The sequence below is a fragment of the Rhodoblastus sphagnicola genome (assembly GCF_002937075.1).
GTDB classification, from domain to species: domain Bacteria; phylum Pseudomonadota; class Alphaproteobacteria; order Rhizobiales; family Beijerinckiaceae; genus Rhodoblastus; species Rhodoblastus sphagnicola.
Window position 1 is genome coordinate 1 of sequence record NZ_NHSJ01000118.1, and the last position, 52,182, is coordinate 52,182.

The window sequence follows — 52,182 nt, forward strand, 5'->3', positions numbered from 1 at the left end:
CCGCGAACGCACCGCCGCCGTCGCCGTCGCCGAGGAGGCGCGCGAAACCCGTCCGGCGCGCGAACCTCGTCCGCCGCGTGAAGCCCGCCCGCCGCGCGAGGTCCGCCCCGCCCGGGAAACACCGGGTCCAGGTCGCGAAACCCCTCCGGTGCGCGAACCGCGCGAAGCCCGCGCGCCCCGCCGCCGCGACCGCGACGACGACGGGCCGGCCGTCGTGGGTTTTGGCGATCATCTGCCCGGCTTTTTGATGCGCCCGGTGCGCGTCAAGGCCAAGGTGGACTGAGCTTTCGCACATTCGACCAGCCGCTCGGCCAGTCTCCTTCTCCTCATGGCCCGTCCAAGATGTTCGCGGTTTCGGGGCGGGAGAAGGCGGCAGACGAGACGGGCGAGCGAGTGTGCTTCATATTCAACGATGACGCGGCGGTGGACGCCCTCTCATCCGGCCCCTTCGGGGCCTCCTTCACCCGCAAGGCGCCAAGGACGTGGCGGCGCTTCGGCTCGACTTAGGCCTGAACTGGACAGCGGCGCTTGCGCGCTCGCCCCCGGAAAACGCCCCCTACCGCATATTCCCCAGGGGTATGCGCGGTTTTCGGAAAAGAATATGCGCAATACCAAAGATCTAGAACAAGTTCGGTGAACGGGAGTTCACCGAACTTGGGCTAATGCGTCTGGAACCGCCGCACCTCGCGAAGCAGATCCTCGTCCTTGAACGGCTTGTCCACCACCCCCGCCTCGCGATGCGCCGGCGGCAGGTTGTCCCGGCCATAGGCGGTCACGAACACGAAGGGCACGCACTTGCGCGCCAGAATTTCAGCGACATCGTCGATGCGGCCGCCGTCGATGTTCACGTCGAGCAGGGCGCCGTCCACGGTCACATTGCGCGCCAGTTGCATCGCCTCCTGTAGCGATCCGACCGGCCCGATCACCTCCACCCCTTCGCCTTCGAGCACGTGCTCGATATGGGCCGCGACGAAGAATTCGTCTTCAATCACCAAAATTCGCTGCATGTGGCTTGATTCCTCGCGCCTTTCGCTGGCGCACAGGGCGGTCGTGCGCGACAACTTGTCACGAGTGTAGCCGTTTTTCCGGCGATTTGAAATGGTTGAGGCGCATGATTTTCGCTCGCCCCCACCCGCCGGCGCATCCAGATCGCCCCTTGGCGCGCCAAGGCAAAACGTCGTTCCCGTCGCGCCGGCCGACCGGATGGGCTAGAGCGCGATGCGTTTCCACGGAAACGCATCGCGCTCTAGCCTCTTTGTTTTCGCATGATCTTTTCCAAAAACCGGCATCCACTTTTTGGGATCATGCTCTAAGCCAGCAACCGCGCCACGGCGTCGCGCAAAGCCTCCGGATGGTAAGGCTTGTTGAGCGCCGGACGGTCCTTGAAACCCTGTGGGAGGGCGGAGGCGTTGACGTAGCCCGTGGTGAAGACGAAGGGGATGTTGGCCGCCGCCAGCGCGCGGGCGACGGGGTCGATGGTCTCCCCGCCGAGATTGACGTCGAGAATGGCCGCGTCGATCCTGTCGCTCGCGATGAGCTTCATCGCCGCCCGCACGCTGGGCGCGGGTCCGACCACGTCATAGCCGAAGTCCGCCAGCGTCTCCTCCAGCGCGAAGGCGACCAGCGCTTCGTCTTCCACGATCAGAACTCGGGCTCGCGCGCTCAATGGCCATCCTTCGGTGTGGGCCGTTCAATCCCGGTCCAGAATAGACCTTCGCCCCTGTTTGTGAAGCGCCCGCGTTTTTTTGGCTTCGAGCCGCCGCTCCACTGATCCCTTGGTCGGACGCGTCGGCCGACGCACGGGCGGCGGCGGCTTGGCCGCCTCGCGCACCAGCTCCACCAGCCGTTCAAGCGCATCGGCGCGATTGAGCTCCTGGGTGCGGAACCTTTGCGCCGTGAGGACGAGCACGCCGTCCTTGGTCAGCCGCCGCCCCGCCAAAACCTTGATGTTGGTTCGCACCCGCTCTGTCAGCGCGGGCGACGCGGCCACGTTCCAGCGCAATTGCACGGCGGTCTCGACCTTGTTGACATTCTGGCCGCCAGCGCCCGACGACCGCATGAACGACAGCGCGATCTCGCTGACGTCGATCCAGAGTCGGCCGCCGATGTGCAGCATCATTCCACCTTCAACAGCACGTGCTTCTTCTTGCCGGCCGACAGTTTCGCCACACCGTCGACGAAATCGGTCTCGCCCAGCCTATAACGCTCGTCTGTCAGCGCCGTGTCATTGAGGCGCAATCCGCCGCCCTTGATCTGGCGCCGCGCCTCTCCGGTCGAGGGCGTCAGCCCGGCCTTCACGAACGCATGAAGCGCGCCCAGCCCCGCCGCGATCTCGGCGCGCGCCACGGTCACGGTGGGCAGGTTGTCGGCCAGCACGCCCTCCACAAAGGTTTTTTGCGCCGTCTCGGCCGCCAGTTCGGCCGCCGCGCGCCCATGCAGCAGCGCCGTCGCCTCGTTGGCCAGCACCTTTTTCGCCTCGTTGATCTCCGAACCTTCCAGCGCCGCGAGCCGCGCGATCTCGTCCATCGGCAGCGTGGTGAACAGTTTCAAAAACCTTGCGACATCGGCGTCCTCGGCGTTGCGCCAGTACTGCCAGTAGTCATAGACCGGCAGCATGTCGGCGTTGAGCCAGACCGCGCCCGCCGCCGTCTTGCCCATTTTGGCGCCCGAGGCGGTGGTCAGCAACGGCGATGTCAGGGCGTAAAGCTGCGGCGTCCCCATCCGGCGCCCGAGATCGAGTCCGGTGACGATATTGCCCCACTGGTCCGAGCCGCCCATCTGCAACAGGCAGCCATGACGGCGGTTCAATTCGACGAAATCATAGGCCTGGAGGCACATGTAGTTGAATTCGATGAAGGACAGCTCATGTTCGCGCTCCAGCCGCAGCTTCACGCTGTCCATGGCCAGCATGCGATTGACGGAGAAGTGTTTCCCCACGTCGCGTAAAAAATCGATGTAGTTGAGCGCGGTCAGCCATTCGGCGTTGTCGGTCATCACCGCGTCGGTTTTTGCCGCGCCGAAAACCAGGAATTTCTCGAACACCTTTTTGATCGAGTCCTTGTTGGCGTCGATCTGTTCGAGGGTGAGCATTTTCCGGCCTTCGTCCTTGCCGGAGGGGTCGCCGACCCGGGTGGTGCCGCCGCCCATCAGCGAGATCGGCTTGCCGCCGGTCTTTTGCAGCCAGTGCAGCATCATGATCGGCAAGAGCGAACCGACATGCAGCGAGGGCGCGGTGCAATCGAAGCCGATATAGGCGATCAGTTCGCCGGCAGCCGCCTTCTGGTCCAACCCGGCAAGGTCGGAACATTGATGGATGAAGCCGCGCTCCGTCAGGACGCGCAGAAATTCGGATTTCGGCTGAAAGTCGGTCATTTGCTCCTCGCTTGGCGCGAAGTCTTAGGGATTCGGCGTGGGAGGCGCAAGCGTCCGAGTCGATCTGTTCGAGGAAAGAGCCTGCGCCGCAATTGACTCGGTCAAGCCTGCCCTCTACCAACGATAGGCATTGCGGTGCGTGACCCCGCGCGCCGAACGGTGGAGCCACGGAGCGTTCGATGGAGCACCAGACTTTCGATATTGCCGGTCCCGTCCTGCTGACCCCGAAAAAATTCGGCGACGAACGCGGTTTTTTCTCGGAAACATATAATGAGCGCGTTGTCTCGCCCCTGATCGGCGACGCCCGTTTCGTCCAGGACAACCATTCGCTGTCGGCGCCGGCGGGCACGTTGCGCGGACTGCATTTCCAGATCGACCCGATGGGGCAAGGCAAGCTGGTGCGCGTGGTGCGCGGCGCCATTTTCGACGTCGCGGTCGATATTCGCCTGAAATCTCCGACCTTCGGCAAGCATGTCGCGGTGACGCTGAGCGCGGAAAACTGGAGCCAGTTCTGGATTCCCGTGGGCTTCGCGCACGGTTTTTGCACGCTCGAACCCAACACCGAGGTGATCTACAAGGTCACGCAATATTATTCGCCCGAATGCGACCGGGGCCTGGCCTTCGACGATCCGGAGTTGGGCATCGCCTGGCCCAAGGTCGCCGGGGCGCCGACTGGCGGCTATCTGCTGTCGGCCAAGGACAAGACCCATCCCACCTTGCGCGACCTGCCGGCCGCTTTCGCCTGACCTGACTTTTTTGGAGTGATCGATGAAGGGCATTGTCCTCGCGGGCGGTTCTGGCACGCGCCTGCATCCGGCGACATTGGCGATCAACAAGCAATTGTTGCCGATCTACGACAAGCCGATGATCTATTATCCGATCTCCGTGCTGATGCTCGCCGGCATACGCGAAATCCTGATCATTTCCTCGCCGGACTATATCGAGAATTACCAGCGCCTGTTCGGCGGGGGCGAGCAGTTCGGCCTGACGATTTCCTACAAGGTGCAACCCAAGCCGGAAGGACTGGCGCAGGCCTTCATCCTCGGCGCCGAATTCATCGGGACGGATCCCGTCTGCCTGGTGCTCGGCGACAACATCTTCTTCGGCGCCGGCCTGCGCGCCTCGCTGGGACGCGCGCGCGACCGGCGCGCCGGCGCCACCGTGTTCGGCTACCACGTCGAGGATCCCGAGCGTTACGGCGTGGTCACGCTCAACGCCGAGGGCCGTCCCGTCTCCATCGTGGAAAAGCCGCAAGAGCCGAAATCGCCCTATGCGGTGACCGGCCTGTATTTCTACGACAATTCCGTGGTGGAGATCGCGGCGAACCTGAAACCGTCGCCGCGCGGCGAGCTTGAAATCACCGACGTCAACCGCATCTATCTGGAGAAGGACGACCTGCACGTCGAAGTGCTGTCGCGCGGCTTCGCCTGGTTCGACACCGGAACCCATGACAGCCTGCTCGAAGCCTCCAACTTCGTCCAGGTCATCCAGAAGCGCCAGGGCATTCAGGTGGCCTGTCTTGAGGAAATCGCCTATATCAACGGTTTTATCGACCGTGAGCAGTTGATCGCGCGCGGCCAGTTGTTCGCCAAGAACGCCTATGGCCGCTTTTTGCTGCGCATCGCCGAAGGCAAGATTTGAGGAGGGGGCGATGCGGATTCTGGTGACGGGCGGCGCGGGTTTCATCGGTTCGGCGCTCTGCCGTTATCTGGTGGGCGAGGCCGGCGCAACGGTGCTCAACGTCGACAAGCTGACCTATGCGGGCAATCTGGCCTCATTGCGCGAGATCGCGCAAAATCCCAATTATCACTTCCTGCAAGCCGACATTTGCGATCGCGCCGCGCTGGATGCCGCCTTCGCGCAATTCCAGCCCGATGGCGTGATGCATCTGGCCGCCGAAAGCCATGTCGATCGCTCGATCACCGCCGCCGGCGACTTTGTCACCACCAATGTGGTCGGCAGCTTCACTTTGCTCGAAGCGGCGCGCGCCTATTGGAGCGCGCTCGCCCCGGAAAAACGCGACGCCTTCCGCTATCTCCACGTCTCGACCGACGAGGTCTACGGCTCGCTCGGGGCTGACGGCCTGTTCGAGGAGACCACGCCCTACGACCCCTCCTCGCCCTATTCGGCCTCCAAGGCGGCCTCGGACCACCTCGCCACCGCCTGGGGCCGCACCTATGGCCTGCCGGTGGTGATCTCGAACTGCTCGAACAATTACGGGCCGTATCATTTCCCCGAAAAGCTGATTCCGCTGATCATCCTCAATGCGTTGCACGGCAAGCCGTTGCCGGTCTATGGCGACGGCTCCAACATCCGCGACTGGCTCTATGTCGAGGACCACGCCCGCGCCCTGCTCACCATTTTGACGCGCGGGCGGCTTGGGGAAAAGTACAATGTCGGCGGCCGCAACGAGCGCCGCAACATTGATATCGTCCGGCGCGTCTGCGAAATCCTCGACCGCGAGCGCCCCATAGCGGAAAAGCGCGAAAAGCTGATCACCTACGTGACCGACCGCCCCGGCCACGACCATCGCTACGCCATCAACGCCGACAAGCTCGAAACCGAACTCGGCTGGCGCGCCCGCGAGAACTTCGACAGCGGCATCGAGAAGACGGTGGCCTGGTACCTTGACAATGAATGGTGGTGGCGGCCGTTGCGCGACAAGGTTTATGCAGGCGAAAGGCTGGGCCTGGTCGCGGAGACCGCGCCATGACCAAACTCAGGCTTGTCGTCACCGGCCGGGAAGGTCAGGTCACCCGCGCCTTGCAGGCGCTCGCCGGCCGGGAGCTTGAAGTCGTCGCGCTCGGACGGGACTCTTTCGACCTCGCCGCCGAGGGCGACGCGACGGCGGTGTTCGCAACGGCGCGGCCCGACGTGATCGTCAACGCCGGCGCCTATACCGCCGTGGACAAGGCCGAGAGCGAGCGGGATCTGGCCTTCGCCGTCAACGGACGCGGCGCGGGCCGGGTGGCGCAAGCCGCCGCCGCTCTGAACGTGCCGGTGATCCAGATCTCCACCGATTACGTGTTCGACGGCTCGGGCGAAAACTTTTGGCGCGAGGACGATTCCACCGGGCCGATCGGCGCCTATGGCGCGTCGAAACTGGCCGGCGAGGAGGCGGTGCGCGCGGCGACGCCGAACCACGCCATTTTGCGCACCTGCTGGGTCTATGCGCCCTGGGGCGCGAATTTCGTGAAAACCATGCTGCGCCTCGCGCAAACCCGTCCCGAACTGCGCGTGGTCGCCGACCAGACGGGCGCGCCGACCTCCGCGCTCGACATAGCCGAGGCGGTTGTAACAGTCGCGCGCAATCTCGCAACGCGGTCGGACGAAAACCTGCGCGGCACATTCCATCTGGCCTCGCAAGGCGTCACCAACTGGGCGGATTTCGCCCGCGAAATCTTCGCCCAATCCGCCGCGCGCGGCGGCCCGAGCGCGAACGTGGTTTCCATCCCCAGCAGCGATTATCCGACCCCGGCGGCGCGGCCCCCGAACTCGCGGCTCTCGACGGAAAAGCTCGCGGTGGCGCATGGCGTGCGCCTGCCGGACTGGCGGCAAAGCCTCGCGCGGGTGATGGAGCGCCTGGTTGACGCGAAAGCCACACCAACAGCCTGATGCGCGCCGCGCCCCGATTTTGCGCTCGCCTCGAATCTCGTTTTGGTTAAGATCGCGCCAAGAGTCTCCCCCCTTTTTCAGCGCGCACGAGGATCATTATGAAAGTTTCGCAATTGGTTATCGGTCTTGCCGCCGTTCTGGCGCTCGGCCAGACCGCGCAGGCGGCGCAATGCGGCAATTCCGGCGGCGGGTTCGATGCCTGGAAGGCGAGCTACGCGCAGGAAGTGAGCGGCAAGTTCACCCCGCGCGCCATCAACGCGCTGATGTCCACCTCCTACGCCCAGGCCACCATCAACGCCGATCGCGGCCAGCACAGCTTTCATCTTTCACTGCCGGCCTTCTGCCAGAAGCGCGGCTGCGCCACCATCGCGGCGCGCGGCAAGAAGCTGAAGCACCAATACGCCAACCTGTTCGCCCAGATCGAGAGCACCTATGGCGTGCCCGCCGGCCCGCTGCTGGCGATCTGGGGTATGGAGACGGGTTTCGGCGCGGTGTCCGGCCACCAGAACGTGCTCTCCGCCGTGGCGACGCTGGCCTATGACTGCCGCCGCACCGAATATTTCACCGACCAGCTCAATGCGGCGCTGACGCTGGTCGATCGCGGCGTGTTCGCGGCCGGCACCACCGGGTCCATGCATGGCGAGGTCGGCATGACCCAGTTCATGCCCAAGACCGTGCTGCAATATGGCGCGGGCGGCAGCCTGGAGACGGCGGCGGGCGCCTTGTCCTCCACGGCCAATTACCTCAAGGGCCACGGCTGGACGCGCGGCGCCGGCTATGGTCCCGGCGAGCCCAATTTCGCGGCCATCGCGGAATGGAACGCCGCGAGCGTGTACCAGGAGGCCATCGCCAAGGTCGGCGCCGAGATCGACGCCGCGCCCTGAGCTGAGCGTGAACCTGCGCATAGACCGGAGCCGATCGCCCTGCGGTCGGCTCTTTTTGTTCAAGCAAAGCCCTGCGCGGTCGCGAAATTGGCCCCGTTCTTGCTTAGATTTTGAGCATAACACCGAGGACCGACATGCCGCTTTATTCCTTCCATTGCTCCGCCTGCGCCGCCGATTCGGAATTGCTGATACGCTCCGACGAACCCGCGATTTGCCCGGCCTGCGGCAGCGAGAAAATGGAGCGCCTGCCCTCCTGGCTGGCGCCGGACCCGAAATTCGACAAGATGCGCAAGGCGGGCCGCGCCAGGGCCGCGCGCGAGGGCGACCTGTCGAATTTCAGCAAGAAGGAAATATCCACCTTCAAGAAGTGATGTGAGGCTGTCCGCCCTTCACCGCCGCCGAACCCGACGCGCTCGGCCATGTCACGGAAGCGCGCTTCCAGCCGGCGGCGGGGACGCTTTATTGCGACTTCGCGGGCTATCCCGGTGGCGCCCTGTGCCTGCCGGCGCGTCAGAAAGATAGGGTGGCGGCTCGGCCCAGCCGTCGCCCTGCCCCAGCCGCGCTTTTTCACGCGCCAGTATCATCGGCGCGTCGAGTCCGGCGATCGGCTGCGTCGGATCGGCGGGAATGTCGCCGGCCAATTGCAACATGAGATAGCGGGCGCAGCAGACCCTCAGGAATGAGGCGAAATTGTCGACCTCGCCCTGCGTTTCCAGCAGTTCCTCATAGAGTCGGGCGAGGATCGCGTTGACGCTCATTTTTTCGCGCGCGGCAATGTCCTGGAGGAGCCGCCAATAGATGTTTTCCAACCGCACGCTGGTGGAAAAACCGCTCAGCCGCACCGAGCGCAGTTTTTGGCGCCAGAGGTCCGGATCGGCCTTGATGAACAATTGGCACATGAACGAGACTCCGCGCCGCGTCATCGAACAATGGCGAGGCGCGTCGGTTTTGGCAAACGGCTTTGGACTCACTTCGCCGTGAAAGCCCTCATGCCGCCTTCGACAGCCCGCCCTCGCTCAAACCATGGCCGATCACCGCCAAAAACTGGTTGAGCCAAGCGGGATGCGCCGGCCAAGCCGGCGCGGTGACCAGATGGCCGTCGGTGACGGCGGCGTCGATGGCGATGTCGGCATAGGTTCCGCCCGCCAACTCCACGTCCGGCCGGCACGCGGGATAGGCGGAGACGCGGCGGCCCTTGATCACGCCGGCCGCCGCCAGCAGTTGCGCGCCGTGGCAGATGGCCGCGACCGGCTTGTTGGCGGCAAAGAAATGCTGGACCAGCGCGATCACCTTCGGATCGAGGCGGAGATATTCCGGCGCGCGTCCGCCCGGAATCACCAGCGCGTCGTAGCTTTCCGGATGGATGTCGGCGAAACTGGCGTTGAGCGTGAAATTATGGCCGCGCTTTTCGCTGTAGGTCTGCTGGCCCTCGAAATCGTGGATCGACGTGGCGACGCTGTCGCCGGCCGCCTTGCCCGGACAGACCGCGTCAACCTTGTGGCCGACCGCCAGAAGGGTCTGGAACGGAACCATCACCTCGTAATCCTCGACGAAATCGCCGGCGATCAGCAGAATTTTCCTGGCGCTCATGGCGTCCTCCCGTGTTTTATCAGGAGGACAGGATGGCGCCGAATTTTGCCTGTGGGTGTTACCCCGCTATCGCGCGCGCCGGACGGCCCGGCGCGCGACATGAAAGGGCGCCGGTCGCGGCGCCCTTTCGTTTTACCTGCAAACCTTGCGCGGCCCCCACGGGGTTTCCTTCCACCAGCAGCGGCGACGCCACGGCGGTGGGCCGTAGCCGGGCGGCGGCGGCGGCGGGCGGCGCGGACGGCCCCAGTCATCCCGAGGCGGCGGTGGGCGCAGCGGCCGGTCATAGGGGTCGTAGGGCTGCGCCTCGGCCTCGCCGCTGTTCGCGACGACGCCAGCGAGCAGGGCGGCGCCGAACAGGCGAAACGCATTCCTGCGGGTGGTGTTTTCCATTTTCGCTCCTTCCATTTTGCGGATCGGGCGCCGTTTGCGAATCAGTTGAACGCCGATTGCGCTCAAGCCCGAAGCGTTACAGAGGCTTGAGTGGCCCCCGCGCCAGACCGCCTTGAGAGCGGGAAAAGTTTAGCGACAGTTCAGGCCAAAACAAGGGCGGCCGCGCTCAAACCCGAGCGTACAGCCCCTTCGATGGTCGAAGGCAGCCCGGTTTGGGTAAAATCGCCGGCGAGAAAAAGATTTTTCCAGTCCGTCGCCGGGCCGGGCCGCAGCGCGTCCTGCGCCGGCGTCGCGGCGAAGGTGGCGCGCTTTTCCTTGATGATTTGCCAGACCGGCAGCGGCGCCGAAACGCCCGCGACCCGCTGAACCTCGTCCCAAATGCGCGAGGCGAGCTCCTCGCGCGGCGTGGCCAAAAACCGCTCGGCGGCGCTGATGGTCACCGAGAGCCGGTCGGGGAAAGCGAACACCCATTCGCTCCAGCCGCCGATCACGCCGGTGAGCAGCGGCATGTCCTTCGGCGCCGGGAAAGCGAAATGAGCGTTGACGATGGAGCGGAATTCATTTGGCGCGGACAGGCCCGGCAGCAGTTCCGCCGCAACCGGCGCCGTCACCGCCAGCACGACGCGATCTTCCGCATCCAGCGCGACGGTCTCCTCGCCAAAGTCCAGCGCCGCCACGCGCCCGCCCTCAAAGGCGAGACCGCGCAATTTGGCGCCGAATTTTACCCGCGCACCCTTCCCGCGCAAAAAATCCAGCGCCGGATCGACGAAGGCGGCGGACAGGCCGTCCGCCACCACCGGACGGCAGGCGTCGCCGCCCCGTGCAAAAGTTTCGCGCACGATGGTCGCGGCCAACGTCGCCGACGCCTCCTCCGGCGCCGTGTTCAGCGCCGAGACGAAAATCGGGTCCCACAGCCGCCGCGCCATGTCGCCGGAGCCGAGGAACGGCCGCAGCGTCTGGCCGGGCTTGGCGAACAGCAGTTTTGCGAGCGCCATGTAATCCAGCCCCGCCGTGCCCGGCAGCCGGCGGTCGGGCATCAGAATCCACCAGGGCAGTTTTCCGGCGTTGGGGCGCAGCCGCCACCGCGTTTTCTGCTCCAGATCGCAAAAATCGAACCCGGCTTCCTCGGCGATGGACAGTTTGTCGGAACCGCCGGTTTTTCGCGCGTAATCGAGCGATGCGGAATTGCCCGACAGCAGCAGATGATTGCCATTGTCGATGGTCATGCCGAGCGTCGCGTCGAAATAGGAGCGGCAGCGCCCGCCCGCCTGCGGCGCGGCCTCGTAAAGCGCGACCTCGAAGCGATCCGCCAGCTCCACCGCCGCCGACAGGCCGGCGAGGCCGGCGCCGATCACATGAACCCGCGCCATCAGAACAGCCCGTAGCGCAGGAAGGCGCCGAGCACGGCCAGTTTCGGCGTCGCGATCTTTTCACGCGGCGCCTTGAAGCCCCTGTGGTCCAGCCGCCGCCAGATCGCGCGATAGGCCAGATACATGATTTTCGGCGCGCGGATTTCCGCGCGGGGACGCTCCACCATAATGGCGTTCGCCTGATCGAAATGGACCTTGGCCTGCGCCAGCAGCGGGCGACACACGGGGTCGAGATCGGGCCGCGCCACGACTTGTTCCGGCGTCGGGTCGGACACGCCCGCGCCCGAAAGAAGCTCGCGCGGCAGATAGAGCCGGCCGATGGCCGCGTCCTCGTCCACGTCGCGCAGGATGTTGGTGAGTTGCAGCGCGCGCCCGAGATGATGGGCGAGTTCGATCCCCTGTTGCTCCGGCAGGCCGAACACCCGCACCGACAACCGCCCCACCGCGCTGGCGACGCGGTCGCAATAGAGATCGAGTGTTTCCGCGTCCGGCGCGACGATGTTCGCGTCGACATCCATCTGCATGCCGTCGATGACGGCGAGAAAATCCTCTTGCCTGAAACTGAAGTCGCGCAGCGGCGTGATCAGCCCCTCGGCCCGACCGGAATGGCCCCCCTCATAGAGCGCGGCGATGTCGCGGCGCCATAGGTCGAGCGCTTCGGTCTTTTCCTCGCGGGTTCCGCCGCCGTCGGCGATGTCGTCCACGGCGCGGCAGAACGAATAGATTTCGAACATGGCGTCGCGCTGCCCTTGCGGCAGGATCGCCATGGCCCGATAAAACGAGCTGTTGCGCGCGGTTTCCCGCGCGGCCTCATGTGTCGCGAGGCTCATGCGGCCCTCCGGAACAAGCGTGAAACCGCCTCGACGCCGACGGCGGCCGCGGCGCCGATAACCATCTCGCCCTTGTTGAGCTTCACCTTTTCGCACAAGGGATCGCGCGCCGTCAGCAGGTCCACGATGCTGAAGGCGTGGCGGACGATCACCGCGATTTCCAGGCCAAGCCTGAAATCCTTGATCGCGGCGGTGAGATCCGCGCCGCGTTCGAGCAGCCCGCGGTTCTTCCACGCCAGGTTCTGAAGGCAGGACAGCAAGGCCGGCGAACTTTTGGCTTCCCCCAGATCCTCGATCCGCGCGCCCGCCGCATCAAGCGCGTCCCGGGGGATGTAAACGCGGTCGAGGGCTTTGAAATCCTTGGCGCAATCCTGCAAATGGTTGTTGATCTGCAAACCCGCGCAAATGTCGTCGGAGGCCGCCCACAGGCTCTGGCTCTCGCCGTGGACGTCGAGCAGGAAGCGCCCGACAGGCATGGCCGACAGGCGACAATAAGCGATCAGATCATCCCAGTCGGCGTAACGATTCTTGTCCACGTCGAGGCGGAACGCATCGAGCAGGTCGCGCGCGTGCTGGTCGGTGAGGTCGTGTTCGGCGAGTTTTACGCGCAACTTTACGCCAAGCGGCTCGGCCTCGCTCTTGCCGATCAGCGAATCCTCCATCTGGTCCAGCAAAGCGTGTTTTTGCGCCGGCGCCAGATCGGGATTGTCGGCGACATCGTCGCCGGAGCGCACGAAATCGTAAAAGGCGAGAATCACCGGGCGCAGACGTTCCGCGATCAGCCCCGAGGCGACCGGAAAATTCTCGTCCGCGCCGGTCTTGCCGGAACGCAGGCTTTCCGCCGTGACCGTGTCTTCGCTCATGCTTCTCCCGCCTCTTGAGCGCCCCGCTGGGCTTGCGCCCGGCCCTTCCACATGCCGCCGCGCCCGCGATAAAAGTCGAGCGCCGAACGCAACGTGTAGACCATATAAATCGCGGCGATGCCCGGCAAGAGCGCGGCGCGGGCGCGGCTCAGCCCGTAGAATCGGTTGATCGGCATGAAGCTGGCGATCATCAGGCCGAAGGCCAACGCGCCCAACAGGCCGGCGACGCCCGGCGCGCGCAGGGCGAGGATGACCGGAAGCACAAAGGTCGCCACCAGCCCGGCCATCGCGCCCGCAAGTCGCCAGGGCGAAAACCCCAGTTGCGCATAAGCCGAGCGCGAAATCATGCGGCCGATGTCGCCAATGCGCGGGTAAGGCCGCAGGCTCTTGACGCGACGCGTCAGGCCGAGCCAGACCGGCCCGACCGTCTTCATCCGCGCCGCCAGCGCGCAATCGTCGATCAGCGCGCCCCTCAAACTCTCGATTCCGCCGGCCGTCGCCAGCAGGTCCGGGCGAACCAGCATGCAGCCGCCCGCCGCGGCGCCCGTGCGCCGCCGCGAATCGCGCGCCCAGCGGAACGGATAGAGCATCTGGAAGAAATAGACGAAGGCGGGAACCAGCAGCTTTTCCGCGAAGGATTGGCAGCGCAGCAGCGCCATCAGCGAGGTCAGGCCGATGGCGTCGGCTTCCGCCCGCGCCACCAGCATGCGCAGATTGTCGGGCTCGTGGAAAATATCGGCGTCGGTGAACAGGATGTATTTGGCGGAAAAGTTTTCGCGGGTGTAGCGCACGCCCTGCGCCATGGCCCAGAGTTTTCCGGTCCAGCCCTCCGGCGGCGCCGAGCCGTCGAGCACCCGCAGTCGGTCGTTGCCCAGCGCGCGCGCGATTTCCGCCGTGCCGTCGCTGCTTTGATCATCCACCAGAACGATGCGAAAATCGCCGGGATAATCCTGCGCCAGCAGTCCGCCCATGCTTTGCGCGATGAGTTCGGCCTCGTCGCGCGCGGGAACCACTGCAACCACGGCGGGCCAGGTGGTCAATTGCGGCTTGGGCGCGAAATCCGTGTCGAGACAGGCCCAGAATTTGCCGCGCGCAAAAATCAGGACCAGCCAGATCGCGAGAACGACAACGCCGAGCGCGATCACTTGACCATGCCCTTCGCGCGGAACCAGGACAGCGCGTCGGCTATGGCCTGCGCGTAGGGCCGCGCGGAATAGCCCAGTTCGGCCTGCGCCTTATGGGAGGAAAAATACATGCGGTATCCGGCCATGCGCAGGGCGTCCACGGTGGCGAACGGCTCCTTGCCGGTGAAGCGCGCCAAAAACTCCGCCGCATGGGCGAAGGGGAACAGGGCGCCGCGCGGAATCTTCAGCGTGGGCGGGCGCCGTCCCGCCATGACGCAGATTTCGCTCAGGAACTGGCCGAACGGCGCGTCCTGGCCGCCGAGGATGTAGCGCTCGCCGATTCGCCCCTTCTCCATCGCCAGGAGATGGCCCGCCGCGACATCCTCGACATGGACGAGGTTGAGGCCGGTATCGACGTAGCCGGGCATTTTCCCGTTCGCCGCCTCGACGATGACGCGCCCCGTGGGCGTCGGTTTGATGTCGCGCGGGCCGATCGGGGTGGACGGATTGACGATCACCGCCGGCAGGCCCTGCGTCTGGATCATGGTCTCGACCACGCGCTCGGCAATGGTCTTGCTGCGCTTGTAAGCGCCTATGGCCTGTTCCGGCGTCGCGGGCGAGGTTTCGTCTACCGGACGGCCCTCGGCGTTGAGTTTTAAAGTCGCGACCGAGGAGGTGTAGACCACCCGTGACACGCCGGCGCGCAGCGCCGATGTCATGATGTTGGTGACGCCGACGCGGTTGGCCTCGACGATCTCGTTGGGATCGCGCGCCCACAGCCGGTAATCGGCGGCGACATGGTAGAGCCGGTCCACGCCCGCGAAGGCGGGGGCGAGCGTGGCGGCGTCAAGCAGGTCGCCAATCACCACCTCGGCGTCCAAACCCTCGACATTGCCGCGCGGCGAGGTTTTGCGCGCCAGCAGCACCACGCGCTCGCCGCGCGCGATCAGCGCCCGCGCCACCGCCGCGCCGACGAAGCCGGTCGCCCCTGTCACCAGAATCTTGCCGCCTGAACTCATCATCGATTCTCCTGGTCGCCCGAGGCCCGGAATCCCGTTACGTCCTCCTAGCATGGCGAGCGCCCCCGCCAAACGGGGAAAAGCGGGCGCCGCGCGCGACACCCCGCCCGAATGAGAATTTTTTGCTCCTAATAGCTGACCAATCCACTATAATATAGGAATCCTTTCTACCCATACTCGATAAATAGCCTATTTCATTCTGTTTCTCAGCATTGCAACGTGACGCCGCCCCGCCTATTTTCCCAGCCGACCAACCTGTGAGGTTCCCATGGCCGCCGTCAAGCGTCCGCCTTTGCCTGTCATTCTCGTCGCCAACGACCTTGTCGAGGGCGAGGTGCTGTTCGCCGCGAACAACGGCTGGACCCGCGACGTCCGCGCGGCCCGCGTCGCCTCCGACGAAGCCGCGGCGCTGGAGCTGGAGCAGTTCGGCGCGGCGCAAGCCAGCGAGTCCAAGGTGGTGGACGCCTATCTTGTCGATGTCGAAATCGAGGCGGGCGTCCCGGTCCCGCGCCATTACCGCGAAAGGCTGCGCACGCTCGGCCCAAGTCACCGCCTCGATCTCGGCAAGCAGGCCGAGTTCCACATCTGAGAGTCCAACATGTATGCTTATGACGAATTCGACCGCCAGATCGTGCGCGAGCGCGTGGCGCAATTCGCCAGCCAGGTCGAGCGCCGGCTGGACGGCTCGCTGACCGATGAGGAATTCCGGCCGCTGCGCCTGAAGAACGGCCTCTATCTGCAATTGCACGCTTATATGCTGCGCGTCGCCATTCCCTATGGCGCGTTGTCGGCGCGACAATTGCGGCAGATGGCGCTGATCGCGGAGACCTACGACCGCGGCTACGGCCATTTCACCACGCGGCAGAACCTTCAGTACAACTGGCCGAAATTGCGCGACACGCCGGCCATTCTCGGCCTGCTCGCCGATGTCGACATGCACGCCATCCAAACCTCCGGCAATTGCATCCGCAACACCACCACGGATTGTTTCGCCGGCGCCGCCTTCGACGAGATCGAGGATCCCCGCCCCACCGCCGAGTGGATTCGGCAATGGTCCACGCTGCATCCGGAATTCGACTGGCTCGGCCGGAAATTCAAGATCGCTGTCACCGCTTCGCGGCAGGATCGCGCTGTGCTGAAAGGCCATGACGTCGGCGTGCGCATCGTGCGCGACGCCGACGGCGAGACCGGCTACCAGATTTACATCGGCGGCGGCCTCGGCCGCACGCCGATGGAAGGCAAGCTGATCCGCGAGTTCCTGCCCCGCGCCGAACTGCTCGACTATCTCGAAGCCATTTTGCGCGTGTACAATCTCGAAGGTCGCCGCGACAACAAATACAAGGCGCGCATCAAGATTCTCGTCCACGAAATCGGCCTGGAGAAAATCCGCGCCGATGTCGAAGCCGAATACGCCAGCATCGTCGCCGCATCGCCCAAGGCGGACCTGCGCGAATTCCATCGCATTCAGGCGGCGTTCGACGCGCCTGAATTCGCCGATCTGCCGGAAGTTTCGCGCAAGCTCGAACAGGCGCAGGCCAATGATCCCGACCTCGCCCTGTTCGTCGAGCACAATCTGTTCCGCCACAAGCACAAGGGCTACGCGTCCCTGACGATTTCGCTGAAGGGCATCGGCCAGGCGCCGGGCGACGCCAATGCCGCGCAAATGCGCGCGGTCGCCGATCTCGCGGAAAAATATTCCTTCAACGAACTGCGCGTCAGCCACAAGCAGAACCTCGTGCTGCCGCATGTGCGGCTCGACGACGTTGCCGAAATCTTCGCCGTGCTGAAGGCGCACGATCTCGCGACCGCCAACGCCGAGTTGATCACCGACATCATCTGCTGCCCCGGCCTCGATTATTGCGCGCTGGCCACCGCGCGTTCGATCCCGCTGGCGCAAAAGCTGTCGCGGCATTTCGGCGACGCCGCGACGCAGAAGGACATCGGCGAATTGTCGATCAAAATATCCGGCTGCATCAACGCCTGCGGCCATCATCACATCGGCAATATCGGCATTCTCGGCCTGGAGAAAAAGGGCGCCGAATCCTACCAGATCACCATCGGCGGCGACGCCGGCGACCAGTTCGCCATCGGTGAACTGCTCGGCCCCGGCCTGCCTGAAACCCATGTGCCCGAAGCCCTCGACAAGCTGATCGCCGTCTATCGCCGCGAGCGGCGCCAGGGCGAAACCTTCATCGAAACCTATCGCCGCATCGGCCTCGCGCCGTACAAAACCGCCTTCAAGGAAATCGCCGATGCTTTTGCTTGATCGAAACGGCGCCAAAGCCGATCCGTTCGCGCGCGTCGAAACGCTCGACGACGTCGCCGGAAAAGCCGTGATCGTCGCTTTCGACGCGGCGGAAAAACTGCTCGCCGCCGCGCCGGCGCAAGCCGGCGTTTTCGCGCCCAACACGCTCGACGCCGAACAGCTTTCGCCCTTCCTCGACCGTCTCGCGCTGATCGCGATCGCCTTTCCCTCGGCGACCGACGGGCGCGGGTTTTCGCTGGCGCGGCAATTGCGCCGGCTCGGGTTCAAGGGAATTTTGCGCGCCTCCGGGCCGCTGTTTTCCGACCAGTTCCCGCAGGCGCTGGCCTGCGGTTTCGACGAGGTCGAAATCCCCGACGCCAACGCCGCGCGCCAGCCGGTGCAGCAATGGCTCGACGCGCTCAAGCGCGTCACCGTCACCTATCAGCGCGATTACGCCCAGGGCGAGCGAATCCTCGATCGCCGCGCGCGGAGTTAAATCATGTCCGAACATCGTCAAATCCTGATCGACGAACTCAACGCGGCCTTCGTCGCCGCGACCCTGCCCAATCGCCTGCGCCTGCTGCGCAAGGCGGTGTCCGGCCGGATCGTCTTCACCACCAGCCTCGGCGTCGAGGATCAGGCCGTCACCCACGCGGTCGCGGATTCGAAAGTCGATTTCGACGTGGTCACGCTCGACACCGGCCGCCTGTTTCCCGAAACCTATGACGTCTGGCAGCGCACCGAGGAAAAATACGCGCTGCGCATCAAAGCCTATTCTCCCAAGGCCGAGGCGATCGAGGCGCTGGTCGCGGATCAGGGCATCAACGGTTTCTATTATGGCCTCGACATGCGCAAGGCCTGCTGCGAAATCCGCAAGGTCGAGCCGCTGGCGCGCGCGCTGGCCGGCGCGGATATCTGGGTCACCGGGCTGCGCGGCGACCAGAACGCGCATCGCTCGCATCTGCGCTTCGTCGAATGGGACGCGGAGCGCGGCCTGATCAAGGCCAATCCGCTGCTCGATTTTTCCCGCGACGATGTCGTGACCTACGCCAAGGCCAACGACGTTCCGGTCAACGCGCTGCACGAACAGGGTTTCGTCAGCATCGGCTGCGCGCCCTGCACCCGCGCGATCAAGCCCGGCGAGTCCGAGCGCGCCGGACGCTGGTGGTGGGAGAGCGAAGACAAGAAGGAATGCGGCCTGCACGTCGCCGCCGACGGCCGCGTGTCGCGCGCCAAGGAAACCGAAAGCGAGGCCGCGGAATGAACGCGCCACTGACCCATCTGCAAAGGCTCGAAGCGGAATCGATCCACATTTTTCGCGAGGTCGCGGCGGAATGCGAAAAGCCGGTGTTTCTCTATTCGATCGGCAAGGATTCGGCGGTGCTGCTGCACCTCGCGTTAAAAGCGTTTTATCCGTCCAAACCGCCGTTCCCGCTGCTGCATGTCGACACCACCTGGAAGTTCAAGGAGATGATCGCCTTTCGCGACCAGCGCGTGAAGGATCTCGGCCTGGAGCTTCTCGTTCACATCAACGAAGAGGGCGTGAAGGCCGGCGTCAATCCGTTCGATTCCGGCTCGCGCCTGCATACCGATGTGATGAAGACGCAAGGTTTGAAACAGGCGCTGGACAAGTACAAATTCGACGCGGCCTTCGGCGGCGCGCGGCGCGACGAAGAGAAGTCGCGCGCGAAAGAGCGGGTGTTCTCGCTGCGCTCGCCCGAACATCGCTGGGATCCGAAAAACCAGCGGCCCGAACCCTGGCGGCTCTACAACACGCGCAAGCGTCCCGGCGAGAGTTTTCGGGTGTTCCCGCTGTCGAACTGGACCGAGAGCGACATCTGGGATTACATCGCCAAGGAAGACATTCCGGTTGTCCCGCTGTACTTCGCGAAAAAGCGTCCGGTGGTGCGCCGCGACGGCGCGCTGATCATGCGCGACGACGAGCGCATGAAGTTGCGGCCCGGCGAACAGGTTGAAGAATTGAGCGTGCGCTTCCGCACGCTGGGCTGCTACCCGCTGACCGGCGCCGTTGAAAGCACGGCCTCAACCTTGCCCGAAATCATCGCGGAAATGCACGCCTCGAAAACCAGCGAACGCGAGGGCCGCATCATCGATCACGACGGCTCCGCCTCGATGGAGCAGAAGAAGCAGGAAGGCTATTTCTGACATGACCGCTCTTCCTGACCAAAAAGCCTGGGTTGCCCCCGAAGCGGCGCCCGCCGCGCCGGAAAAGGCGCTGTTGCGTTTCATCACCTGCGGCTCGGTGGACGATGGCAAATCCACGCTGATCGGGCGTATGCTCTATGATTCGCAAATGATCGCGGAGGACCAGCTCGAAGCGCTCGACCGCGATTCCAAAAAATTCGGCACGCAGGGCGGCGCGCTCGATTTCGCGCTGCTGGTGGACGGCCTCGCCGCCGAGCGCGAACAGGGCATCACCATCGATGTCGCCTACCGCTATTTCAAGACCGACCGGCGCGCCTTCATCGTCGCCGACACCCCCGGCCACGAGCAATATACCCGCAACATGGCGACGGGCGCCTCCACCGCCGATCTCGCGATTATCTTGATCGACGCGCGCAAGGGAATCCTGCCGCAAACCCGCCGCCACAGTTTCATCGTCTCGATGATCGGCGTGCGCGATGTGGCGCTGGCCATCAACAAGATGGACCTGGTCGATTACTCGGAGGCGCGCTTCAACGAGATCGTCGCGGCCTACAGCGAAATGGCGAAGGGTCTTGGGTTCCGCTCGATCACGGCCCTGCCGATTTCCGCGCTGAATGGCGACAACATCGCCACGCTGTCGGAACGCACGCCCTGGTTCCAGGGCGAACCGCTGCTGCCCTGGCTCGAAACGATCGACGCCGGCTCAGGCGAACTCAGCGAGGCGCCGTTCCGCTTTCCGGTGCAATGGGTCAACCGGCCCAACCTCGATTTTCGCGGCTTCTCCGGCTGGGTGGCGAGTGGGTCGATCAAACCGGGCGACGCCATTGTCGCCTTGCCCTCGGGCCGGACCAGCAAGGTCGCGCGCATCGTCACGCAGGACGGCGATTTGCCGGTCGCCGTCGCCGGCCAGTCGGTGACGCTGACGCTTGCCGACGAGATCGACGTGTCGCGCGGCGATATTCTGTCGAGCGTCGAACGCCAACCGCAGGTGGCCTCGTCCGTCGAGGCGCGGCTGCTGTGGACGGCCGAAACCAACATGCATCCGGGCGCGTCCTATATCGTCAAGCTCGGCGCGCGCACGGCCAATGCGACCGTATCAAAAGTGCGCGCGCTGATCGACATCCACACCTTCGAGCCCGCGCCGGGAAAACCCCTCGCCCTCAACGAAATCGCCGAGGCGCAATTGCGCTTCGACCGCCCCTTCCCCATTGGCCTTTATCGCGACAATCGCGATCTCGGCGGCTTCATCCTGATCGACCGCATCACCAACGAGACCGTCGCCTTCGGCATGGTCGCGCCAAATCGGGTCGAGGTGGAGCCGCCGGCGCCGGAAGAAAACGGCGTCGACTGGGCGCGTCTCGGCAAGGATTTGGGCGAAAAGCTGCTGCCGGCGCTCGGCGGCGGCGTGTTGATCGGGCTCGGCGCCAAGCTGTTTGGCGCGCCGACTGCGACGGCGGTGACGCTCGGCCTCGCCGACGCCGCCTTCCGGCCGCTGGTGCGCGGCTGGTATGGCGATTTCCGCGCGGCGCTGGCCAAACGCGGCGGCGATGACGAGGTCACGCCCGACGGCGCGGGGATTTGAGCTGGACCCTGTTTTCAGCTTGACCGGGATCGGCTAGGCAGCGCGCCGTGACTGGAGCGCCGCCATGAAAGCCTTTCGTTTCGCCGCTGTTTTTGCGACCGCCTGCGCGGCGCTTCCCGCCGCCGCGCAGGGCGTCCATGTCGGCGCCTTTGACATCGCCGGCTATGCCGAGCAACGAGCTGAAGGCGTTGAAGGGTAGAAGCGAAACGTGAATTCGTTGAGGCAAGGCTGCAGATGCTGTGCGCTGACCCCGTCCGGGAAAAGCCGCTGAAACTCCGGCGGCGACTTCGGAAACGGCGGTTCGGCGTGCTGGTCGATGGCCATCGGCAGCGGCGAAGGCGCTTTCCTTCCCGCATCGCCCTTCCAGCTCATTGGGTTTCGATTCCATCGGCGCATCGGACGTCGAATTCAGGCCCAGCTCACGACAAAATATGAGCGCGAGAGCCTGTTCCGATCCGGCCGAATCGGAACAGGCATCCATTTCGCTCGAAAATTGCTCTCGTGGGTGTCGGCATAAACCGGATAGCCATGAACCAAGCGTCAACCTATTGGAAACGTTCTCCGTATAATATTTGGGCTCGGGACATAGAAGTATCCCGTCTCCGACCCTTGAATTCAAGAGGGAAAAACTATGAAATTGCTCAAATCCTTTCTCCGTGATCAATCCGGAGCCACAGCCATCGAATACGGTCTGATTGCAGCGCTGATCTCCGTCGTGGCCATAGCCACGTTGACCACAATCGGAACTAAGCTGAACGCCAAGTTGGACGCCGTCTCCAACGGCCTTAACTGATACGCGATCACAGATCGCCACAAGCAATTCGCGCGACGGACGCTTCCGTCTTGCTCTGGAAGCTTTTCCTTAATACTGCTCCTTCAACCGTTTCTCGCGCGTGGTTCCGATCTCACGCGAGAATTTTGTCGGTGGACACTGGACGAGAGAGAGACCGAGGAATTTCTGCCCATCATCCATCTCGTTCTTGCTCATCTCAAGACGTGGCTGCTCGGCATCCATCACGGGACTCTTTGCTCGGCATCGCTGGTGATGTAAAGGCGCCGACCTACACTGAGCTTTATTCCGGCGACTGGCGCACCCCACATGTGGCGGGTGTATGGGTTACCGGATAGGCAAGAACTAAAGCTTCCCCGCTTCACGCGAAGCGGGGAAGCTCTCGATTCCTTTGCCAACGCCGGTCCTTTTCGCCAAACAGGCATCCGCTTTTGCGGGATACGCCAAGGCGCGGCTTCACCAATAATGGCGGTGGAATCCGAAGCCCACGCCGTAATACGCGCCGGGCGGCCCCCAGAACGGATCGTAATAGGGGCCGGGGCCGTAATAGGGGCCGTAGAAGACGTGGCGGCGGCGCACCTCCTCCACGTCATAACCCTTGTTCAGCATGCAATCGCCGTAGAGCTGGTCGAAATGGCTTTGCAAATCGCCCTGCCCGGCGGCGGCTTCGGCGTCGGTCACCGATTTCGCCTTGGCCTTGCAAGACGAATCGTCACGAGCGAAGGCGGCGTCGCTGACTTTCGCGCCGGCGACGGCGCTGACATGGCGCGGCTCGGTCGGGGGAACGCTGGCGCAGGCGCCAAGCAGGGCGCAAAGCGCAAGAGATGAGAGAATCTTTTTGTTCATCGTCGAACCATACCTCTGACTTGGCATTTTGCACCGCAGTGGCGCGCGCGACAAGCGCAGCCGCGCAACAGGCCAAAAGAGTTTGGCTTGTTGCGGTTGACCTGTTGCGGTTGACTTGTTGCTGTTCTTGGCGCGCGGCGCGACGCCGTCGAGGCCATCCGCATCCCGCCTCAAGGCGTGGATTTCGATCGCCAGCTCTGAATCGCCGGCCCCAGCCACGCTTGCAGCCCCTCCACAACCCTGTTAGCGTAAAAAAATCGAGCCGTGGGGTGCTGCCAAGAGGCGGCTGAGAACATACCCATTGACCTGATCTGGATAATGCCAGCGCAGGGAGGCGAACGCGTAAACGCGTCATCTTCCCTGTCCGAACAAAAGCACGGGAGCGCGCGATGAACGTCCATCCAAACCTTCGCCAGCCGGAAAGCGTCACCACCGGCCCCCTGCCCGGCTCCCGAAAACTCTACATTACCCCCTCCTGCGCCAGCGACATGCGCGTGCCCGTGCGCGAAATCCTGCTCGACCCCTCCGCCACCGAGCCCAATCTGCGCGTTTACGATCCCTCCGGCCCCTATACCGAAAGCGACGTGAAGGTCGATCTCTCCCAGGGCCTTTCGCCGATCCGCGAAAGCTGGCTGGCGCGGCGCGACGGGCTGGAGACCTATTCTGGCCGCGCGATCAAATCCGAGGACAACGGCGATGTGTCCGGCGATGCGTTGGTCGCCCCCTGCCCGGCTCCGCACAATTTGCGCAGGGGCCGCGACGGCGGTCTGGTCACCCAGTATGAATTCGCGCGCGCCGGCGTCATCACCGAGGAGATGATTTATGTCGCCCATCGCGAAAACCTCGGCCGCGAGGCCGCCCTGGCCGAGGCGGCCGCGCGCATAAGGGACGGCGAATCCTTCGGCGCGGAGCTTCCCGAATTCGTCACGCCGGAATTCGTGCGTTCGGAAATCGCGCGCGGGCGGGCGATCATTCCCGCCAACATCAATCACCCGGAATTGGAGCCGATGATCATCGGTCGCAATTTTCTGGTGAAGGTCAATTCCAACATCGGCAACAGCGCCGTCACCTCCTCGGTCGCCGAGGAAGTGGAGAAAATGGTGTGGTCGATCCGCTGGGGCGCGGACACGGTGATGGACCTCTCCACCGGCCGCAACATCCACAACATCCGCGACTGGATTTTGCGCAACGCGCCCGTTCCGATCGGCACCGTGCCGATCTATCAGGCGCTGGAAAAGGTCGGCGGCGACGCGCTCAAGCTTGACTGGGAGGTGTTCAAGGACACGCTGATCGAGCAGGCCGAACAGGGCGTGGATTATTTCACCATCCATGCCGGCGTGCGCCTCGCCTATGTGCCGCTGACCGCAACCCGCACCACCGGCATTGTCTCGCGCGGCGGCTCGATCATGGCGCGCTGGTGCCTGTCCAAGCACAGCGAGAGTTTCCTCTACGAGCGTTTCGGCGACATTTGCGACATCATGCGCAAATATGACGTCTCGTTCTCGCTCGGCGATGGCCTGCGCCCCGGCTCCAACGCCGACGCCAATGACGCCGCGCAATTCGCCGAACTGGAAACCCTCGGCGAATTGACGAAAGTGGCCTGGGACAAGGGCTGCCAGGTGATGATCGAAGGCCCCGGCCATGTTCCCATGCACAAGATCAAGGAGAACATGGACAAGCAACTGCGCGAATGCGGCGAGGCCCCGTTCTACACGCTGGGACCGCTCACCACCGACATCGCGCCGGGCTACGACCACATCACCTCGGCCATTGGCGCCGCCATGATCGGCTGGTTCGGCACGGCCATGCTGTGCTATGTCACGCCCAAGGAACATCTCGGCCTGCCCGACCGCGACGACGTGAAAACCGGCGTCATCACCTATCGCATCGCCGCACACGCCGCCGACCTCGCCAAGGGGCATCCCGGCGCCCGCGCCCGCGACGACGCCATGAGCCGGGCGCGGTTCGATTTCCGCTGGCAGGACCAGTTTCACATCGGCCTCGATCCCGACACGGCGAAACAGTTCCACGACGAGACCCTGCCCAAGGAAGCTCACAAGGTCGCGCATTTCTGCTCGATGTGCGGCCCGAAATTCTGCTCGATGAAGATCACGCAGGACTTGAGGCAGGAAGCCGCCGCGATGATCGACGCCGAGAAGGGAATGGCCGAGAAGAGCGCGGAATTTCTGGAAAAGGGCGCGAAGCTTTATCTGGAAACGTGAGTCCAGGACCTTCCGCGCTCGCCAAGTTCCTCCGCCGCGGCTAAGCTGGCGTCGCGGAGGAGAAAATGGATTCGACCGAGCAGGACAAACCCCAAGGTGAGTTGACCATTAAAATCATCGCCATGCCGGCGGACACCAACGCCAATGGCGACATATTCGGCGGCTGGGTGCTGTCGCAGATGGATGCGGCGGGCGGCATTTGCGGCGTGGACCGCGCCGGCGGGCGCGTGGTGACGATCAAGGTGGACACGATGCACTTCATCCGCCCGGTCAAGGTCGGGGACGTGCTCAACGTCTACACGGTGGTGGATTCGATCGGCCGAACCTCGATGAAGATCCACATCGAGGCCTGGGTGAATCGTTTCATCACCAACAGGCTGGAAAAGGTGACGGACGCGATCTTCACCTTCGTCGCCATAGACGAACAGGGCCGCCCGCGCCCGATCCCGCGCGCGGGGGGAGAAATATTGCCAGAGCCTCCGATTTCGGTCTAAAAGGCGCATCCTGCGTGGGGCCGGTAGCTCAATGGTTAGAGCCGGCCGCTCATAACGGTCTGGTTGCAGGTTCGAGTCCTGCCCGGCCCACCAGCAAATTCAATGTCTTAATATAGGTCGGTGCTAACATTGGATTGACCGGGGGCCAAAACGGGGACCGAAACGAAAAAATGCCCCACCCGCTCATTCCTTTTCCTTCCCTTTGTTGAGGATGGCGCGGGCGCGGCGAAGATGGCCCATCGTGATTTCCGCCTCGAATTCAGTTCCGACGTGAATGCCGTGCAGCTTATCCCCGATGGATCGCAGCGGACGCCGGTCGAATTGATCCATGAAAACCGCGACCGGCTTCGGCGCCTCTTCAAGCTCAGCGATGCTGGAGCGCGATGCGTTTCCACGGGCGGCCAAGGGCCACTTTCGCCTTGAAAGCAGGCGTGAGGTTCCGGCGCGGTCGTTTGGTCATATTATAATCTCTCCTGATGCGCGGCGATCATCGACGCCGTCAGGCCGAAAAGCCACTTATCGCCCTGTCCGGTTTCCCCGAGCCGGCTCTATACCCGCAAATTTCGTCGATGCAAGCGCACGCGAGCGAACAGCCAAGGACGCCTTTCGGCCTGAACCGCCTGATTTCCCTGGGTCTATCAGACAGTTGCAGACAGTCTTGGACGATTGTGGATTGTGATTGGAGGCCTCGGAAGGGAATTGAACCCAACCTGAAAGGATTTGCGCATCCTTTGCGTTATCGCTCCGCCACGAGGCCGCGCCGCCGCCGAAATCCGGCGGGAACAAGCGAGATTAGACCCCGAAATCCTTGCGATTGTATTGACATAACGCAACGAGAAAGCTTCGGTTTCCACGGAGCCGCCCGGTCCCCGCCGCCGTCAGGGCGCGCGTTCCATCGCGCTCAACTCCTTCGGCGTGACGAAGCGCGTCAGCTTGCCGCCGTTCAGTTCAAGCTCGGCCCAGGGACGATCCAGTTCGAATTGCGCGAGGGCGCCGGTCGGATAGGCCTCGGCCATGCGCCGCGCCGGCGCGGCGTTGCTTGCGCCGGACAAGCGCAGGGCGAAGTCGTGCAGGCCGGGATTGTGGGCGATGACGAGCAGGATTCGGGCGGAACCCGGCGCGGCGCGGATGGTTTCGAGGATCGTTTCGGGCGCGGCGTGGTAGAGCGCCGGCAGGATTTCGACCGGCGGCGGCGACGCCCAGGGGTTGAGCGCATCAAGCGTTTCGAGCGCGCGCTTCGCGCTCGACACCAGCACGAGGTCCGGCCGGATCGCCTCGGCGCGGAAAAATTCGCGCAGCAGAGCGCCGGCCTTGCGGCCGCGCTTGGCCAGCGGACGCTCGTGGTCCGACAAGTCGGGTTCGTCCCACGAGGATTTGGCGTGGCGCAGCAGCAGGAGCTGTCGGCTCATCATTTTGCGGGCGCGGGTGCGGGCGCCTTCTCCTGCAAGGATTTCAGATAAGCCGCGATGCCGTCGCCCTTGCCGGCGAGTTCGTCGTCCAGAACCTTTGTGGCCTCCTGCGCATGGTCGGGCAAGGTGTGGGCTATGCCCGCGTGGCAATCGATGCAGGTCTTGCCGCTTGCGAAGGCGGTCTTGTGCGTCTCCGCCGAGACCTTGGTCTGCACGGAATAGTCCATATGCCTGAAATCGTGGCAATTGCGGCATTCTCGGCTGTCGTTGGTCTTCAGCCGCCGCCATTCGTTCACGGCGAGTTCGAGCCGGTGCGCGGCGAATTTCTCGGGCGTGTCGATGGTGCCGAGCACCCAGTGGGGAACTTCGTGGAACGTCGCCTGGATCTTGCGCTGGAATCTCCACACCCAGGGGTGCGGCACGTGGCAATCGGCGCAGGTGGCGCGCACGCCGGTGCGGTTGCTGTCGTGGATCGTGCCGCGCAATTCCTGATAAACGTTGTCCTTCATCTCGTGGCAGGAAATGCAGAATTCCTGGCGGTCTGCGAGGTCCAGCGCGGTGTTGAAGCCGCCCCAGAAAATAATGCCGGCGGCGAAGCCCGAAATGGCGATCGCGCCGAGCGACCAGCGCGCCGTCGGCGACCACACCCATTTCCATGCTTGAACCAGTTTTTCGCGCAGCGTGGCGGCCTTGGGGATGTCGTCCTCAGTCATTGGCGGCCTCCAGTGTCGCCGGGGAGCGGTTTCGCGTCAGGCTTGGCCATATGGCATTGCGTGCAGATGAAGCGCGTCGCGGCGATCTTGTCGAGGCGTTCGCCCTTGCGCCAGACGTAATGGGCGTCCGACACTTTTCGCGCGCCCGCCTTCTCGTTCGCCGGCGGCTGGTGGCAGGTCAGGCATTCGTTGAGGTCGTGGGTGATCTTGTAGCCGTCGATCGAATGCGGAACCAGCGGCGGCTGGCTGGCGGCGTCGGAAGGCGCGTCGGTCTCGGCCGCGCCGACGCCGGGGGACGCGGCAAGTGCGAGGACGACGACGACGCCCACCCAAAAAATGCGTTTCAAGGATAAATTCAACACGTCCATGCAGCCCTCCTGGATTGGCGCGGGCGACGCTCACGTCCTGCAAAGCTATAGCGCGGTCGTGACCAAATGAAGGCTTCGCGCGCAAGTTCGACTTTGCGCGCGAAGGATTCTTCGGCTTTTCCGCCGCAACTTGCGGGTGAGACACGTTCGTCGCGACCATCCGCCGCATCTACGGGGCGTCAACGCCGCCCCCGCCGATGCGCATGTCGCCGTCGGCGGCGGCGCGCTCAGCCCGCCGCCTGCCTCAGCGCGGCGCGGCTCTTCTCAAGCGCGGCGAACAGCTTGTCGAAGGCGTCCGCGAACAGGCGCACGCCGTCGACCAGCAAGGCGCCGGTGATCTCGTCGAGGGAAACGCCGCGCGCGCTCAACGCGGCCAGAATCGCCTTGGCGCCTTCGACGTCCCGGCGGATCGCGTCCGGCTTGATCTCGCCGTGGTCGCGGAAGGCGTCCATGGTGGCGGGCGGCATGGTGTTGACCGTGTCGGGACCGATCAGCTCCTCGACATAGGTCGTATCCTTGTAGGCGGGATTCTTGACGCCGGTGGAGGCCCACAGCAGGCGCTGCGTCCGCGCGCCGGCCTGCGCCAGCGCCTGCCAGCGCGGCCCGGAAAACAAGGCCTCGTAGCGTTGATAGGCGATTTTTGCGTTGGCGATCGCGGCCTTGCCGCGCAGGTCTTGCGCCTCCGGGTCAGCCAGCGCGTCGAGCCGCTTGTCCACTTCCGTGTCGATGCGGCTGACGAAGAAACTGGCGACGCTGGCCACGCGCGACACATCGCCGCCGTCCCGCAACAAGGCTTCGAGCCCGGCGATATAGGCTTCCGCCGCCTGCTCGTACATATCGACCGAAAACAGCAGGGTGACGTTGACGTTGGCCCCGGTCGCGATCAGGCGCCGGATCGCCGGCAGGCCGGCGGGCGTCGCGGGCACTTTTATCATCAGATTGGCGCGTTGCACCGTGTTCCACAGCCGCAGCGCCTCCGCCACCGTGGCCTCGGTGTCGTTGGCGAGGTAAGGCGAGCATTCCAGACTGACATAGCCGTCGCGCTTTTGCGTCTCACGGTAAACCGAGCCGAGCGCGTCGGCGGCGGCGCGAATGTCGGCGACCGCCAGATGTTCGTAAATGTCGGCGACCTCATGATCGCCCTTCGCCAGAAAGTCCTCGATCGCTTCGGCATATTCGTCGGATTGGGCGATGGCTTTTTCAAAGATCGCGGGGTTGGAGGTGACCCCTTTCAGCCCGTCGCGCGCGATCAAGGCCCGAAGGCCGCCCTGCTCGGTGAAGCTGCGCTTGAGATGATCGAGCCAGGGCGATTGGCCGCAGGTTTGAAGCTGCTGCAACGGGTTCATGACGAGTTCTCCTGGTTTTCCGCGCCTTGCCAGCGCGTGGCGGCGGGCCGTCGCGCGGGCGAAGCCAACCTTACCATGAGTTCGGGGGCCGTCGCGGAGGCCCCGCCCCCCGCTGCGCGTTATTTTCGCGACGGTCGCGCCGACGGGACGCTCGCAGCCAGCGCGCGAGCGCGGAAAAGGACCTTGTCGCCGCACCGGGCAATGATCTTATATAGGGAGACCGAACCGGAGAGAACGATGAGCGAACAATGGGAGTTTCAGATCCGCGCCACCTTGACGGACCGCGCGGCGGAATTGATTTGCGAGGGGGCCGGCGCGCCGGAGCTTGAGCCGCTCGCCGCCGTCGCCGAACGTCATCATGCGCAAATCCGCAACCAGTATGACGCCTTCGCCGAATTCGTGACCGAGGCCGAGGCCAGCGGCGATACGGGGACCGCGCTCTACAAATGGACCAAGGTCACCATCGAGGATCCCGTCAAGGCCGCCAAGCACAAGAAGATCGTCACCTTCTACATCAACGGCGAGGAGGTCTATCCGCGCGCCGCCGCCGAGGCGCTGGAGGCCGATCTCGCGCCGCTGGTCGGGGGGGCGCTGGTGGTCAAGATCAACAAATACGATTCCAACCCGGCCAACAATCCGCAACCGCCGGCGCATCTCTGCGCGTGAGCGCGGGGGGACCTCTGCGCCTCGCGGGCGAGACGCATGAGGCCCCCGCGCGCCGAATTCGCCGCCGAGGCGGTCAGGCGCGTGGCGTTTTTCCTCGCCGCCTGCCGTTTCGGCGCCTCGCGGCCTGAGATCACACCGGCCGCGTCGGCTTCCATCAAGCCTTGTCGACGGTCTTTTTCACGGCGTCCTTGGCGTCGCCGGAGGCTTTCTGGATCGCGCCCTTGGCCTCCTGCACCGCCCCCTCGGCTTGCAATTTCTGGTCGTCGAGCGCCTTGCCGACAGCCTGCTTGGCCTTTCCGGCCACTTCATTGGCGACTCCCGTCACCTTGTCGCTGGTCGAAGACATGTGTCATCCTTCCCGTTTGCGTGAAACGCGGCGAGCCTTCAGCGGTTCGCTTGGGGTCAACGACCTGCGATCAGCTTGGTTCCGACAAATATCCTGACGGCGGGATGAACACGCTAAAGCATGATCCCAAAAAGTGGACCCCGGTTTTTGGAAAAGATCATGCGAAAACAAAAACTTTAGAGCGCGATCCGCAGGACAACGGGCAAGGTCACATAGCTGAGAACGGTCGAGATCAGCACGAGGCCGGCGACCTCCTCTTCATGGGCGCCATATTCGCGCGCGAAGAAATAGTTGAACACGGCGACCGGCATGGCGCTCTCGACGATCAGCACGCCACGTTCCGCGCCGGTAAAGCCGAACAGGCTGGCCACTGCAACACCGCCAGCAAGGCCGAGACCGATGCGCGCCAGTGAGAACGCCATCTGGCGCGGCCAGGCGCGCGCGCCAAATTCGGCCAGCGCGCAACCAAGGCCCAGCAACATCAGCGGGATGGTGACGTCGCCGATCAGTTTTAGCGTTTTCAGGATCCAGTCTGGAAAGGCCACTTCCGCCTGCGAACAGGCGACCGCCGCAACCGCCGCATAAAGGAAGGGGGCGCGCAAAAGCGCGGAGAGCGTGATGCTTCCGCGCGCGATGGCCGGGCCGAAGGTGAACTGCCCGATTGAGGTGACGGTGAAATAGATCATCGCCAGCGCGAGGCCGCGCTCGCCAAAGGCGTAGAGGCAGATCGGCAGCCCCATATTGCCGATATTGGGGAAGATCAGCGACGGCAAATAGACGCGCAGGTCGCGCCCGAGGATTTTGAGCGCGGGGATGGCGACCGCCGTGAACAGCAGCAGGCAGGCCAGCGTGGCGCCGCCCATTCGGCCGATGTCGGCGAGCGCGAAACCGCTGTTGAGCAGGGTGACGAAGACCAGCGCCGGCGCGCCCACCAGCGATATGAATTGCGTGACGAAACTCTGGCTGAACGGCAGGGCGCGCCGGCGCCAGACATAGCCGAGCGCCGTGACCAGGAACACGGGCGCGCCGACTTGCAGGAGATCGAGAAGCGGCAAGGCGAAACTTTCGGTTTTTTTTCGCGCCCGCCCTATCAGCTTTTCGCCGCCTTGTCGCTTGGGGCGCCCGCGCGGACCAGGGTTTCGCCAGTCCGCGCCCGTTCAGGATTTTTCCGAAGGGCTGTTGACAAAATGTGTCTAAGATATATCTTAGCTCCATCGCAGATAAGGAGAAACATGATGCGAATGTTCAATAGAGGGGAATTTGACAGGCAGCGGGGCGACGGTTTTGGCGAAGGTCAGGACGGCCCGTGCCGAGGCGGATGGTTCGGCGGCTTGCGCGGCGGCGGCGAAGGGCGTCGCGGCGGCGGGCGCGGCCTGTTCGGTCATGGCCCGTTCGGTCACGGGCCGTTCGGTCACGGGTTCGGGCGCGGCGATGGCGAAGGGCGCGGGCGCAAGCGGATGTTCGAGGGCGGCGAATTGCGCCTGGTCATGCTGCTGCTGATCGAACAGGAGCCGCGTCACGGCTATGACATCATCCGCGACCTCGAAGCCCGCACCGGCGGCGCCTATGCGCCCAGCCCCGGCGTTGTTTATCCGACCCTCACCTTGCTTGAGGAAACCGGTCTGATCGCGACGCAGGCGAGCGAGGGGGCGAAAAAGCTTTACGCCATCACCGAGGCCGGCAAGGCGGAGCTGGAAAAAAGCCGGGCCGAGGCGGAAGCCGCGCTGGCGCGGCTGGAGGCCTTGCGCAAGCGCGGCGAGGCGATGGACATGGGGCCGGTGTTCCGCGCCATGACCAATCTCAAGACCGTGTTGCAGCAGAAGGCGCTCGATGCGGGCAATCGCGAGCAATTGCTGGCGGTGGCCGAGATCATCGACGAGGCCGCGCACAAGATCGAGCGGCTGTGAGCTTGGCCATGCTGTTCAAGCCGGAAACCCGCCACACCATCGAACGCGTGCGTCAGGAGCCGAAAAAGCGGCTCCTGACCGTCGAGACCCGCACGCTTCTCACCCCGTCCATGCTGCGGCTGACGTTTTCCTCGCCCGACCTCGCGGACTTTTCCAGCCGCGCGCCGGACGACCACATCAAACTGTTCCTGCCCGATCCGAACAATCCGGGCCAGACATTGATGCGCGACTACACGCCGCGCGCTTTCGACGCGGCGCGGCAAATCCTCACGCTCGACTTCGCCGTGCATGAGGCCGGGCCGGCCATCGCCTGGGCGCTCAAGGCGCGGCCCGGCGACCCGCTCACGATCGGAGGGCCGCGCGGTTCGGTGGTGGTGGCCGACGATTTCGACTTTTATCTGCTGGTCGGCGACGAATCCGCCCTGCCCGCGATTCTGCGGCGCGTCGAATGTTTACGCGCGGACGTCGCCGTGACCAGCGTGGTGGTGGTGAACGGACCGGAGGATGCCCAGGCTGTTGCGACCGCCGCGCATTGGACGCCCATCTGGGTGTTTCGCCGGGGCGACCACGCCGACGACGCCACGCTGTTGCGCCGCGCGCTCAACGCCTGGCGGGCCCCTTCGGGCGACGGCTATGTCTGGATCGCCGCCGAGGCGGGCGTCGCGCGGCGCCTGCGCGATTACATGATCGAGGATCGCGGCCATCCCAAAACCTGGATGAAGGCGTCCGGCTACTGGGTGCGCGGCGCGGCCGGCGCGAGCGAAAAACTCGACGCCTGAGTTTTTGCGTTCAGCCGCCCGTCAGTTTGCGCTCCTATAAATCGCGCCGACTGCAACTGGAGTGTGTGTCATGAAAATTTCCCGCGAATGGGCCACGCCCGTCACCATCGGCGCCTTCGTGCTGATGGCCGTCACCGGCGTGCTGATGTTCTTCCATTCCGAGACCGGCCTGAACAAACTCGCCCATGAATGGCTGGGCTTTGTCTTCGTTCTCGGCGTCGCGTTGCACGCTATCGTCAACTGGGGCGCGTTCAAGCGCTATTTCGTGTCCAGCGCGGCCGGCCGCGCGGTGATCGCCCTGTTCGCCGTGGCGCTGGTCGCCTCGTTCGCGCCACTCGGCGGCAAGGCTGGCGGACCGCCGCCGATACTCGCCATGAACGCGGTGCTCAAGGCGCCGCTCTCCACTGTCGCCCCGCTCGCCGGCCGTCCGGTCGAGGCCATCGTCGCGCAACTGAACGGCGCGGGCTTCGCGGTGTCCGGGCCGGAGGCGAGCCTCGCCAGCGTCGCCCGCAACCGCGAGGCGCAGGCCAAGGTGATGACGCTGCTGTTCAAAAGCAACTGACAAGCGGCGACGTTTGGCGTCCGCGAACGGATGAAGCGCGACTGTTTTCACGCAAAGAGAGCTTGTCGGGGACATTCGGGAAAGAAAACGGCGCGGACTCGCCGCGCCGTTCAAAACTCAGAACTTGGCGGCGACCGCCGTCGGCTGCGCGGCGACCCAGACGGGTATGACGATATTGGCCCACACGCGCGTTTCCGGACCGTAATAATTGGTCTCGGTGACGGTGCGGGTCGCCTTGAGGGCGACGTTCACGCCGCCGAAGTCGTAGCCGACGAGGCCGCCCAGCGCGAACTGGCTCTGCTTGGCGTAACCAGCGTAGGGTTGGTCGAGATCCCAGGAGCCATAGCCGACGGCGCCCACTTCGAACTTGCCGAATTTCTTCGTCGCGGTCAGGTCGATGTTGATCCAGTTCGTACCCCAACTGCCCTGATCGGCGAAACTGCCGTGCTGGCCCGTGCCGTAGATCAGGGTGGCCGAGAGATTGTAGCCGTCGGCGAGATAGCTCACCGCCGCGACGCCCTGGAACGAGGCGAAATCGCGGGCGAGGCCGAGCGCCGTCAAATCGTCCCTCACCGGCAGATAGACGCCGGCCTGCACGCCGCCGAACCAGCCGCCGCCCAGGTTCCATTTGAGCTGGGCGTCGAGGAGCGGGTTGGCCACGCCGCCGATATTGAAATGACCGACGGAGCCATGAGACGCGACGTTGACCAAGGGCGAAGCGGCGTCGAGGAGGAGGTGGCCGCCGAGAATGTCCCAAGGCGTGGACCAGATTACCCAGGACGGAACGGCCGCGCCGATGTTGACGCCCTTTTCGGCATAGCCGTAGCTCGGCAGTTGCAGCACGAACACGCCTTGCGGCAGCGGCGCGCCCAGCGCGATGCCGGTCGTGAGGCCCGGCAGCAGTTCCGAACCGGCCTGGGCCTCGATGGCGCCGCCGGACAGCGACGCCGCGCAAAGCGCGGCTGTCGCGATGGTTCTTCTGAAATTCATGCTCCCCTCCAATCCCGTCTCCGCCCCAGGGAGGGGGCAAAGATGACTTAGTCCACCGACTAACAAGCTGGCTTGAACGGAGCCGGGTTGGAAGCGGGTTTTGGGCTTTGTGTCGTTTTCAAGATTGGTGTGACGATTTTGCCACAAACAATGCCGTTTCAGCGCGCAGGGGGCGGCAGATCACATTCAGGACGGCGGCGGCTTTTCAGGCCGGCGGCGCCTTTTTTTTCAGGCCGGCGGCGGCTTTTTTTTCAGGCCGGCGGCGCCTTGGCCCCGGTCAAGTGCGCCCGCGCGGGCGGGCGGCTTCGCGCCGGAACTGGGCGGCGGCCTCTTCGGCGCCCTGCTGGCGCGCGAACAGCATGTCCGCCTCGCGTTCGCTCTGGGCCAGCTTGGTTTGCAGCGAGGCGATTCGCGCGCCAAGTTCGCGGCGCCGGATCTCGATCATGCGCTTCTTGGCTTCCGCCTCGTGGCGCCGCGCGGCCTCGGCCGCCGAGACCTCCGGCGACGGCTCCTGGCGGGTTACGCCGGCGGGCGCGGCGCCATTGAGGGCCGCCGCCCTGGCGAGCGAAGGACCGGGGATGGGAGCGGGGATCGAACCGGGCATGGGACCGGCGCCGAGCTTGACGCCCTCGGCCGACAGCGTGAAGGCGCGAATCTGGCTGGAATGGGCGAGGCCGCGCGCCTTGAGGATCACGAGCCCGCGCGCGCGCGCGCCGCCGGATTCGATCATGCGCGCTTGCAGCCAGGCGTCCATCAGCGCGTAGACGGCGGCGCGATCGAGCGCGTCGGGCGCATCGGTTTCGGCCGCCGTCAGCAATGCGGTGATCCCCCGCCCCTTGAGCGCGTCGATCAGCCCCGGCAGCATCGCCCGCGCGTCGCTGGCGGCGAGCGTGGAGAGGGAATCGATCACCACCACGCCGGGCGAAAACCGCTCCACCTCGCGATACATGCGGGGGAGATGCGTCTCCACGCCCGGGAAGACCTGGCGGGTCGCGACGAAACGCAACTGTCCCGCGTCGATCCAGCGCTGCAAGGCGATGCCGACCGAGCCCATGTCGCGGACGATCTGCGGCGGGCTTGCCTCGCAGGCGAAGAAAACGACCTTTTCGCCGCGCTGGCAGGCGGCCTCGGCGAAACGGGCGGCGAGCGTGGTCTTGCCCGCCCCCGCCACACCCGAGACCAGAATGCTGGAGCCGCGCCAGAATCCCTCGCCGCCGAGCATGTCGTCGAGGGCCGCGATCCCCGTGCGGACGCGTTCGGTCGAGACGTCGCGCGCCAGGGGCGATGGGCCGACAGGCGGCACGAAAATCCCGTGCGCGTCGATCAGGAACGGATATTCATCGGCGCCATGCGCCGCGCCGCGATACTTGACCACCCGAACAGTTCGGGTCGCCACGCGCTCGACCACGCGATGGTCGAGTTGGATGACGCAATCGGAGAGGTGGTCCTCGAAACCGCGCCCCGTCGGCCCGCCCTCGCCGGTGATCAGCGCGGTGACGCCCCGGTCCTTGAGCCAGCCGAACAGACGGCGCAGGTCCGCGCGCGGGTTGGCCATGTCGGCAAAACCGGCGATCAGGCTCTCGATGGGGTCGAGCACGACGCGCTTGGCGCCGACCGCGCGGATGGCCTGGCCGATGCGGAGAAACAGGCCGTCGAGGTCTTGCCCGCCGACGTCTTGCCCGCCGAAATCTTGGCCGCCGACCTCGATGATCTCGCCGCGCGCGACGCGGATGTGGACGACCGCGAGCCTGTTCGCGGCCTTGAGCTGTTCGAGATCGTAGCCGAGCGAGGCGAAATTGGCCGAAAGCTCCGCTTCGGTCTCCTCGAAACAGATGAAGACGCCGGGGTCCCGGTATTTCAGCGCGCCTTCAGCCAGGAAGGTGAGGCCGAACAGCGTCTTGCCGCTGCCGGCGCCGCCACGGAGCAGCGAACACCTCCCGGTGGGCAGCCCCCCGCCGGTGATGTCGTCGAACCCTGCAATGCCGGATGGTGTCTTGCCGGATGATGTTTTGGCGAGCGTTTGCGCCTGCGCGTTCAAGAGAAAAGCCCTCAATGCCGTATCGGCTTCCGTTGCGTCTTTTTGTGACATGATGCGACATTATCGCATGCGTGTCTCTTTCAAATTAACGGACGCGCCGTCCCGCGCCGGCCGCCCGCGCGCCGGGACGCCCGCCCCTCTTCTTCTTGACGGTGGCGGCGCGGCTGTCAACGGCGCGGACGCCGAGTGAGCATGGCTAACCCCGCCTTCGAGGCCGAACACGCGGCAGCGCAGGGCGCTCGACCGGGCGCCCGTGGGGAAATCCAAGCGGATCATCGGCCCGGACCGTCAGTTCGTCGCCGTCGTTCTTAACGAGATCAAGACGACGATCAAGGGTCATTCGCCAACCGCCTGTCCTGTCCAGGACACCCGCGCCTTGTGTTGACGCGCATCCCGCGCCTCGCGACCCGACCGGCGAGGCGGAGCGCCCCCTCCTCATCGAGACCTTGCGACCTGTTGCATCGGGGATTCGGCGCAGGCGCGCTCGCCGCCATTTTCTGTCAGTACGTAATGGGCCTGCCAATTACGGATCAGGCCAATTTACGTAAGTTCAGATCCAGCCTCGATTACTATGAACGGTCATGTTGGATCGACTCTCCGTGGCGCGCGAACGCGCGCATTGGGCGGAACACGCATCAAACCATCCCAGCGCGGACGGGCGTCGAGGCGCAAGCGCGCGCCAGGACCCAGCACGAACACCGGCGCAAGTTGGGACTCCCCCGGTTGACGCCAACATACCCACAGCACGGAGGCAGGCACGATGACACAAGGCGCGGTGGCCAACGAGGGCATCCTGCGGACCGCATGGGCGCTCATCCAGGCGGAACGGCTCGATGAGGCCAACATCTTGCTGGAGAACGCCTGTGGCGACGACCCGCAGGCCTTGAACGCGCGCGGCGTCATCTGCGCGCGCCGGGGCGAATTCGCAAAGGGGGTGGCGCTGCTCAGCCAGGCGGTGGCGGCCCTGCCGCAGGAACCGACAATACGCGCCAACATGGAGATCATGACGCGCGCGGCGTCGGCTCTTCTGTCCGACGCCTGTCCGGGCGGCGAGACCGGCGACAAGCTGTCGCGCGTCTTGCGCCGGGCGGCGCCGCAAGACGCATATATTCTAACCACGTCGAGATGCAATCTGCGGTGCGTCTATTGCGGCATCAGCGGAGGCCTGGCCGATCAAGCGTCCCTTGCCGACATGGAGCCGCGCATCCTCGGCAAGATTGTTTCGATGCTGCAAAAACACCCGGCCAGGCATGTGACCCTCAGTGGCGGCGAAGTCACATTCATGAAAGATTGGATGAAAACCGTCGATTATATTACCGGAAATGGATTAACCGCCAATTTGATTTGCAATGGAGGGCGCTTGCTCAATGATGAAGAGCTGGAGTTCATGCTGAGATTCAAGACGATCTGTTTCAGCATCGACACTCCCGATGTCGAACTCGCCAAGCGGCTGCGACCGAAAGTGGCCGTGCCGAACATCGTCTACAACATCCTCCGGCTCCGGGCCGTGGCCTCGATGCGCAACCAGCCGCCGCCACCCTTATCAATCAGCTGTGTTCTCTCCGACGCGAACCTGCACACACTCCCCGATCTGGTGGCCCTGGTGCACACAATGGGGCTGAACAATCTGGCGGTGAACGAGGTGACGGAACTGGAGGGCGGCTGCGCCGACAGCCGCTCGGTCAGACATTGGAAACGTTACAGCCCCGAGCAATGCCGCGCCATCGTCAGCGAGGCGGTGGAATTCGGGCGCCGCTGCGGCGTCCATGTCGGTTTCTTCGAGGGCTTTCTCGACGCCATCGCCGGCAATGAGCAGAGCGCATCCATGCCCAAGGGCATGACCCGGCTCTGCACCGATCCCTGGCGCCTGCTGGTGTTCATGCCCAATGGCGACATTCACACATGCTGCTGCATCGGCTATCCACCGATCGCCCATATCGACGAGGTGGAAAGCCTTGAGGACATTTTCTTCAGCCCGGCCAACCTCCGCTGCAAGGAGGAGTTGCTGACCGGCAAACTGAACGAAAGTTGCCTTAAATGCACGATGCGGCCAATCGCCAGCCCGGCCGATGTCGTCGCCGCCCGCGCCGCGGAGATGCTGTGTTGAACCGCTCTCATCCAGGGCGTCCGCCCGGATGCGAGGCGATACATTCATCCAGACGGCTCGTCGATATGACGGGCTTGCCCCCCCGCTGAGTCGATCGTTCGCCGTCCAGACTTGAAGGTCGCTGTTAGCCTCTTGAACGAAATCCAAATGCTCCATTTGGACGCAGCCCCATCTTCGCCGCCGCGCCGTCCATTTTCATCGTCTGGGAACCCGGAATGAGCCAAGACGGTTGCAATGGCGATGGGGGAGCTGAAAACGTGCGCGACCTTCGCAAGCGGTTTGGTGGAATGGTCGCCATGCATCGGCGGCGGTGCGGAATGACGCAGAGCTGTCTTGCGGGCCTGGCCGACATCAGCGTCGACATGGTCGGCAAAATCGAGTCGGGATCCAGCGGCGCGCGTTTTCCGGTGATTGAACGGCTGGCTGAGGCCTTGGCCATTGATCCGGCTGAATTGTTTACCGTTTGCCTTGTCGAGGGGGCGATCCGGCGCGGGGCGCTGCATGAGATCAGCGCCCATCTTGCCGAGCTTTCCGAGGAGGATCTCAAACGCGCGCTTCGCGTGTTGGTGGCGTTGGCGGAGCCGTGAAATCGCCATGAATTACCAGAGTTCGTCCCGCGCGCGATCGCTTTTCGCCTGTCCGGGACGCGCGCCAAAAAGTCGCCGCCGGCTTTCCGAACAATCAGGCGGCGATATCGAACCGGACGGAAATTTTCCGCGCTTGCGGGGCAAGGGCGGGAGCAGGAACGTCGGCTTCGCTTTCGTCGGGACAGGCCGTCGCGGCTACCGTCTCAACTGCCGCACCAGCGTCTCGCGCATCCAGGCGTGGCCCTCGTTGGTTTCGTGCCGCGCGCTCCAGTGCAGCCGCACGTCGAAGTCCGGCAGATCGATCGGCAGCGGCAGGGCGCGCAGCCCATAGGTGCGCTCAAACCTCTGCGCCACGATGGACGGCAGGCTGACGAGATAGTCCGTCGCGGCGACCAAAGTGGGAACGCTGGTGAAATGCGGCACGCGCAGGCCGATTCTGCGCTGGATGTTGCGCTCCAGCAGGGCGTTCTCGACCATGTGGTGTCCGGTGAACGGCGACATCACCAGAATGTGCTTGGCCTCCTCGAAAACTTTTCGCGTGAGCGTGTCGCCGATCAGCGGATGCCCCGCGCGAAACAGGCAGACGTAGCGCTCGCGAAACACCACCTCATGCCGCGTGGTCGGCGTGATCTCCGGAAGGTTGCCAATGGCGAAATCCAGTTCGCCGATATCGAGCGCGCGCGAAAGATTCGCCATGGAGATTTGCGCGATTTCCAAGGAAACCCTTGGCGCCGCGGTTTCGAGGAGCGGCGCGATTTTCGGCAGGAAATCGAGCTGGCCGATGTCCGACATGGCCACGCGAAACGTGCGCTCCGATTGCGCCGGGTCGAACGCCGCCGGGCTGATGGCGGCGTCGAGAATGTCGATGCCGCGCCGCACCTCGCGATAGATGCGCGCGGCCTGCGGCGTCGGCGCCATGCCGTCGCGGGTGCGGGTGAAGATGGGATCGCCAAAAGTCTCGCGCAGCCGCGCCAGCGAATAGCTGACCGATGGCTGGGTCACATTGAGGCTTTCCGCCGCGCGCGACACGCTGCGGGTTTCGAACACGGCGCAGAACACGCGCAGACATTGGAGATCGATCGGAGACGACATAGATACGGCTTATACTATAAATAGATACTATCTAATTGATCTATATCATGGCCGCGGCGCCCCGACAAGGCGATAAGGGGAGGCTACCCGGGACCGCAGGACGCGAGCAAACGCGACCGCACAAAAAGTCCTGGGAGCGCAGGGAGGTTTCATGAGCGCGCTGAAAGACGTGCGGCGATTTCCGTCGTTCTGTTACAATTGCGTGTCAGGCCCCGACTTTCTCCAGGTGAAGGTCGAGGACGGCGTCGCCGTCGAGGTCGAGCCCAATTTCAAAGCGGCGGACATTCATCCCGGACGCGGGCGGCCCTGCGTGAAGGCCTATGGCCTCGTGCAAAAAACCTACAATCCCCACCGCATTCTCACGCCGATGAAGCGGACCAATCCCAAAAAGGGGATCAAGGAGAATCCCGGTTTCACGCCGATTTCGTGGGACGAGGCGTTCGACATCATCGCCGCGCGCCTCAACGCCATCAAGGCCAAGGGGCTGATCGACGAATCCGGCGCGCCGCGTCTGGCCGCGAGTTTCGGTCATGGCGGCACGCCGGCGAACTACATGGGGTCGTTTCCGGCCTTTCTCGCGGCCTGGGGGCCGATCGATTATTCGTTCGGCTCGGGACAGGGGGTCAAATGCACCCATTCCGAGCACCTCTATGGCGAATTCTGGCATCGCGCCTTTACCGTGGCGGCGGATACGCCGCGCTGCAATTACCTCATCTCCTGCGGCGCCAACGTCGAAGTCACCGGCGGCCCGACGGCCGTGATCCGTCACGCCGACGCGCGGGTGCGCGGGTACAAGCGCGTGCATGTCGAGCCGCATCTGTCGATCACGGCGTCCTGCTCGGCCGAATGGGTTCCGATCCGCCCCAAAACCGATCCCGCCTTCCTGTTCGCCCTCATCCACGTCCTCGTCTGCGAGCACGGAACGCAAAAACTCGACCTCCCCTTCTTGCGCGACCGCACCGCCTCGCCCTATCTGATCGGTCCCGACGGGTTTTATCTGCGCGACGCCGACAGCGAGAAACCGCTGGTGTTCGACACGGTCTCCGGATGCGCCGTCGCCCATGACGCCCCCGGCGCCGTCCCGGCGGTGGACGGCCGCTACAAGGTGTCGCGCGCCATCACCATAGGCCCGGACGGCGCGCGCGAGAATTTCGCCGACATCGAAGCGCCCACCGCGCATGAAACGCTGATCGAGCATATGGCCGGTTACTCGCCGGAATGGGCGGAGCAAATCTGCGATGTTCCCGCCAAAACCATCCGCCGCATCGCCAACGAATATCTCGAAGCCGCGACCATCGGCGCGACCATTGAAATCGACGGCCAAACCCTGCCGCTGCGTCCCGTCGCGGTCACATTGGGCAAGTCGGTCAATAACGGCTGGGGCGCCTACGAGTGCTGCTGGGCGCGCACCGTGCTGGCGGCGCTGGTCGGCGCGCTGGAAAATCCCGGCGGCCTGCTCGGCACCACCCTGCGCATCAACAAGCCGCAGGACAACCGCCACAAGAGCGCGAAACCCGGCGAAGACGGGTTCATGGTCCAATATTTCAACCCGACCAGCGCGGAGGCGTGGGAGCACACGCCGACGACGCGCAACCTGCATCGCTCGCTGGTGCCGATTGTCGGCCGCAATGGCGGCTGGAGCCAGGCGCTCGGCCCGACGCAACTGGCGTGGCTGCTGTCGGAGAAGGTGCCCGACGACTGGAATTTTCCGCAACCCACCTATCCGGAACTCTGGTTCGTGTTCCGCTCGAACCCGGCCATTTCGTTCTGGCAGACGCGCGAACTCGCCGCGTCCATCGCCAAATTCCCGTTCATGGTCGCCTTCGCCTACACTTTGGACGAAACCAATGCCATGGCGGACATCCTGCTGCCGGATGCGACCGATTTCGAAACCAACCAGCTCATCAAAATCTCCAACACCAAATATATGGAGCATTTCTGGCGGCACACCGGCGTGGTGTTGCGCGCCAAGGCGGTCGAGCCACAAGGGGACGCGCGGGATTTTTCCTGGATTTCGGGAGAACTCGCCCGCCGCGTCGGGCTTTTGGAAAAATATGTCACGCAATTGAACCGCGGCGTCGGCGGCGTCGCGCCGCTCAAGAGCGAAACCTACGATTTCAGCCTAGATCCCGCTGTCGCGCCCAAACCCGAGGAGATCTGGGACGCCGCCTGCAAGGCCGCCACCGCCGCGCTATCGGGGGGCACGGCCTGTCACGGCCTCGACTGGTTCCGCGAGCACGGGTTTTGGGCCACGCCCATGTCCGAACTCGAATGGTATCTCACCCCGACGCTGGCGCAACAGGGTTTGAGATACGAGCTGCCCTATCAGGAACGGCTGATGCGCGTCGGCCAGGAACTCGGCAACCGCCTGCATGAAAAGAACATGCGCTGGTGGGACGAGCAGCTCGCCGAATATGTCGCTTTGCCCGGCTGGCATGACATCCCCGGACGCTGGACGCGCGCGCTCGAAAACGCCGGATGCGCGCCCGAAAACTTCCCGTTCTGGCTGCTTTCGACCAAGAGCATGCAATATCATTCCGGCGGCAACGCCGGCATCGCGCTGATGGACGAGGTGTCGCAAAACCTGCACGGCCACACCGGCGTGATGATGAACGCCGACACGGCGGCGAAACTCGGCATAGCGGAAGGGGATCGCGTCGAGGTGCGTTCGCAGATCGGCGCGACCTACGGACGCGCCGCGCTGATGCAGGGCGTGCGCCCCGACACGATCGTGATCCTCGGCCAGTTCGACCATTGGGCGACGCCCTACATCAAGGACCAGGAGCGCGCCAGCCTCAACACCATCGCGCCCATGTCGATCGAGCTGACCGACGCCACCGGCTCCGGCGCCGACATCGTGCGCGTCGCCGTGCGGCGCATGGAAAGAGCGGCGCCATGAGCAAGCGCTATGGAATGGTCATCGACCTGCGCCGCTGCGTCGGCTGCCAGACCTGCACGGCGGCCTGCAAGAGCGCCAACGCCACGCCGCCCGGCGTGCAATGGCGCCGCGTGCTCGACATGGAGAGCGGCTCCTATCCGGACGCGCGCCGCGCCTTCGTTCCGGTCGGCTGCAATCATTGCGACGAGCCGCCCTGCAAGGCGGTCTGCCCGACCACGGCCACCGACCAGAGCGCGGACGGCCTCGTCACCATCGACTATGACCTGTGCATCGGCTGCGCCAATTGCATCATGGCCTGCCCCTATGACGCGCGCTCCATCGAGCATGAGCCGCGCTACGCCTATGGCGTGGCGATGGCATCGGAGGCCGCGCGGTTCGATCCCAAGCGGCTCGGCGTCGCCACCAAATGCACGTTCTGCAAGGAGCGGGTCGAAGCCGCCGCAACCAGCGGCAAAACGCCCGGCCTCGATCCCGAGGCGACCCCGGCCTGCGTCAATTCCTGCATTTCCGCCGCCATGTCGTTTGGCGATCTCCGCGACCCCGACAGCCCCGTGTCAAAACTGCTGGCCGAAACGCGGCATTGGCGCCTGCACGAGGATTTGGGCGCGGGCCCCTCGGTCTATTACATCTGGGAAGGGGCCGAGCCATGAGCGCGCGCGCGAAAATTCACGATCGCGTCGCGCCGCGCCAGCAAACCAACTGGGACGCGCGCGCCGCCGCCAATTTCATTTGTGGCGGCGCCGGCGGCAGCTTGATGCTGGCGACCGGCGTGGCCGCGACGATGAGCGACGACGATCTGCGTCCATTGGCGATCGTCGCGCTGGCGCTGGTCGGCCTCGGCCTCAACGCCGTGTTCTTCGAAATCGGCCGTCCCTCGCGCGCGCTAAACGTGTTCAGGCATGTCTCGACATCGTGGATGACGCGCGAAGCGTGGATTGCGCTTGTGCTGTTTTGCGTCGGCGGCGCGGCGCTGTTGCTGAAGTCTGCCCCGATGCTGCTCGCCGCCGGCGGCATCGGCCTCGGCTTCGTTTTTGCGCAGGGCCGAATGCTCGAAGCCAACAAGGGCATCGCCGCGTTCCGGCAAAAGACCACCGTCGCCCTGATCGTCTCGACCGGTCTGGCCGAAGGTTTTGGCCTGCTGACGGTCGCCAGCCTGCACTGGCCGGCGTTGCGCGTTTTCTCCGTTGCGCTCGCCGCGCTGCTCGCCGTCCGCTTCCTGGTGTGGCGCGCCTATATCGGCGCCCTGCGCGAAGGCAACACCCCGGCGGGCGCGTTGAAGGCTTTTGCGGCCATCGCGCCGCTGTTCGTGTGGGCGGGTCATTTCGCGCCCATCGTTCTCGCCCTGACCGCGTCGCTGGACGACGCCGGCTGGCTGGCGGCGCCGGCGGGCGCGCTGGCCGCCGTCACGGGCGCGGCGCTCAAACACACGCTGATCTGCCGCGCCGCCTTCACCCAAGGGTTTGTCTTGCCAAAAAACCCGAGGCGCGGCGGCGCGCCGAAACTCACGAAAATCCAGGACAATTAAGGCGATGCGGCGAAAAGACTGACTCCATCCCGACACGAACCGGGGACTTCCTTCTCCCCTTGCGGGAGAAGGTGGCTCGCGGCGAAGCCGCGAGACGGATGAGGGGGTCGCAGCGCCGTCGCCGAACGAAACATCATGGGGGGAGAAGCGATGTACGAGGTGCGTCTTCACGGCCGGGGCGGACAGGGCGCGGTGATGGCGGCGACCATGCTCGCCTCCGGCGTCGTCGCGGAAGGACGGTTCGCGGTCGCCATTCCCTCGTTCGGCTTCGAGCGGCGCGGCGCGCCTGTCGCCGCTTTCGTGCGGATCGACGACCGCGAAATCCGTCGCATGACCAACATCACCCATCCCGATTGCGTCATGTGCATCGACCCGACGCTGTCGCGCTCGGTCGATATTTTCGCCGGCCTCAAACCCGGCGGCGCGCTGGTCCAGGCGACCGAAAAACCGCTGTCCGACCTCGTCACGCCCGAGACGGTCGCGGTCGTCGGCGTGATCGACGCCGTGCGCATCGCGCTGGACATTTTCGGTCGCCCGATCACCAACACGCTGATGCTCGGCGCGCTGGCCCGCGCCACCGGCCTCGTGACGCTCGAAGGTTTGAAACGCGCGCTGGCCCATTCCGAGTTTCGCGACGCCGGCCTGCGCCAGAATCTCATCGCCCTGGAACGCGGTTTTCACGAAACGGCGGTCCAAAAGCTCAAGCAGGCGGCGGCATGACCAATCATCGCGCCTACCCGATGTTCGATCCGGCGAAAGCCGGCGCGCCCGACGATCTCTGTCCCATCGCGACGGTGATCAATCCGATGCTGCCGGGCGACTGGCGCAGCCTGCGGCCTCTGGTTGACCGCGACAAATGCGTCAAATGCGCGGTGTGCTGGCTGTATTGCCCGGTGCAATGCATCGTTGAAAAACCGGCCTGGTTCGACGCGGATCTGCGCACCTGCAAGGGCTGCGGCATCTGCGCGACGGAATGCCCGCATCGCGCGATAGCCATGGTGATGGAGACGACAGGATGACCGCCGCGATGCTGGACCCATGCGTGACAAAGAACGCGCCGGAATATCTGGTCTGCGAGGGCAATGAGGCGGCGGCGCTGGCGGTGGCGCTGGCGCGGCCGGACATGGTGTCGGTCTATCCGATCACCCCGCAGTCGAGTCTGGTCGAGCATCTGGCGAAACTGGTCGCCGATGGCCGCATGGATGCGGAAATCGTGGACGCCGAGGGCGAGCATTCCGTTCTGTCGGTGCTGCAAGGCGCAGCGCTGGCGGGCGGGCGGACGTTCACGGCCACCTGCGGCCCCGGCCTCGCTTTCATGTTCGAGCCTTATTTCCGCACGCCCGGCCTGCGCCTGCCGATTGTGATGGCGCTGGTAACGCGCGACGGCCTGACGCCCCAATCGGTCTGGGGCGGCCACCAGGACGCCATGACCGTCCGCGAGGTCGGCTGGGTGCAGATGTATTGCGAGTCGGTTCAGGAGGTTCTGGACACCACGCTGATGGCGTTCAAAATCGCGGAACACCGCGACGTGATGCTGCCGGTCAACATCTGTCTCGACGGCAATTACCTTTCCTATGGCGCGGCGCGCGTCACCTTGCCGGCGCAGGCCGACGTGGACGCCTTTTTGGGCGAGAAGGACGTCAACTGGCACGCCGCGCTCGATCCGCAAAAACCGATGGCGATCGATCCGCTCACCGGCGGCGCGGGCGGCAAGGGTCCGGCGACTTTCGTGCGCTACCGAAAGGGCCAATGCGCGGGCATGCAGAACGCGCTGCGGGTGATTTGCGAAACCCACGACGCCTATGCGCAAAAATTTGGCCGACGTTTCGCGCCGCTGGTCGAAGAATATCGCATGGCCGACGCCGAATTCGCCTTGCTGACGCTCGGCGGCATGACCGGCGCCGCCAAGGACGCGGTGGACGAGGCGCGCGACGCCGGCAAGCGCGTCGGCCTCATCAAGATCAAGACGTTCAGCCCGTTTCCGGTCGAAGCTTTATGCGCGGCGCTGCGGGGGATCAAGGCGCTCGGCGTGGTCGATCGCTCCGTCGCCTTCCGCTGGAATTGCGGGCCGATGTTCCAGGAAACGCTCGGCGCCCTCTACCGGCTCGGCCGTCCGCTTCCCGCCGCCAGTTTCATTGGCGGCCTCGCCGGCGCCGACATCACTGTGGAGCATTTCCATCGCGTCATCGAACAGACCGAAGCCCTTCTGCACGGCGCCGCGCCGAAAAACGGCCCGATCTGGATCAACGAGAACGATTGAGGTTGTCATGCCCCACGCCCACTATCTCGTTGTCGGCGGCAGCCATGCGGCGCTCGAGGCGGTCAACGCCATCCGCATGTGCGACGCGGACAACAACGTGACGCTGCTCACGCGCGACCGCCGGCCGCCCTATTCGCCGACGGCCCTGCCCTATGTCGTCTCCGGTCGCGCGTCGCCGGAAAAACTCGTCTTGCGCACGCAAGACGACTTCGCGCGCCAGCGCGTCGATTATCGCGCCGGCGCCGAACTGGCGCGCATAAATCCCGAGCGCAAAGTGGCGGTGCTGTCGGACGGCGCCGAAATCGCCTTCGAGAAACTCCTGCTCGCGACGGGGGCGTCGCCGGCGATCCCGCCGATTCCCGGCGTCGAAACCGTTCCCTATCACGTGCTGCGCACGATGGACGACGCGCTGCGGCTGAAACAGGCCATCGCCAAAGCGCGCCGCGCCGTGGTTCTGGGCGCGGGGCTGGTCGGCATGCACGCCGCCGAGCATCTGGTCGAGGCCGGCGCCGAGGTCGCCATCGTCGAAATGCAAGAACAGGTGCTCGGCGCCTGTTTCGACGCCGCCGCCGCCGCCCACATCGAACGCGCCTTTGTCGCCCACGGCGCGCGCGTCCTCACGGGACGGCGCGTCATCGGCCTGGCGCGGCGCGGGACTGCGACAGACGTGCGACTGGACGACGGCCAGACGCTGGAAGCCGACCTGCTGCTGGTGGCGACGGGCGTAAAACCCAATATGGATTTTCTTGCCGGCAGCGGCGTCGCGCGGGATCGCGGCATTCTCGTTGACGACGCCATGCGCACCAATGTGAAGGACATTTGGGCGGCGGGCGATTGCGCGCAGGCCAAAAATTTCCATGGCGGCGGCCCCGTGATCAACGCCATCCTGCCCGTCGCGGCGGAGCAAGGCCGCATCGCCGGGATGGCCATGGCGGGCGATCCCGGCCTGAAACCCTATCCCGGAAGCGCGCCGCTCAACACCTACCGCTTCTTCGGCCGTCACGCGCTCGCCGTGGGCGCCGGCGACGTTCCCCCCGGCGGCGCGCAACGCGTCCGCGCCGATGACGCCGGCTATCTGCGCGTGGTGATCGAAAACGGGTGTTTGCGCGGCATTTTCAGCGTCAACCACTTCTTTGACGCGGGCGTGATGCGCGAACTGATCCTGCGGCGCGTCCCAATCTCCGACGCGCTCGATCGTCTGGTCGCCGACCCGCTGACGACCGGCCGCGAATTCATGTCTCGCTTGTGGAAATGACCATGCGCGCTTACGAAACCCTCGCCTTCGACGCCGGCAAATGCGACGGCTGCGGCCAATGCGCGACCGCCTGCGCGCAAGAAAAAACGCAGGCGCGCCTGAACATCCTGCCGTCCGGCGCGGGGTTCGCCCTGGCGCTGTGTCGCCAATGCGGCGATCCCAAATGCGTCAGCGTTTGTCCGGCCGGCGCGCTGGCCAAAAACGCCGAAACCGGCGTGATCGGCTGGGACGCCGACAGATGCGTGGACTGCCTGCTCTGCACCGTCGGTTGCGCCTATGCCGGCATTGCGCCCGATGCGACCGGCCGCGTCGCCAAATGCGACATGTGCGCCGGCGACCCCGCCTGCGCCAAAACCTGTCCGACCGGCGCGCTCACACACATCACCAGCGCGCGCATCTACAACGAGGTCGGCGACTGGGAGGATTTGTTCGCCGAAGGGCTCAGCGGCTGCCAGGGCTGCAACACCGAACTGTTGATGCGCCACGCCCTGCGCAGGGTCGGCCCCGACACGGTGCTGGCGACGCCGCCGGGCTGCGTTCCCGGCATGGGTGCGGTCGGCTTCAACGGCCTGACGGGAACCAAGGTCCCGGTGTTTCATCCGCTGCTGACCAACACGGCCGCCATGCTGGCGGGCGTAAAGCGCCAGCTGGCGCGAAAGGGACGCGAGGTCACGGCGATGGCCCTGGCCGGCGACGGCGGCGCCTCCGACGTCGGCTTTCAATCGCTGTCCGGCGCGGCCGAGCGCGGCGAAAACATCCTGTTCCTGGTGGTGGACAACGAGGGCTACATGAACACGGGCATGCAGCGCTCCAGCTGCACGCCCTACGGCGCCTGGACCTCGACGACGCCGGTCGGGCGCCAGGGCAAGGGCAAGACGCAGGACGCCAAGAACCTGCCGCTGCTGATGGTCAACCACCGCTGCGCCTATGTCGCGACGGCCTCGACCGCCTTCATGGAGGATTTCTACGCCAAGCTCGACAAGGCCATCGTCGCGTCCAAAACCGGCTTCGCCTATCTGCATGTCTATTCGCCCTGCACGACGGGCTGGCGCTTTCCCCCGGAAAAAAACATCGAGGTGGCGCGCAAGGCGGTCGAGAGCAATTTCGTCATGCTGTGGGAGTTTTCCCCGCGCGCGGGCCTGCGGTTCACGCATTCGGTCGAGGCCCCGCTGCCGGTCGCCGACTATCTCAAGGCGATGGGCCGGTTCCGCCATCTCAACGAGGACCAGATCTTACACATTCAGAAAAAAGTCGAGGAGAACCGCGCGCTGGTCGAGCAACTCGCGACGCGCTCCAGCGCGGCCTGAGCGCCCAAAGAGGCGCAGGGCGAACAAGGGGGAGGCAAACATGGGATACACGCCATCGGAAATCGCGTCGGCCGATTTCGGCAGTCGCGGCGAGTTGCGCGATCTGCAATTGCGGCGTCTCAAGGCGACGCTGCGCCATGCCTATGACAACGTGCCGCATTACCGGGAAAAATTCCAGAAGGCCGCCGTTGCGCCCGACGATCTCCAGTCGCTGGCCGATCTGAACAAATTTCCGTTCACCACCAAGGCCGATCTGCGCGACACCTATCCGTTCGGCATGTTCGCCACGCCGATGCGCGATGTCGTGCGCATCCACGCCTCCTCCGGCACGACCGGAAAACCGACGGTGGTCGGCTACACCCAGCGCGACATTGCGATGTGGGCGCAGGTGCTGGCCCGCTCGATGCGCGCGGCCGGCCTCACCGCCGACGACATTGTCTTGAACGCCTTCGGCTATGGCCTGTTCACCGGCGGCATCGGGTTCCACTACGGCGCCGAATGTCTCGGCGCGACGGTCATTCCGATTTCGGGCGGCCAGACCGAGAAACAGGTCCAGTTGATTCAGGATCTGAAAGCGACCGTGCTGCTGTGCACGCCGTCCTATGCGCTCACCATCGCCGACGAGATGGCGCGCCAGAACGTGGATGCGAAAAACACCAGCCTGCGCATCGGCCTGTTCGGCGCCGAGCCCTGGACCAACCAAATGCGCCGGGAAATCGAAACCCGCCTCGGCCTCGACGCTTACGACACCTATGGCCTGTCCGAGGTGATCGGCCCCGGCGTCGCCTCGGAATCGCGCGAGTGCAGGGATGGCCCGCAGATCTGGGAGGATCATTTTTACCCCGAGATCATCGACCCCGTCAGCGGCGAGGTCTTGCCCGACGGCGCCGACGGCGAACTGGTGTTCACCTCGCTGACCAAGGAGGCGCTGCCGATCATCCGCTATCGCACCCGCGATTTGACGCGGCTGTCGCCGGGCAAGGGCGCGATGCGGCGCATGGACAAGATCACCGGGCGGTCCGACGACATGCTGATCATCCGCGGCGTGAATCTGTTCCCGACGCAGATCGAGGAAATCGTGCTGAAACACGCCACCCTGTCGGGGCATTACCAGCTCCACGTCACCCGCGAGGGGCGGATGGACGAACTCACCGTGCTGGTCGAAGTCAAGCCCGAACTGTCCGACGCCGACCCGGATTGGCGCGAAGCGATCGGGCGCGAGGTCGCCCACGACATCAAATCGCAGATCGGCGTCAGCGCCAAGGTCGCCGTGCTGGAAACGGATTCGATCGAGCGCACCCTGGTCGGCAAGGCCAGGCGCGTCATCGACAAGCGCCCGCAATGATTTTCACAGGAGAGCGTCATGAAGAACACCATTGTCGTGGGACAGTCGGCGACGCGCCGGATCGAGATCGACACGCCGCGCACCATCGATTTTCTGGGAGAAGCTCTGCGCGTCTACGCCACGCCGGAACTGGCGCGCGATTTCGAGATCGTCTGCCGCGATTTTCTGCTCGGCCATGCCGACGCCAACGAAGATTCGGTGGGAACGGGAATCCGCATTTCCCACGGCGGCGCCACCTTGCGCGGCATGCAGGTCGAGATCACGGCGACGGTCGCGAAGATCGAGGGGCGTCTGGTCACCTTCGATCTCGTGGCCAACGATTCGATTGAAGAAATCAGCCGCGGCAGCCACAGCCGATTCGTCGTGGACGTCGAGAAATTGCGCGCGAAGGTGGCGGCGAAAGCGGCAAGCCTCGGGGAGACGCAGGCCGCGACTCCGTAGTCATACGGCCGCTGTGAAGCGCGCCAGCAGGCCATAGGCCTCGTCGACATCCAGCCCGCAGGTCGTCAGCGTCTTGGTGTCGAAACGCGGCTCGCCATGCTCCCAGGGAACGTCAAGCCGCCTTTCGCGACCTCCTTCGCGGAAGACGACGCGTCCCTTGACCCTTTCGCCCTTCGACGGCTCCATGAAGGCGTCGACAAGGTAGATATAGACGCCCCCGTTGGTCGCGGTCGCCGCGGCCTCCACGGCGTCATAGGGCGTGTCGGTGGGATCGACCGGCAAAGGGAAGACAATCTCGACGAGAGAGCCGACGCGCGCATTGAGGATGGCGGCAGCCTGATCGGCGTCGTCGGGAAGAACGCCATCAATGCGCCCCGAGTAGTAATCGACCTCGCCGGCGAGCTTTGCTGACATGGGCGGGACGAGAAGAATGATGCGAGGGTCCATGGCGGCCATTATATTACCGTGGGGGAGCGAACGCCATGGCCGAGACGCGTCTCGACGCATTTCGCGGGGAATGCCGCTACGGCAAGGCGTCGTGGGCTTCGCATCGGCGTTAAAGCGGCTGTTCTGGATCGGACGCCGCCGCGGTCGGCGTTCGCCTCGGTCTCAAGAACGCGGTCCATATCGAGAACCAAACATCATTTGAATGATGCTATCAACTGGATCAGCCTGGGGCAGATGAAGCGATCATGTTTGCCCTCCATGCGCGAAAGGCCCTGAAACCGTGACAGCCCTTGCCAAACTCAAGCACCGTTTCGAACGCATCGCCATCATCAATGAAGCCTCCTCGATGCTGGCCTGGGATTCCTCGGTGATGATGCCGCCGGGCGGGGCG

General features: G+C 64.7%; 54 protein-coding genes, 2 tRNA genes, 4 pseudogenes and 1 riboswitch. Of the genes and pseudogenes, 34 read left to right on the forward strand and 26 right to left on the reverse strand.

The features are described 5' to 3' along the window. Positions 1 to 283: pseudogene (locus tag CCR94_RS18870) on the forward strand (DEAD/DEAH box helicase); the annotation flags it as partial. Between the two features lie 376 nt (positions 284 to 659). Here the strand turns inward: CCR94_RS18870 and CCR94_RS18875 are convergent. The 4 genes from CCR94_RS18875 to tyrS form a co-directional block, all read right to left on the reverse strand. After that, positions 660 to 1,007 (reverse strand): response regulator, encoded by a 348-nt coding sequence (locus CCR94_RS18875; protein WP_146090100.1) that lies wholly within the window; start codon positions 1,005 to 1,007, stop codon positions 660 to 662. A 302-nt stretch (positions 1,008 to 1,309) separates the two neighbouring features. Then, positions 1,310 to 1,666, reverse strand: a complete 357-nt coding sequence (locus CCR94_RS18880) for a response regulator (RefSeq protein WP_104509378.1) — start codon at positions 1,664 to 1,666, stop codon at positions 1,310 to 1,312. Positions 1,667 to 1,690: 24 nt separating this feature from the next. Continuing rightward, complete coding sequence (gene arfB / locus CCR94_RS18885; protein ID WP_170068956.1) at positions 1,691 to 2,116, reverse strand: alternative ribosome rescue aminoacyl-tRNA hydrolase ArfB; 426 nt, start codon at positions 2,114 to 2,116, stop codon at positions 1,691 to 1,693. Continuing rightward, entirely contained in the window at positions 2,116 to 3,372 is a 1,257-nt protein-coding gene (gene tyrS / locus CCR94_RS18890; protein WP_104509380.1) for a tyrosine--tRNA ligase, read from the reverse strand. The genes arfB and tyrS overlap by 1 nt, the downstream gene beginning before the upstream one ends. Before the next feature lie 179 nt (positions 3,373 to 3,551). Between tyrS and rfbC the strand changes: the two genes are divergently transcribed. From rfbC to CCR94_RS18920, 6 genes are all read left to right on the forward strand, one after another. Continuing rightward, on the forward strand, positions 3,552 to 4,118 hold the full coding sequence (gene rfbC, locus CCR94_RS18895) for a dTDP-4-dehydrorhamnose 3,5-epimerase (RefSeq protein WP_104509381.1): 567 nt from the start codon (positions 3,552 to 3,554) through the stop codon (positions 4,116 to 4,118). 22 nt (positions 4,119 to 4,140) lie between these two features. Next, positions 4,141 to 5,013 (forward strand): glucose-1-phosphate thymidylyltransferase RfbA, encoded by an 873-nt coding sequence (rfbA, locus tag CCR94_RS18900; RefSeq protein ID WP_104509382.1) that lies wholly within the window; start codon positions 4,141 to 4,143, stop codon positions 5,011 to 5,013. Positions 5,014 to 5,023: 10 nt separating this feature from the next. Continuing rightward, on the forward strand, positions 5,024 to 6,085 hold the full coding sequence (rfbB, locus tag CCR94_RS18905; protein ID WP_104509383.1) for a dTDP-glucose 4,6-dehydratase: 1,062 nt from the start codon (positions 5,024 to 5,026) through the stop codon (positions 6,083 to 6,085). After that, positions 6,082 to 6,987: a dTDP-4-dehydrorhamnose reductase gene (gene rfbD, locus CCR94_RS18910; RefSeq protein ID WP_104509384.1), complete on the forward strand. Its 906-nt coding sequence runs from the start codon at positions 6,082 to 6,084 to the stop codon at positions 6,985 to 6,987. The genes rfbB and rfbD overlap by 4 nt, the downstream gene beginning before the upstream one ends. 98 nt (positions 6,988 to 7,085) lie before the next feature. After that, positions 7,086 to 7,871 carry a lytic murein transglycosylase gene (locus tag CCR94_RS18915; RefSeq protein WP_104509385.1) on the forward strand — a complete coding sequence of 262 codons (786 nt, stop codon included), beginning with the start codon at positions 7,086 to 7,088 and terminating at the stop codon, positions 7,869 to 7,871. Between the two features lie 134 nt (positions 7,872 to 8,005). Beyond that, positions 8,006 to 8,242: an FmdB family zinc ribbon protein gene (locus CCR94_RS18920; RefSeq protein ID WP_104509386.1), complete on the forward strand. Its 237-nt coding sequence runs from the start codon at positions 8,006 to 8,008 to the stop codon at positions 8,240 to 8,242. Positions 8,243 to 8,428: 186 nt separating this feature from the next. Here the strand turns inward: CCR94_RS18920 and CCR94_RS18925 are convergent. The 8 genes and pseudogenes from CCR94_RS18925 to hpnA all read right to left on the reverse strand — a co-directional run. Further along, a pseudogene (locus CCR94_RS18925) lies at positions 8,429 to 8,770 on the reverse strand (ribbon-helix-helix domain-containing protein); the annotation flags it as partial. Positions 8,771 to 8,858: 88 nt separating this feature from the next. Beyond that, on the reverse strand, positions 8,859 to 9,461 hold the full coding sequence (locus CCR94_RS18930) for a DJ-1/PfpI family protein (protein WP_104509387.1): 603 nt from the start codon (positions 9,459 to 9,461) through the stop codon (positions 8,859 to 8,861). 132 nt (positions 9,462 to 9,593) lie between these two features. Then, positions 9,594 to 9,866 carry a hypothetical protein gene (locus CCR94_RS18935; protein ID WP_244594138.1) on the reverse strand — a complete coding sequence of 91 codons (273 nt, stop codon included), beginning with the start codon at positions 9,864 to 9,866 and terminating at the stop codon, positions 9,594 to 9,596. A 125-nt stretch (positions 9,867 to 9,991) separates the two neighbouring features. Next, positions 9,992 to 11,221, reverse strand: coding sequence for a hydroxysqualene dehydroxylase HpnE (hpnE, locus tag CCR94_RS18940; protein WP_338053010.1), 1,230 nt, complete (start codon positions 11,219 to 11,221; stop codon positions 9,992 to 9,994). Further along, positions 11,221 to 12,051, reverse strand: coding sequence for a presqualene diphosphate synthase HpnD (gene hpnD / locus CCR94_RS18945; protein ID WP_104509389.1), 831 nt, complete (start codon positions 12,049 to 12,051; stop codon positions 11,221 to 11,223). The genes hpnE and hpnD overlap by 1 nt, the downstream gene beginning before the upstream one ends. Beyond that, positions 12,048 to 12,914, reverse strand: coding sequence for a squalene synthase HpnC (hpnC, locus tag CCR94_RS18950; protein WP_104509390.1), 867 nt, complete (start codon positions 12,912 to 12,914; stop codon positions 12,048 to 12,050). The genes hpnD and hpnC overlap by 4 nt, the downstream gene beginning before the upstream one ends. Next, on the reverse strand, positions 12,911 to 14,059 hold the full coding sequence (locus CCR94_RS18955) for a glycosyltransferase (protein WP_104509391.1): 1,149 nt from the start codon (positions 14,057 to 14,059) through the stop codon (positions 12,911 to 12,913). The genes hpnC and CCR94_RS18955 overlap by 4 nt, the downstream gene beginning before the upstream one ends. After that, complete coding sequence (gene hpnA, locus CCR94_RS18960) at positions 14,056 to 15,057, reverse strand: hopanoid-associated sugar epimerase (protein ID WP_104509428.1); 1,002 nt, start codon at positions 15,055 to 15,057, stop codon at positions 14,056 to 14,058. Before hpnA ends, CCR94_RS18955 begins: the two co-directional genes overlap by 4 nt. A 268-nt stretch (positions 15,058 to 15,325) precedes the next feature. Here hpnA and CCR94_RS18965 point away from each other — a divergent pair, with 268 nt between their 5' ends. Genes CCR94_RS18965 through cysN form a run of 6 tightly spaced genes read left to right on the forward strand, consistent with a single transcriptional unit; the run spans position 15,326 to position 21,050 of the window. After that, positions 15,326 to 15,646, forward strand: coding sequence for a DUF2849 domain-containing protein (locus CCR94_RS18965; RefSeq protein ID WP_104509392.1), 321 nt, complete (start codon positions 15,326 to 15,328; stop codon positions 15,644 to 15,646). A 9-nt stretch (positions 15,647 to 15,655) separates the two neighbouring features. Next, positions 15,656 to 17,323, forward strand: a complete 1,668-nt coding sequence (locus CCR94_RS18970; protein ID WP_104509393.1) for a nitrite/sulfite reductase — start codon at positions 15,656 to 15,658, stop codon at positions 17,321 to 17,323. After that, positions 17,310 to 17,798 (forward strand): DUF934 domain-containing protein, encoded by a 489-nt coding sequence (locus CCR94_RS18975; RefSeq protein WP_104509394.1) that lies wholly within the window; start codon positions 17,310 to 17,312, stop codon positions 17,796 to 17,798. The genes CCR94_RS18970 and CCR94_RS18975 overlap by 14 nt, the downstream gene beginning before the upstream one ends. 3 nt (positions 17,799 to 17,801) lie before the next feature. Beyond that, positions 17,802 to 18,566, forward strand: coding sequence for a phosphoadenylyl-sulfate reductase (locus tag CCR94_RS18980; RefSeq protein ID WP_104509395.1), 765 nt, complete (start codon positions 17,802 to 17,804; stop codon positions 18,564 to 18,566). Beyond that, positions 18,563 to 19,468 (forward strand): sulfate adenylyltransferase subunit CysD, encoded by a 906-nt coding sequence (gene cysD, locus CCR94_RS18985; protein WP_104509396.1) that lies wholly within the window; start codon positions 18,563 to 18,565, stop codon positions 19,466 to 19,468. The genes CCR94_RS18980 and cysD overlap by 4 nt, the downstream gene beginning before the upstream one ends. 1 nt (position 19,469) lies before the next feature. Next, positions 19,470 to 21,050 carry a sulfate adenylyltransferase subunit CysN gene (gene cysN / locus CCR94_RS18990; protein WP_104509397.1) on the forward strand — a complete coding sequence of 527 codons (1,581 nt, stop codon included), beginning with the start codon at positions 19,470 to 19,472 and terminating at the stop codon, positions 21,048 to 21,050. 151 nt (positions 21,051 to 21,201) lie between these two features. Here the strand turns inward: cysN and CCR94_RS18995 are convergent. Beyond that, positions 21,202 to 21,302: pseudogene (locus CCR94_RS18995) on the reverse strand (IS1595 family transposase); the annotation flags it as partial. A 379-nt stretch (positions 21,303 to 21,681) separates the two neighbouring features. Here CCR94_RS18995 and CCR94_RS19000 point away from each other — a divergent pair. Both CCR94_RS19000 and CCR94_RS19005 read left to right on the forward strand, forming a co-directional pair. Further along, the gene (locus CCR94_RS19000; protein WP_104509398.1) at positions 21,682 to 21,843 is read left to right on the forward strand and encodes a Flp family type IVb pilin; all 162 of its coding nucleotides are present in this window, start codon (positions 21,682 to 21,684) and stop codon (positions 21,841 to 21,843) included. Positions 21,844 to 21,984: 141 nt separating this feature from the next. Beyond that, positions 21,985 to 22,189 (forward strand): annotated as a pseudogene (locus tag CCR94_RS19005) (hypothetical protein); the annotation flags it as partial. A 107-nt stretch (positions 22,190 to 22,296) separates the two neighbouring features. Here CCR94_RS19005 and CCR94_RS24690 read toward each other — a convergent pair. After that, entirely contained in the window at positions 22,297 to 22,686 is a 390-nt protein-coding gene (locus tag CCR94_RS24690) for a hypothetical protein (RefSeq protein WP_146090101.1), read from the reverse strand. Positions 22,687 to 22,941: 255 nt separating this feature from the next. Further along, a riboswitch (TPP riboswitch) is annotated at positions 22,942 to 23,035 on the forward strand. Positions 23,036 to 23,075: 40 nt separating this feature from the next. On the opposite strand from CCR94_RS24690, the gene thiC reads away from it, so the two are divergent. The 3 genes from thiC (at position 23,076) to CCR94_RS19025 (ending at position 25,495) form a co-directional block, all read left to right on the forward strand. Continuing rightward, on the forward strand, positions 23,076 to 24,908 hold the full coding sequence (thiC, locus tag CCR94_RS19015; RefSeq protein ID WP_104509400.1) for a phosphomethylpyrimidine synthase ThiC: 1,833 nt from the start codon (positions 23,076 to 23,078) through the stop codon (positions 24,906 to 24,908). Positions 24,909 to 24,973: 65 nt separating this feature from the next. Continuing rightward, positions 24,974 to 25,402 carry an acyl-CoA thioesterase gene (locus CCR94_RS19020; RefSeq protein ID WP_104509401.1) on the forward strand — a complete coding sequence of 143 codons (429 nt, stop codon included), beginning with the start codon at positions 24,974 to 24,976 and terminating at the stop codon, positions 25,400 to 25,402. A gap of 17 nt (positions 25,403 to 25,419) precedes the next feature. Continuing rightward, a tRNA-Ile gene (locus CCR94_RS19025) sits at positions 25,420 to 25,495 on the forward strand. Between the two features lie 90 nt (positions 25,496 to 25,585). Here the strand turns inward: CCR94_RS19025 and CCR94_RS25225 are convergent. The 6 genes from CCR94_RS25225 to tal form a co-directional block, all read right to left on the reverse strand. Further along, positions 25,586 to 25,732, reverse strand: a complete 147-nt coding sequence (locus CCR94_RS25225; protein WP_158254831.1) for a hypothetical protein — start codon at positions 25,730 to 25,732, stop codon at positions 25,586 to 25,588. Between the two features lie 350 nt (positions 25,733 to 26,082). Further along, positions 26,083 to 26,159: transfer RNA gene (locus tag CCR94_RS25230), tRNA-OTHER, on the reverse strand. 121 nt (positions 26,160 to 26,280) lie between these two features. Beyond that, on the reverse strand, positions 26,281 to 26,811 hold the full coding sequence (locus CCR94_RS19035) for a SixA phosphatase family protein (RefSeq protein WP_104509403.1): 531 nt from the start codon (positions 26,809 to 26,811) through the stop codon (positions 26,281 to 26,283). Continuing rightward, the gene (locus CCR94_RS19040; RefSeq protein WP_184421481.1) at positions 26,811 to 27,524 is read right to left on the reverse strand and encodes a NapC/NirT family cytochrome c; all 714 of its coding nucleotides are present in this window, start codon (positions 27,522 to 27,524) and stop codon (positions 26,811 to 26,813) included. Before CCR94_RS19040 ends, CCR94_RS19035 begins: the two co-directional genes overlap by 1 nt. Beyond that, on the reverse strand, positions 27,521 to 27,871 hold the full coding sequence (locus CCR94_RS19045) for a nitrate reductase cytochrome c-type subunit (RefSeq protein ID WP_158254833.1): 351 nt from the start codon (positions 27,869 to 27,871) through the stop codon (positions 27,521 to 27,523). The genes CCR94_RS19040 and CCR94_RS19045 overlap by 4 nt, the downstream gene beginning before the upstream one ends. A gap of 248 nt (positions 27,872 to 28,119) precedes the next feature. Next, a complete protein-coding gene (tal, locus tag CCR94_RS19050) occupies positions 28,120 to 29,238 on the reverse strand; it encodes a transaldolase (protein WP_104509405.1) in 1,119 nt (372 codons plus the stop codon). Between the two features lie 237 nt (positions 29,239 to 29,475). On the opposite strand from tal, the gene CCR94_RS19055 reads away from it, so the two are divergent. Then, entirely contained in the window at positions 29,476 to 29,904 is a 429-nt protein-coding gene (locus CCR94_RS19055; RefSeq protein WP_104509406.1) for a hypothetical protein, read from the forward strand. Between the two features lie 154 nt (positions 29,905 to 30,058). Here the strand turns inward: CCR94_RS19055 and CCR94_RS19060 are convergent, their stop codons facing one another. Both CCR94_RS19060 and CCR94_RS19065 read right to left on the reverse strand, forming a co-directional pair. After that, complete coding sequence (locus CCR94_RS19060) at positions 30,059 to 30,250, reverse strand: CsbD family protein (RefSeq protein ID WP_104509407.1); 192 nt, start codon at positions 30,248 to 30,250, stop codon at positions 30,059 to 30,061. 176 nt (positions 30,251 to 30,426) lie between these two features. Continuing rightward, positions 30,427 to 31,305, reverse strand: coding sequence for an AEC family transporter (locus tag CCR94_RS19065; protein ID WP_104509408.1), 879 nt, complete (start codon positions 31,303 to 31,305; stop codon positions 30,427 to 30,429). A 180-nt stretch (positions 31,306 to 31,485) separates the two neighbouring features. Between CCR94_RS19065 and CCR94_RS19070 the strand changes: the two genes are divergently transcribed. The 3 genes from CCR94_RS19070 (at position 31,486) to CCR94_RS19080 (ending at position 33,498) form a co-directional block, all read left to right on the forward strand. Beyond that, positions 31,486 to 32,157 carry a PadR family transcriptional regulator gene (locus CCR94_RS19070; protein ID WP_104509430.1) on the forward strand — a complete coding sequence of 224 codons (672 nt, stop codon included), beginning with the start codon at positions 31,486 to 31,488 and terminating at the stop codon, positions 32,155 to 32,157. Then, positions 32,154 to 32,936 (forward strand): siderophore-interacting protein, encoded by a 783-nt coding sequence (locus tag CCR94_RS19075; protein WP_244594139.1) that lies wholly within the window; start codon positions 32,154 to 32,156, stop codon positions 32,934 to 32,936. Before CCR94_RS19070 ends, CCR94_RS19075 begins: the two co-directional genes overlap by 4 nt. Positions 32,937 to 33,006: 70 nt before the next feature. Continuing rightward, positions 33,007 to 33,498, forward strand: coding sequence for a DUF4405 domain-containing protein (locus CCR94_RS19080; protein WP_104509409.1), 492 nt, complete (start codon positions 33,007 to 33,009; stop codon positions 33,496 to 33,498). 117 nt (positions 33,499 to 33,615) lie between these two features. Here CCR94_RS19080 and CCR94_RS19085 read toward each other — a convergent pair whose 3' ends face one another. Both CCR94_RS19085 and kaiC read right to left on the reverse strand, forming a co-directional pair. Beyond that, the gene (locus CCR94_RS19085) at positions 33,616 to 34,488 is read right to left on the reverse strand and encodes a transporter family protein (RefSeq protein WP_104509410.1); all 873 of its coding nucleotides are present in this window, start codon (positions 34,486 to 34,488) and stop codon (positions 33,616 to 33,618) included. A gap of 277 nt (positions 34,489 to 34,765) precedes the next feature. Then, positions 34,766 to 36,541 (reverse strand): circadian clock protein KaiC, encoded by a 1,776-nt coding sequence (gene kaiC, locus CCR94_RS19090; RefSeq protein WP_158254834.1) that lies wholly within the window; start codon positions 36,539 to 36,541, stop codon positions 34,766 to 34,768. 745 nt (positions 36,542 to 37,286) lie between these two features. Between kaiC and CCR94_RS19095 the strand changes: the two genes are divergently transcribed. Together CCR94_RS19095 and CCR94_RS19100 are read left to right on the forward strand one after the other, a co-directional pair. Next, positions 37,287 to 38,633, forward strand: coding sequence for a radical SAM protein (locus CCR94_RS19095; RefSeq protein WP_104509412.1), 1,347 nt, complete (start codon positions 37,287 to 37,289; stop codon positions 38,631 to 38,633). A gap of 257 nt (positions 38,634 to 38,890) precedes the next feature. Next, the gene (locus CCR94_RS19100) at positions 38,891 to 39,220 is read left to right on the forward strand and encodes a helix-turn-helix domain-containing protein (RefSeq protein WP_206605865.1); all 330 of its coding nucleotides are present in this window, start codon (positions 38,891 to 38,893) and stop codon (positions 39,218 to 39,220) included. A 195-nt stretch (positions 39,221 to 39,415) separates the two neighbouring features. Here CCR94_RS19100 and CCR94_RS19105 read toward each other — a convergent pair whose 3' ends face one another. Then, positions 39,416 to 40,312: a LysR family transcriptional regulator gene (locus tag CCR94_RS19105; RefSeq protein WP_104509414.1), complete on the reverse strand. Its 897-nt coding sequence runs from the start codon at positions 40,310 to 40,312 to the stop codon at positions 39,416 to 39,418. A gap of 151 nt (positions 40,313 to 40,463) precedes the next feature. Here CCR94_RS19105 and CCR94_RS19110 point away from each other — a divergent pair, with 151 nt between their 5' ends. The 10 genes from CCR94_RS19110 (at position 40,464) to CCR94_RS19155 (ending at position 51,344) form a co-directional block, all read left to right on the forward strand. Beyond that, positions 40,464 to 43,211, forward strand: a complete 2,748-nt coding sequence (locus CCR94_RS19110; protein ID WP_104509415.1) for a molybdopterin-dependent oxidoreductase — start codon at positions 40,464 to 40,466, stop codon at positions 43,209 to 43,211. Then, on the forward strand, positions 43,208 to 43,861 hold the full coding sequence (locus tag CCR94_RS19115) for a 4Fe-4S dicluster domain-containing protein (RefSeq protein ID WP_104509416.1): 654 nt from the start codon (positions 43,208 to 43,210) through the stop codon (positions 43,859 to 43,861). Before CCR94_RS19110 ends, CCR94_RS19115 begins: the two co-directional genes overlap by 4 nt. Continuing rightward, positions 43,858 to 44,736 (forward strand): DmsC/YnfH family molybdoenzyme membrane anchor subunit, encoded by an 879-nt coding sequence (locus CCR94_RS19120; RefSeq protein ID WP_104509417.1) that lies wholly within the window; start codon positions 43,858 to 43,860, stop codon positions 44,734 to 44,736. Before CCR94_RS19115 ends, CCR94_RS19120 begins: the two co-directional genes overlap by 4 nt. A 150-nt stretch (positions 44,737 to 44,886) precedes the next feature. Next, entirely contained in the window at positions 44,887 to 45,456 is a 570-nt protein-coding gene (padE, locus tag CCR94_RS19125; protein WP_104509418.1) for an NADH-dependent phenylglyoxylate dehydrogenase subunit gamma, read from the forward strand. Next, positions 45,453 to 45,755, forward strand: a complete 303-nt coding sequence (gene padF, locus CCR94_RS19130) for an NADH-dependent phenylglyoxylate dehydrogenase subunit delta (protein WP_104509419.1) — start codon at positions 45,453 to 45,455, stop codon at positions 45,753 to 45,755. The genes padE and padF overlap by 4 nt, the downstream gene beginning before the upstream one ends. Before the next feature lie 23 nt (positions 45,756 to 45,778). Beyond that, a complete protein-coding gene (gene padG / locus CCR94_RS19135) occupies positions 45,779 to 46,996 on the forward strand; it encodes an NADH-dependent phenylglyoxylate dehydrogenase subunit alpha (protein ID WP_244594140.1) in 1,218 nt (405 codons plus the stop codon). A gap of 7 nt (positions 46,997 to 47,003) precedes the next feature. Continuing rightward, positions 47,004 to 48,251 carry an NADH-dependent phenylglyoxylate dehydrogenase subunit epsilon gene (gene padH / locus CCR94_RS19140; protein WP_104509421.1) on the forward strand — a complete coding sequence of 416 codons (1,248 nt, stop codon included), beginning with the start codon at positions 47,004 to 47,006 and terminating at the stop codon, positions 48,249 to 48,251. Between the two features lie 2 nt (positions 48,252 to 48,253). Next, complete coding sequence (gene padI / locus CCR94_RS19145) at positions 48,254 to 49,558, forward strand: NADH-dependent phenylglyoxylate dehydrogenase subunit beta (protein ID WP_104509422.1); 1,305 nt, start codon at positions 48,254 to 48,256, stop codon at positions 49,556 to 49,558. 40 nt (positions 49,559 to 49,598) lie between these two features. Then, complete coding sequence (paaK, locus tag CCR94_RS19150) at positions 49,599 to 50,903, forward strand: phenylacetate--CoA ligase PaaK (protein WP_104509423.1); 1,305 nt, start codon at positions 49,599 to 49,601, stop codon at positions 50,901 to 50,903. A gap of 18 nt (positions 50,904 to 50,921) precedes the next feature. Beyond that, positions 50,922 to 51,344 carry a thioesterase family protein gene (locus CCR94_RS19155; protein WP_104509424.1) on the forward strand — a complete coding sequence of 141 codons (423 nt, stop codon included), beginning with the start codon at positions 50,922 to 50,924 and terminating at the stop codon, positions 51,342 to 51,344. Here CCR94_RS19155 and CCR94_RS19160 read toward each other — a convergent pair whose 3' ends face one another. Next, entirely contained in the window at positions 51,345 to 51,758 is a 414-nt protein-coding gene (locus tag CCR94_RS19160; protein WP_206605866.1) for a hypothetical protein, read from the reverse strand. Between the last annotated feature and the right edge of the window lie 424 nt (positions 51,759 to 52,182).

What these genes read in the sequence shown, in the direction of transcription:
- CCR94_RS18875 (WP_146090100.1), bottom strand. Translation starts at nt 1,007, where the DNA reads ATGCAGCGAATTTTGGTGATTGAAGACGAATTCTTCGTCGCGGCCCAT.
- arfB (WP_170068956.1), bottom strand. Translation starts at nt 2,116, where the DNA reads ATGCTGCACATCGGCGGCCGACTCTGGATCGACGTCAGCGAGATCGCG.
- tyrS (WP_104509380.1), bottom strand. Translation starts at nt 3,372, where the DNA reads ATGACCGACTTTCAGCCGAAATCCGAATTTCTGCGCGTCCTGACGGAG.
- rfbC (WP_104509381.1), top strand. Translation starts at nt 3,552, where the DNA reads ATGGAGCACCAGACTTTCGATATTGCCGGTCCCGTCCTGCTGACCCCG.
- rfbA (WP_104509382.1), top strand. Translation starts at nt 4,141, where the DNA reads ATGAAGGGCATTGTCCTCGCGGGCGGTTCTGGCACGCGCCTGCATCCG.
- rfbB (WP_104509383.1), top strand. Translation starts at nt 5,024, where the DNA reads ATGCGGATTCTGGTGACGGGCGGCGCGGGTTTCATCGGTTCGGCGCTC.
- rfbD (WP_104509384.1), top strand. Translation starts at nt 6,082, where the DNA reads ATGACCAAACTCAGGCTTGTCGTCACCGGCCGGGAAGGTCAGGTCACC.
- CCR94_RS18915 (WP_104509385.1), top strand. Translation starts at nt 7,086, where the DNA reads ATGAAAGTTTCGCAATTGGTTATCGGTCTTGCCGCCGTTCTGGCGCTC.
- CCR94_RS18920 (WP_104509386.1), top strand. Translation starts at nt 8,006, where the DNA reads ATGCCGCTTTATTCCTTCCATTGCTCCGCCTGCGCCGCCGATTCGGAA.
- CCR94_RS18930 (WP_104509387.1), bottom strand. Translation starts at nt 9,461, where the DNA reads ATGAGCGCCAGGAAAATTCTGCTGATCGCCGGCGATTTCGTCGAGGAT.
- CCR94_RS18935 (WP_244594138.1), bottom strand. Translation starts at nt 9,866, where the DNA reads ATGGAAGGAGCGAAAATGGAAAACACCACCCGCAGGAATGCGTTTCGC.
- hpnE (WP_338053010.1), bottom strand. Translation starts at nt 11,221, where the DNA reads ATGGCGCGGGTTCATGTGATCGGCGCCGGCCTCGCCGGCCTGTCGGCG.
- hpnD (WP_104509389.1), bottom strand. Translation starts at nt 12,051, where the DNA reads ATGAGCCTCGCGACACATGAGGCCGCGCGGGAAACCGCGCGCAACAGC.
- hpnC (WP_104509390.1), bottom strand. Translation starts at nt 12,914, where the DNA reads ATGAGCGAAGACACGGTCACGGCGGAAAGCCTGCGTTCCGGCAAGACC.
- hpnA (WP_104509428.1), bottom strand. Translation starts at nt 15,057, where the DNA reads ATGAGTTCAGGCGGCAAGATTCTGGTGACAGGGGCGACCGGCTTCGTC.
- CCR94_RS18965 (WP_104509392.1), top strand. Translation starts at nt 15,326, where the DNA reads ATGGCCGCCGTCAAGCGTCCGCCTTTGCCTGTCATTCTCGTCGCCAAC.
- CCR94_RS18970 (WP_104509393.1), top strand. Translation starts at nt 15,656, where the DNA reads ATGTATGCTTATGACGAATTCGACCGCCAGATCGTGCGCGAGCGCGTG.
- CCR94_RS18975 (WP_104509394.1), top strand. Translation starts at nt 17,310, where the DNA reads ATGCTTTTGCTTGATCGAAACGGCGCCAAAGCCGATCCGTTCGCGCGC.
- CCR94_RS18980 (WP_104509395.1), top strand. Translation starts at nt 17,802, where the DNA reads ATGTCCGAACATCGTCAAATCCTGATCGACGAACTCAACGCGGCCTTC.
- cysD (WP_104509396.1), top strand. Translation starts at nt 18,563, where the DNA reads ATGAACGCGCCACTGACCCATCTGCAAAGGCTCGAAGCGGAATCGATC.
- cysN (WP_104509397.1), top strand. Translation starts at nt 19,470, where the DNA reads ATGACCGCTCTTCCTGACCAAAAAGCCTGGGTTGCCCCCGAAGCGGCG.
- CCR94_RS19000 (WP_104509398.1), top strand. Translation starts at nt 21,682, where the DNA reads ATGAAATTGCTCAAATCCTTTCTCCGTGATCAATCCGGAGCCACAGCC.
- CCR94_RS24690 (WP_146090101.1), bottom strand. Translation starts at nt 22,686, where the DNA reads ATGAACAAAAAGATTCTCTCATCTCTTGCGCTTTGCGCCCTGCTTGGC.
- thiC (WP_104509400.1), top strand. Translation starts at nt 23,076, where the DNA reads ATGAACGTCCATCCAAACCTTCGCCAGCCGGAAAGCGTCACCACCGGC.
- CCR94_RS19020 (WP_104509401.1), top strand. Translation starts at nt 24,974, where the DNA reads ATGGATTCGACCGAGCAGGACAAACCCCAAGGTGAGTTGACCATTAAA.
- CCR94_RS25225 (WP_158254831.1), bottom strand. Translation starts at nt 25,732, where the DNA reads ATGGATCAATTCGACCGGCGTCCGCTGCGATCCATCGGGGATAAGCTG.
- CCR94_RS19035 (WP_104509403.1), bottom strand. Translation starts at nt 26,811, where the DNA reads ATGAGCCGACAGCTCCTGCTGCTGCGCCACGCCAAATCCTCGTGGGAC.
- CCR94_RS19040 (WP_184421481.1), bottom strand. Translation starts at nt 27,524, where the DNA reads ATGACTGAGGACGACATCCCCAAGGCCGCCACGCTGCGCGAAAAACTG.
- tal (WP_104509405.1), bottom strand. Translation starts at nt 29,238, where the DNA reads ATGAACCCGTTGCAGCAGCTTCAAACCTGCGGCCAATCGCCCTGGCTC.
- CCR94_RS19055 (WP_104509406.1), top strand. Translation starts at nt 29,476, where the DNA reads ATGAGCGAACAATGGGAGTTTCAGATCCGCGCCACCTTGACGGACCGC.
- CCR94_RS19060 (WP_104509407.1), bottom strand. Translation starts at nt 30,250, where the DNA reads ATGTCTTCGACCAGCGACAAGGTGACGGGAGTCGCCAATGAAGTGGCC.
- CCR94_RS19070 (WP_104509430.1), top strand. Translation starts at nt 31,486, where the DNA reads ATGCGAATGTTCAATAGAGGGGAATTTGACAGGCAGCGGGGCGACGGT.
- CCR94_RS19080 (WP_104509409.1), top strand. Translation starts at nt 33,007, where the DNA reads ATGAAAATTTCCCGCGAATGGGCCACGCCCGTCACCATCGGCGCCTTC.
- CCR94_RS19085 (WP_104509410.1), bottom strand. Translation starts at nt 34,488, where the DNA reads ATGAATTTCAGAAGAACCATCGCGACAGCCGCGCTTTGCGCGGCGTCG.
- CCR94_RS19095 (WP_104509412.1), top strand. Translation starts at nt 37,287, where the DNA reads ATGACACAAGGCGCGGTGGCCAACGAGGGCATCCTGCGGACCGCATGG.
- CCR94_RS19105 (WP_104509414.1), bottom strand. Translation starts at nt 40,312, where the DNA reads ATGTCGTCTCCGATCGATCTCCAATGTCTGCGCGTGTTCTGCGCCGTG.
- CCR94_RS19110 (WP_104509415.1), top strand. Translation starts at nt 40,464, where the DNA reads ATGAGCGCGCTGAAAGACGTGCGGCGATTTCCGTCGTTCTGTTACAAT.
- CCR94_RS19115 (WP_104509416.1), top strand. Translation starts at nt 43,208, where the DNA reads ATGAGCAAGCGCTATGGAATGGTCATCGACCTGCGCCGCTGCGTCGGC.
- CCR94_RS19120 (WP_104509417.1), top strand. Translation starts at nt 43,858, where the DNA reads ATGAGCGCGCGCGCGAAAATTCACGATCGCGTCGCGCCGCGCCAGCAA.
- padE (WP_104509418.1), top strand. Translation starts at nt 44,887, where the DNA reads ATGTACGAGGTGCGTCTTCACGGCCGGGGCGGACAGGGCGCGGTGATG.
- padF (WP_104509419.1), top strand. Translation starts at nt 45,453, where the DNA reads ATGACCAATCATCGCGCCTACCCGATGTTCGATCCGGCGAAAGCCGGC.
- padH (WP_104509421.1), top strand. Translation starts at nt 47,004, where the DNA reads ATGCCCCACGCCCACTATCTCGTTGTCGGCGGCAGCCATGCGGCGCTC.
- padI (WP_104509422.1), top strand. Translation starts at nt 48,254, where the DNA reads ATGCGCGCTTACGAAACCCTCGCCTTCGACGCCGGCAAATGCGACGGC.
- paaK (WP_104509423.1), top strand. Translation starts at nt 49,599, where the DNA reads ATGGGATACACGCCATCGGAAATCGCGTCGGCCGATTTCGGCAGTCGC.
- CCR94_RS19155 (WP_104509424.1), top strand. Translation starts at nt 50,922, where the DNA reads ATGAAGAACACCATTGTCGTGGGACAGTCGGCGACGCGCCGGATCGAG.
- CCR94_RS19160 (WP_206605866.1), bottom strand. Translation starts at nt 51,758, where the DNA reads ATGTCAGCAAAGCTCGCCGGCGAGGTCGATTACTACTCGGGGCGCATT.